We start from the raw sequence: 55,460 nt of genomic DNA on the forward strand, positions 1-55,460 counted from the left end.
TGAGGATAGGTCAGAAGGTGTAAACCTTATTCAGGACGGGACATGAGGTACAAAAAAAGCGAAGCCCTTGGGCTTCGCTTTTTTTTTCGTTGCCATGCCGTTCACTTAAGCCAAAACAGGCCTGTAGGCGCGAACTGGCCTACAGGTTATGAGTGTTAACTCAGGAATTGCTCCGCGTGATGGCAAGCCACTTGCCGGTTATCCAGCACGCGTAAGTTAGGCTCGTGCGTACTGCAAAACTCAGTCGCATACGGGCAGCGCTTGTGGAAGGCGCAACCTGAGGGCGGGTTCAGCGGGTTGGGCAATTCACCGACAATTTTGATTTTTGGCTTGAGCGGATCCGGGTGGATGGTCGGGGTCGCTGACAATAGCGCTTGGGTGTAGGGATGCAGCGGCCGGGTGTAGATTTCTTCTTTTGGGCCCATTTCTACCGGGCGGCCCAAGTACATGACCAGCACTTGATCTGCCACGTGCCGCACCACCGCTAGGTTGTGTGAAATGAAGACGTAAGCGGTGTTGAACTCTTGCTGCAAGTCCATGAACAGGTTGAGCACCTGCGCTTGAATTGAGACGTCGAGCGCTGATGTCGGTTCGTCCGCCACCAGCACTTTGGGTTGCAGCATCATCGCCCGCGCCAGAGCGATGCGTTGACGCTGCCCGCCCGAAAACATGTGCGGGTAACGGTGGTAATGCTCTGGGCGCAAGCCGACCTGTTTCATCATGGCCTGGACTTTTTCGCGGCGTTCGCTGGCGCTCAATGTGGTGTTGATCAACAGCGGTTCGGCCAACTGATCCCCGACTTTTTGCCGAGGGTTAAGCGAGGCGTAAGGGCTCTGGAAGACCATCTGCACGTCTTTTCGCAGTTGTTTACGCTCAGCCTTATTGGCCCCCGCGACTTCTTGTCCGGCGATTTTCAATGAGCCGGAGGAAGGTTCTTCAATCAGTGTCAGTGCACGGGCCAAAGTGGATTTGCCACAGCCTGACTCGCCGACCACTGCCAGGGTTTTTCCAGCTTCCAATTCAAACGATACGCCGTTGAGTGCGCGTACCAGTGCATGACCTTTGAACAGGCCTCGGGACACTTCGTAATGACGGGTTAGGTCGCGGGCAGTAAGAACAACGGTCATTACGCCACCTCCTGATTCAAGGGGAAGAAGCAGCGCACTTTGCTATGAGCTTTGGGCTCAAGGGCCGGGCGTTGCTGGCGACAGGTGTCTTGCACATAAGGGCAGCGTGGAGACAGTAGACAACCTTGCGGGCGGTCGTAGCGCCCCGGCACGATACCCGGCAAGGTCGCTAGACGCGCAGCACCCATGCTGTGTTCTGGGATAGCGGCGAGCAGTGCTTCGCTGTAGGGATGAGCGGGCACGTCGAACAAATCGGGCACTTGGCCCACTTCAACCGCCTGGCCCGCATACATAACGCATACCCGCTGTGCGGTTTCAGCCACCACGGCCAAATCGTGGGTGATGAGCACCAGCCCCATGTTCTGTTCGCGTTGCAGGTTGAGCAGCAAGTCCATGATCTGGGCTTGAATGGTTACGTCCAGAGCGGTGGTCGGTTCGTCGGCGATCAGCAGTTTGGGTTCGCCAGCAATCGCCATGGCAATTGCCACACGCTGACTCATGCCCCCCGACAGTTGGTGCGGGTAGGCCTCCATGCGACTGGCAGCTCCAGGGATTTCTACTTTTTCGAGCAGTTCGATGGCGCGTTTACGGGCGTCTTTTTTCGACATCTTGAGGTGCAGGCGCAGCACTTCTTCAATTTGGAAACCCACGGTATAGCTGGGGTTCAGAGCGGTCATAGGGTCTTGAAAAACCATCGCCATGTCTTTGCCAACAATTTGCCGACGTTGACGCGGGCTAAGGGTCAGCATGTTTTTACCGTCGAAATTCAGCGCGTCTGCGGTGACGATGCCGGGGTGCTCGACTAGGCCCATCAGCGCCATCATGGTCACGGACTTGCCGGACCCCGATTCGCCAACAATGGCTAGCACTTCGCCTTTATCCACAGACAGACTCAAACCATCGACCACGGGCACGGCATTGGCGTCGCCAAAACGAACGTTGAGATTCTTAATTTCTAGCAGTGACATGGGAATCTCCTCAGGCGGCGTTCTTGAGTTTCGGGTCCAGCGCATCGCGCAGACCGTCGCCCATCAGGTTGATTGCCAGCACGCTGAGCAAAATGGTCAAGCCGGGCAGCGTCACCACCCACCACGCACGTTCAATGTAGTCACGGGCCGAGGCCAACATGGTGCCCCACTCAGGCGTTGGCGGCTGTACGCCCAAGCCCAGAAAGCCCAAGGCGGCCGCGTCGAGAATCGCCGAGGAAAAGCTCAGCGTGGCCTGTACGATCAATGGCGCCATGCAGTTGGGCAGCACGGTGATGAACATCAGGCGCGGCAAGCTGGCACCCGCTAGGCGAGCAGCCGTGACGTAGTCGCGGTTCAGCTCGCCCATCACGGCGGCGCGAGTCAGGCGCACGTAAGACGGTAGTGAGACCACGGCAATCGCGATCACGGTGTTGATCAGGCCAGGGCCGAGGATGGCGACAATCGCCACCGCCAGCAGCAGTGATGGCAGGGCCAGCATGATGTCCATTAAACGCATGATGCCGGGGCCGAGGAGGCGCGGGAAAAACCCGGCAAACAGGCCCAAAACCACGCCTGGTATCAGCGAAATAACCACGGATGACAAGCCGATTAGCAGCGACAGGCGCGAACCTGCTATCAGGCGCGACAGCATGTCCCGGCCCAACTCGTCGGTGCCCAGCAAAAATTGCCATTGACCGCCTTCAAGCCATACCGGCGGGGTTAGCAGGAAGTCTCGGTATTGTTCGCTCGGGTTGTGCGGCGCGACCCAAGGGGCAAAAATCGCGCAGAACACGATGATGCTCATGAAAATCAGGCCGGCCACAGCGCCTTTGTTTTTGGCGAAGGCGTGCCAGAACTCTTTGTAAGGGGATGGATAAAGCAGGCTTTGATCCACTTCAGTCGCGTTGGTTGATGTGCTCATGGTCAGGATCTCAGCGCTGGTGACGGATGCGTGGGTTGGCTAGGCCGTAGAGGATGTCCACCACGAAGTTGACCAGAATCACCAAGCAGGCGATTAGCAGGATGCCGTTTTGCACCACGGGATAATCCCGGGCACCTATGGCTTCGATCAGCCATTTACCGATTCCTGGCCACGAGAAGATGGTCTCAGTCAGCACGGCTCCCCCCAGCAGGGTGCCGACTTGCAGGCCGATCACGGTTAATACCGGGATCAGGGCGTTGCGCAGTCCGTGCACGAATACCACGCGTGCTGGCGACAGGCCTTTGGCCCGTGCGGTGCGGATGTAGTCTTCGCGCAGCACTTCAAGCATGGATGAACGGGTCATCCGCGCAATCACCGCCAGCGGGATGGTGCCGAGCACGATGGCGGGCAGAATCATGTGGTGCAGCGCGTCCCAAAACGCCTCGGGCTGGTCGCTGAGTAGGGTATCAATGAGCATGAAACCGGTCTTTGGCTCGATGTCGTAGAGCAGGTCGATACGTCCGGTCACTGGCGTCCAGCCCAGTCCGACGGAGAAAAACATGATCAGAATCAGCGCCCACCAGAAGATCGGCATGGAGTAACCCGCGAGCGATAACCCCATGACCCCGTGGTCAAACAGGGAGCCGCGCTTGAGCGCCGCAATAACCCCGGCCAGCAGCCCGAGGATGCCTGCAAACAACAGGGCGAACATTGCCAGTTCAAGGGTGGCGGGGAACAGCACGGAAAACTCGCTCCACACGCTTTCACGTGTGCGCAACGATTCTCCCAAATCGCCTTGGGCAAGCTTGCCGATGTAATCGAAATATTGCTCGTACAGCGGTTTGTTCAGGCCCAGGCGCTCCATGGCCTGGGCGTGCATTTCAGGGTCTACCCGACGCTCACCCATCATGACTTCGACCGGATCGCCGGGGATCATACGAATCAGGGCGAAGGTCAGCAAAGTGATGCCGAAGAAAGTGGGTATCAGCAACCCCACTCGGCGGGCAATAAAACTAAACATCGTGTGGTGTACCTCATCAGCCGGTTAGGCAAGTCCGCCAGTGCTCGGGTGAACGCTGGCGGGTTTTTATTGTTCTACTTCACCTGGGTAGTGGCAAAGTTGTTATTGGTCAAAGGGCTTAGGGTGTAGCCCTCGACGTTTTTGCGCATGGCTGTAAAGAGCATAGGGTGTGCGACGTTGATCCAGGGTTGTTCTTGATGAAATATCACCTGTGCTTGTTCATAGAGTGCAGCCCGTTCTGCGGGTTCACTGATGTTGCGTGCTTTGGTGATCAGGTTTTCGAAGGCTTTATTGCACCAGCGCGCATAGTTCTCGCCGTTTTTGGCGGCCTCACAACTCAGCAGCGGGGTCAGGAAGTTGTCCGGGTCGCCGTTGTCGCCGCCCCAACCCGTGGACACTAGGTCATGCTCGCCGGCTTTGGAGCGCTTAAGCATTTCGCCCCATTCCATGACCCGGATGTCGAGTTTGAGCCCGATTTTTGCCAGGTCTGATTGCAGCAACTGAGCCCCCAGCATCGGGTTGGGGTTGGTTGGGCCGCCACCGTTGCGGGTGAAGAAGGTGAAGGTCGTGCCTTCGGGTACACCGGCCTCTTTGAGCAAGGCCCGGGCTTTGTCCAGGTCACGTGGCGGGCTTTGCAGTGTTGTGTTGTATCCCAGCATTGTCGGTGGGTAGGGATTAATGGCCAACAGGGCATTGCCTTGGCCGTGCACGCTGTTCAGGTACGTCTGTTTGTCAAAGGCCATGTCGATAGCCTGCCGTACCCGCACATCGCTGAGGTATGTGTGGCTCGTGTTCATGGCGATGTAGCTGGTCATCAGGGCGGCCAGTTCATCGACCTTGAGGTTGGGGTCTTTACGAATATTGGAGACTTCATCGGGCTTGGGGTACAGGGCGATCTGGCATTCGTTGGCCTTGAGTTTTTGCAGGCGCACGTTGCTGTCGGTGGTCACGGCGAAAATCAGGTTGTCAGTCGGTGGCTTGCCACGGAAATAGTCCGGGTTGGCTTTGAAGCGCACTTGGGCGTCTTTGTTGTATCGCACGAAAATGAACGGGCCAGTGCCAATCGGCTTGCTGTTTAGTTCGGCCGTTTTACCGGATTTGAGCAGTTGATCGGCGTACTCGGCGGAGTAAATCGACGTGAACGGCATGGCCACGTCGCGCAAAAATGGCGATTCGGCATGGTTGAGCGTGATTTTGACGGTCATGTCGTCCACTTTCTCAACGCTCTTGAGCAGGTCTTTGAAGCCCATGCTTTCGAAATAAGGAAAACCGACCAGCGAGAGAGCGTGCCAAGGGTGATTCGGGTCCAGTTGGCGCTGAAAGCTCCAGATCACATCGTCGGCATTAAGAGGGCGGGTCGGTGTGAAGTAGTCGGTGGTGTGAAACGTGACGCCGGGGCGCAGGTAAAACGTGTACTGGAGACCATCGGGGCTGATGTCCCAACGCTCAGCCAGGGCGGGCTCAACATCAGTGGTACCCGGCTTGAAGTCGACGAGGCGGTTGAGGATGGTTTCTGCCGAGGCATCGGCCGTTACGGCGGTGGTGTATTGGACTATATCGAACCCCTCGGGGCTGGCTTCGGTGCAGACCACCAAGTTTTTAGCCGACACACTGACAGCGACACTGAGCATCGCCAGGGCAAAGGCGGTGTGTAGTGAAAGTCTTTTCATGGCAAGCCTCTCCGGTCGGTTGAGCCAACGTAACAACCACAGCTGACTCGTTGCATCAGCCGAGGTCGTTTTTTTGTGAAATACAGTGATTAAAGAATGTTGAACGGGATGGTTGTCACCACACGGAACTCATTGATGCTGCCGTCAGACTGGTTTTTGCTGGCACGGTGCGTGGTGTAGGCCGCGCGTATGGCCGTGGCTTTCAGCGGGCCACTTTGAATTGCATAGGATGTGCCAACGCTGTACTCCGAATGCTTTTCACCGTTCATGTTGCGTACATCATAGGCGGTGCCCTTGTAGTGGGTGCCGTCGATGTCCCAGCCGCGAGCGTGGTAGGCGTTGAATTTCAGGCCGGGAATGCCGTATTGCGCCATGTTGATGCTGTACGCCAGTTGCAGTGACTTTTCGTTCGGGCCGTTGAAGTCCGACAGCAGCGAGTTGGCCAGATAAATGCCATTGGTTTCGTGCAGGTAGTCGAAGTACTCGTCGCCGACCACTTGCTGGTACGACACGCTCACAGTGTGTGCTTGGTGAGTCAGGCCAAATGCCAGGCTGTAGGCGTCGTTGTTGATCTCGCCCATGGCTTTTTTGCCGGTATCTAGGGTCTTGTAGTAGTTGAAATTGGTATTCAGGCCCAACACGGCATCGTCGCCCCAGTTATGCACTGCACCGACGTAGTACTGGTTCCAGAAGTCTTCAACGTGGGTCGCGTAGAGCGAGGTTTTCAGGTTGCTGAACGGCTGGTAGCTTAGGCCCGCGACGCTGGCGCGATCCGTTTCAACGCCGAGGGCGCCATATTCACTGCGGAACTTGCTCAGGCTTTGTTCGGTGCGTGGCGAGACCCGGTCAAATGAGCCGGCATCGAACGCGAGGTTGTTGAATTCTTCGCTGCGCAGCCCCACGCCTTGAAAGCTAGACGGCAGTGCTCGGTTACCGATCACATCGAGGGTCGGGCTGCTGAAGTTCTGTCGGCCTACGGTCAGTGTGGTGTTAGACATGCGCGCCTTGATATTCGCCAGACCCAATTTGCTCCACTGGTCAACGGCATCCCCGTTGCTGTGTGTGAGGGTGCGGTTGTTATTGCCGGCAATGTGGTTGACGTCTCGATCCAAGGCGATGGCGTTGTACGCCGCCACTTGAGTGCTAAACCCCACGGTTCCCTGAGTAAAGCCCGAGCTGAAATCAAGAATAGTGCCCTGGGTCCAGTTGATCCGGCGCGGCGTAGTTTTGATGGTCCCATGATCGTTGTAGGTGAACTGGCCACCTCGGCGTTTGAGTTCGTTGGCGTACCAGTTGCGCGTGGTGCCGCTTAAGCTGCTGCCTTCTACAAAACCCTCGGTTTTGCTTTGCTCGCTGGCGTCTGATTTGAGTTGGGTGCCGATAAACTCATCGGCATGGGCCGTGGTACTGAGAGTGCCGAGGGTTAGGGCTAACAGCGTGGTGCTTGTAAGTTTCATGGTTGAGGCTCCTGTGCTTTATTTTTTTATTGCCGTTTTGTTCTGCGATACGGCTGTGTGGCTACGTTTAGAGCGGGGCGAGCAGGTATTTGGGCAAAGCCTCAGCGGGCCACCGTGGGTGGCCTGCTGAAACTGAGGTGATTAGGGGGGGGCTCAGTCGTCGACGCTGACGCCTGAGAAGGCATTGCGGCCAAAGGGGCTGACTTGGAAGCCCTGCACCTTGGTGCTCAAAGGCTGATTGACCGTCGAGTGAGCAATCGGGGTGATCGGGATTTTTTGCTTGAGCAACTGCTGGGCTTGTTTGTACAAGACCGTTCGTTGCGCGCGGTCAGTGATGGTCTTGGCGTTTTTGATCAGCGTGTCGTAGGTCTTGTCGCACCACATGGAGTAGTTGTTGCCGCCGATAGCATCGCAGCTGTACAGCGTACCGAGCCAGTTGTCGGGGTCGCCGTTGTCACCGGTCCAGCCGATCAGGGTAATGTCATGTTCGCCATTTTTGGTGCGCTTGATGTACTCGCCCCACTCATAGCTCACGATCTCGACCTTTAAACCGATCTTGCCCCAATCGGATTGCAGCATCTGCGCCATGAGTTTGGCGTTGGGGTTATACGGGCGCTGTACGGGCATGGCCCACAAGGTGATTTCGGTGCCTTCCTTCACCCCGGCCGCCTTCAGCAGTTCTTTGGCTTTTTCAGGGTTGTAAGGCGCGTCGACGAGGGAGTCGTCATAAGACCACTGTGTGGGCGGCATCGCATTGACCGCTTTCTGCCCAGCGCCCTGATACACCGCTTTGAGAATGGCGTCTTTATTGACGGCCATGTCCAGCGCTTGGCGCACCGGCAGTTGATCGAGTGGTGGGTGCTGGACGTTGTAGGCGATATACCCCAAGTTGAAACCTGGCTTTTCAATGACGCGCAATGCGGGGTCAGCTTTGAGCCCGGCCACATCGGCCGGGCGCGGGTTTAGCGAGACCTGGCACTCGTTTTTGCGCAGCTTTTGCATGCGGGTCGCGGCGTCGACATTGATCGAAAAAATCAGGGTGTCGAGTTTGACTTGGCTGGGGTCCCAATACGCTTTGTTGGCGACATAGCGGATGCTCGAGTCTTTTTGATAGCGCACGAACACATAGGGCCCGGTGCCAATCGGTTGTTGGTTGATGTTGCCTGGCTTGCCGGTTGTGAGCAGTTGATCGGCATATTCGGCGGAGAGTATTGACGCAAAGCTCATGGCCAAGTTTTGAATGAATGCGGCGTCCACCGAATTGAGCGTCATGACCACCGTCATTGGGTCGGTTTTTTCGACGCTGGCGATGTTTTTGTTAAGGCTCATGCCACTGAAGTAAGGGAATTCGGTGGGGTAGGCCTTACGAAAGGGATGCTCGGGGTTAAGCATGCGGTTGAAGGTGAATAGCACGTCATCGGCGTTAAAGTCGCGGGTCGGGATAAACCACTTTGTGGTGTGAAATTTCACCCCTTCACGTAGATGGAAGGTGTAGGTCAAGCCGTCTTCGGAAATATCCCAACGCGTCGCCAATGCCGGGACGACAGCCGTGCCGCCTTTTTCAAACTCGGACAGGCGGTTATAGATAGGTTCGGCGGCATCGTTATCGGTGGCAGCGGTGTATTGCGCGGTATCAAAACCTGCAGGGCTACCTTCCGAACAAAACACCACGCTTTTGGCTGCGTACGCAAGCGGGCTGCCGACCAGTATGCCGGCGCTAATCAAGGCAAATAAAACCAGAGGTTTGCACATCGGTATCCTTATCCTTTTTATTGTTCTATGAGTGCTAAACGTGTGCTTTTGAGCGGCGTCATCGTTACGCGCACAGAGAGCTTGCGCCATGCCGTGCAATGGGCTGGCTGGGGCTAGACGTTAGAGGGGGAGAGGCGCGTGAGTAAATGCGTCAGAGCTGACAATGTTGTAGGACGCTTCCGAGAGTCCTATAGCCTCCGCTGTAGTACGGAGTAGTTTTAAAACGAGGGGGATTTCTGATGCCTTTGTAGAGCAAGTGAATGCGGCACTGTCGCCGCATTCACCGTGCGGCTTATTTGCTGACGCTGACGCCGTAAAAGGAGTTGAGGCCAAAGGGACTGATTTTGAAGCCCTCCACGTTTTTGCGCATGGGTTGGTACACCGTCGAGTGGGCGATCGGTGTCATCGGTACCTGACTTTTAAGCAGATGCTGAGCTTGTTGGTAAAGCTTTGTGCGCTCGGCAACGTCGGTGGTGTTTTTAGCGGCTTTAACCAATTTGTCGAACTCTGGATTGCACCACTTGGAGAAGTTATTTCCCGCTATCGCGTCGCAACCGAACAAGGTTCCTAGCCAGTTGTCCGGGTCACCGTTGTCGCCGCTCCAGCCAATCAGCATTGCGCCGTTCTCGCCGCCTTTGGAACGCTTGATGTACTCGCCCCACTCGTAGCTCACGATCTTGGCCTTGATACCGATTTTGCCCCAGTCTGCTTGCAGCATTTCAGCCATGAGTTTGGCGTTCGGGTTGTACGGACGTTGAACCGGCATGGCCCACAACGTGATTTCGGTGCCTTCCTTAATTCCTGCTTCCTTGAGTAGTTGCTTGGCTTTTTCGGGGTCGTAAGGCGCGTCTTTGATGGTGTCGTCATACGACCATTGGGTGGGCGGCATGGCGTTTACTGCCAGTTGGCCCGCGCCTTGGTAGACCGTATTAATGATTTGTTGCTTGTTCACGGCCATGTCCAGCGCCTGGCGAACCTTGAGTTGAGCCATTGGGTTAGGCTCGTCGCTGCCTTTTATCTTGTCCATCACGTTGTAAGCGATGTAGCCAAGGTTAAAGCCCGCCTGGCTTGGCATCTTCAGATTTGGATCTTCTTTGAAGGCTTTTAAGTCAGCAGGGCGAGGATAAAGCGTGATTTGGCATTCATTCTTTTTCAGCTTTTGCATTCGCACCGACGGGTCGGTGGTGATGGCGAAAATCAGGTTGTCGATTTTTACGTCTTCAGGCTTCCAGTAGTCCTTGTTGCCGGTGTAACGGATGTTCGAGTCTTTTTGGTAGCTCTTGAACACGAACGGGCCAGTGCCGATGGGCTTTTGGTTGATGTCGGAAGGTTTGCCCTCTTTGAGCAGCTTGTCGGCGTACTCAGCTGATTCGATGGATGCAAAGTGCATCGCCATGTTCTGAATAAAGGCCGCGTCGACGGTGTTCAGGGTGAACTTGACGGTTTTGTCGTCGATTTTTTCCACCTTGGCGATGTTTTTATCCATGCCCATGTCGGTGAAATAAGGGAATTCGGTCGGGTAGGCTTTACGGAACGGCATGTCTTTGTCGAGCATGCGATTGAAGGTAAAAAGCACGTCGTCGGCATTGAAGTTACGGGTTGGGGTGAAGTAGGGCGTGGTGTGGAACTTGACCCCGTCACGCAGATGGAAGGTGTAGGTCAGGTTGTCCGGTGAAATGTCCCAACTCGTGGCCAGCCCGGGAATGACTGTGGTGCTGCCGCGTTCGAACTCGCTGAGGCGGTTGTAGATCGTCTCTGCCGAAGCATCGAAGTCTGTGCCTGTGGTGTATTGGCCGGGGTCAAAACCTGCCGGGCTACCTTCAGAGCAATACACCAGGTTGGTGGCTGCCAGGGCAAAAGGTGCGCTTGCCAGCAGGCTGGCGCCCACCAATAAAGGAATGATTGCGTGTTTGAACATGGAGACCTCTTTTTTGTCATTTTTAGTGTGAGGGCGACCCAATGAATCAGCCTCTCGATACTTACCCCATCCTGGCCGGTGCGACATGCACAACACGGCTCAGGGTTAACCATAGACCGTTAACGTGCCGTTGCCGTTAGATCCAGATGGGGGGTTACTTATCTAGGCTCTTGGCGGGAAAATATGTCGGCGTATGTTTGTTTGTGTGTAGGAAAAGTCCCTTTTGCTCGTGGGTTGTCGGATATTGCAGGCACAAAAAAGCCCTTGAGGCGTGAAGGCTGCAAGGGCTTGAGTGATGAGAGTGATGAGAGTGATGCTTATTGCATTTGAACTTCAATCACGCCATCTGCACTCATGCTGATCTCGCTGGTTCCGGCTTCGACTTCAGGTGTGGGTGCGGAATCCATGGCCGGGGAGGCGGCTTTCATCATCATTTCGCTGCGCATGTAAGGTTGCGGGTAGCCGTTGCTGTTGAGGTTCAGGTTGACGATTTTGTAACCCTTGCCGCCCAGTGCGTCGGTGGCCAGTTGAGCGCGGGCTTTGAACGCATTGACTGCATCTTTGAGCAGGGCGTCTTCGCTGGTTTTGCGGGTGTTGGTAGCCACGGTGAACTGCATATTGCCCATTTTCAGGGTTTGCATCAGATCGCCGGTAAGTTTGGACAGGGCCGCAAAGTCGGTGCTTTCCAGGCGCAATTCGGCGCGCTCACGCCAGCCCGTGATCTTTTGGGTTTTGTTGTCGTAAATCGGGTAGCTGTTACGGTTGCCTTGGCGCAGGGTGACTGCTTTGACTTGCTTGGCCTCGCCGAGGGCTTTGTTCATGACGGTGGTGACTTCGGCCGCCAGCTTGGCCGAATCAGTATTTTGCGCTTCGGTGTACAGCGTCACGATCATCAAATCTCGCGGCACTTCCTGACTGGCTTCTGCGCGCAGTGAGATCTGATTGTAAGTAACCCCCTCTGCCAGCGCTGGCAGGCTGGCAAATGCGCCAATGCTCAGCGTCAGAAGGGCGGCAGTGCGCTGAAACGTAAACATAGAAGCTCCTTGGATGAGGTCAGCAATACGCATAAGACTCTAGTGGCCAGCATTCAGTTCGCCCAGTTACATTTTCAATACAACTGTAGATGCGTCCTACTTTCTGTAGGCCCGAGCTTGCTCGCGATCTTTTTATCCTTATAAAAGCCCGCGCCAGCGAGGGCGCTTTTAGCGGGTTTTCAAAAAAACACACTGTGGTCCATTGCCGCACTTTTGCCTGTCAGGCCGTCAGCTTGGTTATACTCCGTGCCGTCCGCCTGGAGCACTCATCAGGAGAGCTCATGCTCGCCCCCGTTCAGTTATTGTCTGCTACCCGTCAGAACCTCTGGCGCCTTACGTTTATCCGCATGCTGGTGCTCGCCGCGCAAGCGGGCTCGGTAGGTATTGCCTATGGGTTCGATTTGCTGCCGCTGCCTTGGTTTCAGTTGTGCCTGACCTTGGGCTTTTCGGCGCTGTTGTGCGCGTTTACCGCCATTCGCTTGCGCACTACTTGGCCGGTCACCGAGCTTGAATATGCCCTGCAACTGGCCTGCGACCTGTTTATCCATAGTGCCTTGCTGTATTTCTCCGGGGGCTCGGCCAACCCCTTTGTGTCGTATTACCTGGTGCCGCTGACCATCGCGGCGGTGACGCTTCCGTGGCGCTACTCGGTCATTTTGACCAGTATTGCGCTGGCGCTTTACACGTTGCTGCTGTTGCAGTTTTACCCGGTCGATGCCGCACCGTTCTTCCGTGAAAAACTGCAAATTTACGGCATGTGGCTAAGCTTTGCGCTGTCGGCCGCCGTCATTACCTTCTTCGCCGCTAGAATGGGTGAAGAACTGCGTCGTCAGGAAGAACTGCGCGCCTTACGCCGCGAAGAGGGCCTGCGTGACCAGCAATTGCTGGCTGTTGCCACGCAAGCGGCCGGCGCCGCTCATGAACTGGGAACGCCACTGTCGACCATGAGTGTGTTGCTCAAAGAGATACGCCGCGACCACCTCGACCCCGAGCTGCAAGACGACTTAAGTGTGCTGCAGGACCAAGTCCAATTGTGCAAGCAAACCTTGCAGCAACTGGTCCGTGCCGCTGAAGCCAATCGTCGTCTAGCCATTGAGGTGCAAGATGTTACCGATTGGCTGGACGAGGCGTTAAACCGCTGGCACTTGATGCGCCCTGAAGCAACGTATCGCTTTCAGTGCCTGGGGCACGCGCCGATTCCGCGCCTAGCGCCACCGCCGGACTTGACTCAAGCACTGCTTAATTTGCTGAACAACGCCGCAGACGCCTGCCCGGAAGGGCTGGAGGTGACTGTGGATTGGGATGCTGTTGATTTGACCATCAGTATTCGTGATCACGGTGCGGGTGTGCCGCTGGCCATCGCTGAACAAATTGGCAAACCTTTTTTTACCACTAAGGGCAAAGGTTTCGGCCTGGGCCTATTCTTGAGCAAAGCCAGCGTGACACGCGCTGGCGGCTCGGTAAAACTCTACAGTCATGAGGATGGCGGCACGCTCACCGAGCTGCGCCTGCCACGTGTCGCCCGAGGAAACGAAAATGAGTGAAGAAGTTCAGGTCGAAGGCGAAGAACTGCCACATTTGCTGTTAGTGGATGACGACGCGACGTTTACCCGAGTCATGGCTCGCGCCATGGCCCGACGCGGGTTCCGCGTCAGTACCGCGAGCTCGGCCGAAGAAGGCTTAATGCTGGCTCAGCAGGACTTGCCTGATTTCGCCACGCTGGACCTGAAAATGGACGGCGACTCGGGTTTGGTATTGCTACCCAAATTGCTGGAATTGGACCCGGAAATGCGCGTGGTGATCCTAACCGGTTATTCGAGCATCGCCACGGCGGTTGAGGCGATCAAACGTGGCGCCTGCAACTACCTGTGCAAACCTGCCGATGCTGACGATGTGGTTGCAGCCTTGCTTTCGCAGCATGCCGACCTTGAGACCCTGGTGCCGGATAACCCCATGTCGGTAGACCGCCTGCAGTGGGAACACATCCAGCGCGTGTTGGGTGAACATGAGGGCAATATCTCTGCGACCGCCCGCGCGCTGGGCATGCATCGCCGTACCTTGCAGCGCAAATTGCAGAAGCGCCCGGTCCGTCGCTGAACAGAAGCTGTCGCTGTTTCGTTACAACTTGCAACAAAACAGCGGCAAGCCCAGTCTGTATTCAGACGCGCCATTGCGTCGTGCGCCGGTCGTCCTGATCGGCCCGCAGGTTGCTCTTTACTCCGATCGAGCCTGAATAATGAGTCAGAACGCTGAGCCTTCTGTTGTGAATGATGCTGTGCGTGGAGATTTTGTCCCACGTGTCTGGGGGCTGATAACGCCTTATTGGCGCAGTGAAGAGCGAGCCAAAGCCTGGCTGCTATTGATTGCAGTGATTGCCTTGTCGCTGGTCAGCGTGGGTATTTCGGTGTGGATCAACCATTGGTACAAAGACTTCTATAACGCTCTGGAAAAAAAGGACAGCGCGGCTTTCTGGAGCTTGATCGGTTATTTCGGGCTCATTGCGGCGGCGGGCATTGTGGGGGCGGTGTACCGGCTGTACCTGACCCAAATGCTGACCATTCGCTGGCGTCGTTGGCTCACCGAGCAACACTTTTCCCGCTGGCTGGCGCATAAAAACTACTACCAACTGGAGCAGGGCGGTTACACCGATAACCCTGACCAACGTATCAGCGAAGACCTCAATTCGTTCACTGACAACACCTTGACCCTCGGTCTGGGCCTGATTCGTACCGTGGTCAGCCTGGTCTCGTTTTCGATCATCTTGTGGGGCGTTTCCGGCAGTATCGTAGTATTTGGCATTACCATTCCGGGCTATATGTTCTGGTGCGCGCTGCTGTATGCCGCCGTAGGCAGTTGGCTGGCGCATTTGATTGGTCGACGCTTGATTGGTTTGAGCAATCAACAGCAACGCTTCGAGGCCGACCTGCGTTTCTCAATGGTGCGGGTCCGTGAAAACGCCGAAAGCATTGCCTTGTATAACGGTGAGCCGAATGAGCATGAACGGCTGAGCACTCGTTTTAACAGGGTGTGGCAAAACTTCTGGACGCAAATGAAGGTGACGAAGCGCCTGACCTTTTTCACGGCGGGCTATTCGCAGATCGCCATTATCTTTCCGTTTATCGTTGCTGCGCCGCGCTACTTCGCGGGCAAGATCGAGTTGGGTGAGCTGATGCAAATCAACTCGGCCTTCGGCAATGTGCAAGAGAACTTCAGCTGGTTTATCGACGCTTACGTCACTCTAGCTTCATGGCGCGCTACCTGCGATCGGCTGCTGAGCTTTCGTCAGGCGATGACCGACAACGAACAGCGCCAACCGGCGATTGATGTTAAGACCCAAGGCGATGCGTTGAAGCTTAATGACCTGAGCCTGGATCTGGCAGATGGCCGCGCGTTGTTGCATGGGGCCAACTTACAAGTGGCCGCGGGTGATCGAGTGATGCTGCGCGGGCGTTCCGGCAGCGGCAAAAGCACATTGCTGCGGGCGATGGGTGGGCTGTGGCCGCAAGGGGGCGGGGCGATTCGCTTGCCTCAGGAGCGCGCACTGTTCTTGCCGCAAAAGCCCTATTTACCGATTGGTACCTTGCGTGATTCGCTGAGTTATCCACAGGTCAGCGATACCTATAGCTCTGAGCGCTATGAAGAAGTGCTACGCACCTGTCGCCTGGAACATTTGATTCCCAAACTCGACGAGGCCAATCAGTGGCAGCGCGTGCTGTCGGGTGGGGAGCAACAACGGTTAGCTTTTGCCCGTGCGTTGCTGTATCGCCCACGGTGGTTGTACCTGGATGAGGCAACGTCAGCGATGGACGAAGAAGATGAGGCGATGCTGTATCAGGCGCTGATTGATCAATTGCCGGGGCTGAGTGTTGTCAGCGTGGGGCATCGCAGCAGTCTGGCGCGCTTCCATCCCCGGCTGGTGCGCATTGACGCGGGCCAGTTGGTGGCTCAGTAGCAAGGCGTAGCAGTGAGATTGCGTAACGTGTCTGGGGCAGATTATTCAGCCACCTTGAGTTCAAGGGATTTTGACGTTTTGGGTTCTGCCTGGGTGACGACGTAATAGATGTCCACGCGCGGATACTTCTCGGGATCGAAAAGTGCCATGGTGATTTCCCAGGTGGCTTTTTTAGCCTTTGCTTCTGCCTCGGTGAGGGTATGCGTGAATGTCCAGTTATTCGCTTTGCTGCCGTCAGTCCTAATGAACTGTAGATGTTGATTCAGTGCCTGACCGGCTGCCATTTGCGGGTAGCTGATGCTGATAGTCACGAGCGTATCGCCACCCTTGTAGTGAATGGTGTGGCCGATCAGGAAGGGCGCAACAGGCGCGGTTAATGTGCCAGGGTCTGATTTATAAGTGCTCGGGTTGAGGTCTTTTTTCGTGATTTGGCGTGCAGGAGGTCTGTTGTGCATGATCGACTCCAGTCGAGATGGACGTGTTTCCTGAACAGTTGGGCGAGTGTGCGTTTGCCCAACTGATGTGCGGGCCACGGTTGCTACGCGCTATGCAACGACCTTGACGGTGTGTACAGCTGATAACCCTTCAGTGCCCAGTATTCGGTAATAAATCACCAGTTCCCCGCCGATGGCCGGTTTGAATACTTGCGACGAGACGAGCACGTATGTTTCGTCTGCTGTAGCGGTTATAGAGTGGCCGAGGTACCACAGCGGGCCTTTCTTGCCGCCAGCTTCATGGACCTGAAAGTAGAAAACTAAATAGTCGCCTACATACACTTGGGTTTTGACACGTACCTCGAAGCTGCCCTGACCTGGGCCCGCTCCAAACGACAGCGTGTTGTATGGCAGGTGGGGCGTTTCTGGTGCTGGCAAAGCCTGCGCAGATTTGCGAGGTGGGACCTGGGTTGGCTGTTGCGGCGTAAGTTTGCTGGTCATGACATTTTCCTGTCCGTCGTGAGGCATGTTTGAAACAGCTTGGGCGTCGCACGATCTGCATTTATCCACGTTTACGGACGTTGCACAGCCTGTCAGAAATGACAGTAGTGACGACCGGTCTGCTTGGCTCAGGCACATGCTAGAGTGCCGCCCTAGCCTTTCGGAGCCGGTCATGAGCCGCTTACTTATCTGTGTTGCCCCGTTTCTGCTGTTGGCAAGCGTGCCCTTGGCTGCAGCCCCGGTCGTTACTGCACCTTTGCATGCGCAGTTCCTACCTGCCGATGATTTGCAGTTGCGTGCCGAAAAGCCCGAGCAGCAGCAATTGATGATGGTGACCACCTACTCGGTGGTGCTGGGCAGTCAACGTCAATCCAATCAGCAGCCGATACCGGTTACATTTCCGGTGTTGGTTCGTTTGAAAGGCAAACCAATGAGTCAGGGAGCGACGGTGCGTGAGGTGCTTATTTCATTCGACGGTGAGAGCAAAAGCCTGAAAAAGCCCGCCTTTGACAGTCAGACCAAAACCCTGACGCTGTCGTACCCGTTGTCTCAATACCGGGTAGTGATGGATTTGCTGCGCAACGACACGGTCTATTGCCAGTTTTTGATCTATGCCAATGGCCATATTTGGGCTGACTTGCACACCGGCAGCGTGCGTGCGCGCTGAGCCTTGGGTAAACTGCGGCCCTCGTGAAGTATCAGCAGGCTGGAGTCGGACATGCGTAAAGATAAGAAGCAGTTGATTGGTGATGAGATCGGCGACGAGCAGGTCAAGTTGTTCCTGGACTTTGAGCCTGTGGACGCTACCTCGCCTTCGCATCACAAGCTGATCAAAGCCTATCGCGGGCTGCGTATCGACGATTTCGGTCGTTTCTTGGTTTTCTTCAAAGAAGCCGGTTACGACCTAGATGGTAAAGATGAGCACGGCCAGACGTTCGTCGAGGTCATCAAAGATCAACGCAATGCCGACGAGTACATCGAACTCATCGAAGCCGCACGCGGCTGATTCAGCCTTGTAGAAGCGAGCTTGCCTCACGATCTTTTGATCGCCTAAAGATCGCGAGCCAAGCTCGCTCCTAACTATTCGTATAACCCCTAATACAGACACTTCTTACATAACCTGCGCTTTTTGCGACGGGGTGTTTTTGTGTGGGCGAACAATACTCAAGCGTGCTCATAAGGATTGTGGGCAGCCTTTTAACGTGAATGGAATCGAATAATGAACCGCGCAATGAGTGTTTTAAATCTACTGTTTTTGGGACTTGGATTGGTCGCTCAGGCCTCCACCACGCTGGCGGCCGATGAAGTACTAGAGGTCGAGGTGTTTAATGCTACCGCTCAGGCCATTTCACCAGATCATGATTTTGGCTGGTTGGAAGCCCCTGAAAACAGTGGGCATGATTTTGTCATTGGCCCTCAGGCCAGTCAGGAACTGATGTATTACATGCCCACGTCTAGGGGAACCGAGGCGTTCACTTATCGCCGGGGCGAGCAGGCTTGTCATTTTGGTTTTGGTCATCTCACGCCGGGTGCGGCAAACCTCAATCGCTGGGCCAAGGCCAAGTCGACGGGGTCGCTGCCTGTTACGTGTGCGGCTGAGTTGATTGCCATACCCGACGATGATGAGTTTGTGAGCAATGGCGGCACGCGGGTGCTATTTACGATGGGCTAGGGGTTAAAACCTGCACCCGACAAAAAGCCCCTGACCCAAGCGGGCAGGGGCTTTGAGAGGCGTATCAATGCCCGAAGGCAAGATTACGCGAGGTGGGTGTCAGCTGTTTTCGGCTCTACCAGTTCTAGCAACTCGGAGTTGCGGGTACTGATTTCACGGTACAGCTCAGCGTCGGTTTCGAGGACCTTTTCCCGTGCAGGGAAGATTTCCTTGAGCTTTGCCGCCCACTCTCCGGTGGTTTTTTGCGCGAAGCAGCGCTCAATCAGATCGAGCATGATCGAAACGGTCACCGAGGCACCTGGAGAAGCACCCAGCAGGGCGGCCAAGGAACCGTCTTTGGCTGCAACCAGTTCGGTACCGAACTGCAACACACCGCCTTTTTTCGGGTCTTTCTTGATGATCTGAACCCGTTGGCCTGCTACTTCCAAACGCCAGTCTTCAGCCTTAGCCTGCGGGTAGAAGCGACGCAACGATTCAAGACGTTGCTCCATCGACTGACGCACTTCGCTAACCAGGTATTTGGTCAGGTCCATATTGTCACGCGCAACGGCGAGCATTGGCCCGATGTTGCCCAGACGGATTGACATCGGCAGGTCAAGGAACGAACCGTGCTTGAGGAACTTGGTGGTGAAGCCCGCATAAGGTCCGAACAGCAGCGACTTTTTGCCATCTACGACACGGGTGTCTAGGTGCGGAACCGACATCGGCGGAGAGCCCACGGCAGCCTGGCTGTAAACCTTGGCCTGGTGATGTTTGACCACTTCAGGGTTGTCGCAACGCAACCATTGACCGCTGACCGGGAAGCCGCCGTACCCTTTGCTTTCTTCAATGCCCGACGCTTGCAGCAGCGGCAGGGCCGCGCCACCCGCGCCTAAGAATACGAATTTGGCATCAACATGGCGGGTGTTGCCGCTGTTGATGTCTTTAATGCTGACTGTCCAGCCGCTGCCGTTGCGCTTAAGTCCGGTGACCTTTTTGCTGTACTTGATCTGAGTGTCAGCAGCGCTGGCCAGGTGCTTGAGCAATTGCTGGGTCAAGGCGCCGAAGTTGACGTCAGTACCGTGCATTACACGGGTGGCCGAGATGTGCTGATCCGCAGGGCGGCCCGGCATCATCAAAGGCATCCACTCTGTCATCTTGGCTTTGTCTTCGGTGTATTCCATGTCGGCAAACGCATGGTGCTGGCTCAGCACTTCAAAACGTTTTTTCAGGAAAGACACACCTTTCTCGCCTTCAACATAGCTCAGGTGAGGCACTGGGCTAATGAATGATTTGCATGAACCGAAGGTCCCTTTTTGCGCTAGGTAGGCCCAAAACTGTTTCGACACTTCGAACTGAGCATTGATGTGCACCGCTTTTTTGATGTCGATCGAACCATCCGCCGCTTGCGGGGTGTAGTTCAATTCGCACAAGCCAGCGTGGCCGGTACCTGCGTTGTTCCACGGGTTGGAACTCTCCGCAGCCCCCGAGTCCATCTGCTCAACAACTTCCAGCGTCATACCAGGATCGAGTTCTTTGAGCAGCACGGCGAGGGTGGCACTCATGATGCCCGCTCCAACCAGTACTACATCAACTGCTTCGTTATGCGCCATTAACGCGTCTCCAAAATCTACGGCACCAAATTGACGGCATAGCTGTCAGGTGTACCCGGGCGTGTATCAGATAAGGCCTCAGGTCACGCATGACAAGGATCGCCATGTCCGATTCTTCGCAATTCCTTGCAACTTCAGCGGACGCCACCAGCCGGGCCTTCAAGGTTCATATGAACGCATTTCAGTACTCGGGAGGCAATTCGACTTAAGGTCAAGAGCGTCCGTTTGTGCAACCAAATCCGTAAGCGGACAGGCTTTCAGTCTCGAGCGTTGGAGCCGAGGTTGTTCCTGCTTGGTGAGGTTGTTTCAGACACTAATGGTGCATGTTCAGACGCAAAACTTTTCATTTGCTCGCCACACTCTTGTGAAGTTGTGAAAACCCGTTTTTTTCACGCTCTCTTGAAGACGTGAACCTCAAAAAAGGGCTGTCACATACTGGCGCCTGCGCGTAAGCATCGCAGTGGCCGAGCAAAATGACAGCTCTGGCAGATCGTGCAAAGGCGGACTCAGGTAATGAACAGCAAGCTCGCCAGCTCCACATGATCTGTGTGGGCGGCTCTCTGTGGGCGGTGCGGGGAGCTAATACAAGCGCATTAGCGATGCTGCGAGGCCCGATCAGGAGACGTCCTTATAATCGGGGGGAGATTGTAGCGAAGAAACGCGGGCAATTGATGCTGTTAAATGACTTTTATTGGTCTGCCAGTCAAAGGCCTAGCAGCGGTAGCACCGTCGAACGGGGTTTACGCGCTGGGATACGGGCGCTGGCCGGTAGAACCTGGTGCAACCAGTTGAGGCGAATTTCTTCGATTTCGACCCAGTTGCCGCCGACAGGCGGTTGTTTGCATTGCTTGAACGCTTGGCAGCGCCCGGTCGAGTCAAGGCGAGCGAAGCAGCGATGCGGGCGTAAAAACGAGAATAGCGACCATGTACTGTTCATGGAGAGCACCTGTTGATTCAGTAAACCGGACATTACGTGCTGGACGTGACATGCCGATGTATTGGGCATGACAGAGTGGTGACAGCACGCGGCTATTTGCAAGGGCCGCCGCCCCGTTATACTGGCGCCCTGTTTTACCCAGTCCTGGAGAGATGAGCATGTTGCAACGCCTGTTGTTCGGTTTGATCACTGTGACCAGTTTGACCCTGGTCGGCTGCGCCCACAGCCCGCAACAACTCAGCCCGCAACCTAAGCTGACCAAGCAACTCGCGCCTGTCGGCCGTGGCCAGCCGGTGGTTGTGCGCGTGGTGGATGGTCGTCCGTCCCCGACCCTGGGTACTCGTGGTGGCATGTACCCTGAAACCAGCGCGATCAGCGTCAGTGGTGCTGACGTGATTCCTAAGCTGCAAGCTCAAGCCGAAGCGGCTGTGCGTTTGCTGGGCTACACGCCAACCTCGAATGCGATGAACGCACCGCAGTTGACGGTCACCTTGGCCGATCTGAAATATCAGTCGCCCAAAGACACCATGTACGTCACTGAAGCGACCATCGGCGCGACCTTCCGTTCTGATGTTAAGAATGGCGGCCGCACCTACACCGGTCGTTATGGTGCATCGCTGGATCAGCGTTTTGGCATGGCGCCGAATCAGGAGACCAACACCAAGCTGGTTAGCGACGTGTTGAGTGATGCCCTGACTCGCGTGTTTGAAGATCCGTCGGTCGGCCGTTTGCTCGGCGAGTAATGGCAGATAAACCAAAAAGCCCGAACTCAGTGAGTTCGGGCTTTTTGGTATTAAAGGGGTTAGGCCGCTTCGGCATACACCTCAAGACGGCTGACGCCAGTGAACAGATCAAGTTCTGGCAAATCGGCGTGGGTGTGGCCGCTCAGGGCGCAGTAGACCAGCCAGTGGCGGTCTTGAACGTTGAATGCTAACCCCTCGATTAGCGCCTGTTGTTCGTCACTAGGCGCGATCAAGTAGAGGCGGTCCTGATTTTCAGCGTGCAGCATGACAAGCTCCGTGTCGGTGTCGAGGGGCCACAGAGTGGCCTCTAGACATGACGATACGGTGACAGCAAAAATTAACCGGATGGACTGTGCCAGCCCACCGCTGTGGCGATGTTACAGAGGCAGCCCGGCCTTGATTCGGTACTGATTGCGCACCGGCATGGCGTATTGCAGCACCAAGTACGGGCGGTGCTCGACAGGGCACGCGTCGAGACGGCGTTGCCACTCTTGCTGGGCCTTGGTCAGCTCTTCGGTCGGGAACAGTTCGGCGGCGCTCGGAACCTGCAATTGCGGGTCGGCGTCGCTCCACTGTGCATAGGCCAGGTAATGCGCCGGGAACAGCCGGTAGCCACTGAGAATATGGCGATCCATTTCGGCGGCCAGCAATTTGCTGTCCTCGAAAGCCCCGGTAATCGGCGCTGCAAAGTTTACGTGCACACGGCCTTTGTAGCCCGTGATGCCGTTGGCAATGCTGGTGTCGTCTTCGCCCGGCACTTTGTTGTAGGTGCCAGTGGTGGCACGGATGTAAAGCTCGCGCGCTTTGGCCTGATCGCACGGGTCGTATTCGTAACTGATCGACACCGGGGTCATGTTCAGCGACTTAACGACGTCAGCGAATGGCTCGTCTTTACGGCTCATGTGAAACATTTTTAGGATGGCCGAGTCGGTGCGATCATCGCCGTCTTTGGCGCGGCCTTCGGCTTGAGCGATCCAGATTGACTGGCCGTCGCTGCGAATCGAATGGTTGATGTACGCCGACAACAGTTGGTATGCCGCCAGTTTTTCGCGGCGGCCGGTGATCGAGCGGTGCACGATAAAGCTCTTGTTCAGGCGCATCAGATCGCTGACAAAAGGCTTTTGCAGCAGGTTGTCGCCAATCGCAATACGTGGTGTCGGCAAACCCGCGTGGTACACGGCGTAATTGACGAAGGCCGGGTCCATTACGATGTCGCGATGGTTGGCCAGAAACAGATAGGCGGTGCCCGACTTTAAGTGTTCAACGCCTGTATACGTTACGCCATCAGTGGCATGTTCGATGGTGCGGTCGACGTACACTTCGACCTTGTCCTGCAAGGTCGCAACGGATGTTACGCTCGCGAATTCTTTACGCAGACGGTGCGCTATAAGAGGTTTTAACAGCCAGCCGAAAGCGCCAGCCAGGCGCGGAAAGCGAAAGTGGGTCAGGATATCTAGAAACGCCTTGTCGCTGAGCAGCCGGGCCAGCACTGCTGGGACTTCGGCGTCGTTGTAAGGTCGGATGGTATCGAATTCGCCCATCATGCTCTCTTGTTGGAAACGGCTAGGGTTAGTACACAGGGCAGGACAACAATTAGCCCTGCAAATAGACCGGCGATTATACGCACAAGTCACTCTGGAGACCGCGATGCTTGAAACCGAACTGTATTATTGTCCTTATTGCGGTGAACAAGCCGAAGCTGTACTTGATTTGTCAGGCGGCGATCAGACCTACATTGAAGATTGCGAAGTGTGTTGTCGGCCCATTGTCTTCACGCTCCAGATAGACGGTCATGAGTGGATGCTCGATGTGCACAGTGAAAACGAGTAGCAGGTGAGCGCGATGCAACGAATCTACGAGCCAGAAAACCTGATGGAGGCCGAGCTTTTGCTGGGGATGCTGGCCAGTGAAGGGGTTAAGGCCTGTTTGCAGGGACGTGATCTGATTGGCGGCACGGGTGAGTTGCCCGCACTGGGGCTCCTGGGTTTGGCGGTGGACAATGAGCAGGCACGATACGCGCGTGAGTTGATCGATGCGTACAATGGCGCGTCGCCGATGGCGGGCGATGAGCCCGACAGTTTTCCCGATGTGCTGGACTGCTGAGCGCAGCGGCCTTTTTACTGCCTCTATATAGAAGAGTTGTGCTGCCCCATGTGTGGACGTTTTGCCCTGTTTCGCTGGAACCCTGCGTTTGCAGCCTTGCCAGGATTTCCGGCTGATCAACAGGCCCAATGGAACATTTCACCTAACGACTCCGTGTTGATCATACGCGCCGGTGCCGAGCCCGGTCAGCGTGAGTTGGCGAGAGCACGCTGGGGGCTGACCCCGTCGTGGCTGACCGATCTGTCGAAAACCCCGGCTCACGCTCGGGCCGAAACGTTGGTTGAGCAACCCATGTTTCGCGATGCTTTTCGCCAGCGCCGCTGCCTGATACCGGCCAACGGTTTTTATGAATGGCGTGGTACCACGCGCAAACGCCCGTATTGGCTGACGCCGGGTGAGGGCGCTTCGCTGTTTTTCGCAGGCATCTGGGAGGCTTATCCGGTTGAGGGGCACGTCTGGCTCAGCACCGCTGTCGTCACCCAAGCCGCCGCCAGTCAGCGCCGACCGCTTATTCTCGATGAAGCCGGGCAACAGGCCTGGCTCGACCCACAAACCCCGCTGCATGTTTTGCAGGCGCTGCTTGCCAGCCCGCAATCCCCGCTGCGTGAGCGACCATTAGCCAATTTGGTCAATGATCCCAAACTCAATGCGCCTGAGTGCCTGACGCCGGGTTGAGATACGATGCGCGCCATCAATAGGGAGACTCATGATGGGTAAGTTAGCAGTAGTGTGCGCGCTGGGCGCAGGCGTGTTGCTCAGTGGTTGCCAGGCAGTAAACACCACCAGCGGTGGCGCGGTGGGCGTTGAGCGCAAGCAATACATGTTCAGCATGCTGTCGAGTCAGCAAGTTGACCAAATGTACGCACAGTCGTACCAAGAGACCGTCAGCACGGCTAACGCCAAGGGCGAGTTGGACAAAACCAGTGCCAATGCCAAGCGTTTGCAAGCCATTGCCAACCGCCTGATTGCTCAGGCGCCGGTTTTTCGCCCCGATGCTGCTCAATGGAACTGGGAGGTCAATCTGATCAAGAGTGACGAACTCAACGCCAATTGCGGGCCTGGCGGCAAGATCATTTTCTACAGTGGGATCATCGACCAACTCAAGCTCAGCGATGACGAAATCGCTGCGGTCATGGGGCACGAAATTGCTCACGCCTTGCGTGAGCACGGGCGCGAGTCCATGTCCAAAGCGTATGGCATCGAGATTGCCAAGCAGGGCGCGGGTGCGCTGCTAGGGTTGGGGCAGGACAGCCTTCAATTAGCGGATACCGTGGTCAACTACAGCCTTACGTTGCCCAACAGCCGCAGCAATGAGAACGAAGCCGATCTGATTGGCCTAGAGTTGGCGGCACGTGCGGGTTACAACCCGAGTGCGGCGATTACTTTGTGGCAGAAAATGGGTCAGGCTTCGCAAAGCGCGCCGCCTGAATTCATGAGCACTCACCCGGCATCCAGCAGCCGGATTGCCTCGCTGGAAGCGGCGATTCCCAAAGTAATGCCGCTTTATCAACAGGCTCCGAAGACCTGAGGCGTGTAGGTCTTGTGTGGGAGCGGGCTTGCTCGCGATAAGGCGGGCGCGGTCTGAATGATTGATCGCGCTGATGCCATCGCGAGCAAGCCCGCTCCTACGGGTAATCAGTGGCGGGCTACAGCCAGCCGCTTGTCACCATCGCCTTGTACACGGCCACAATGGCCAAGACGAAGAACGCAGTCGCGGCTAGTCGGCGAATCAGGGTCAGTGGCAGTTTGTCTGCAGCAAAGTTACCCGCCAATACCACCGGCACGTTGGCAATCAGCATGCCCAAGGTGGTACCGATAATCACCAGCCACAGGTCCGGGTACTGTGCGGCCAGCATCACGGTCGCGACTTGGGTCTTGTCACCAATTTCGGCAATGAAGAAGGTGATCAGTGTGGTGACGAAAGGACCGTACTTGCGTGCAGTGCTGGCTTCGTCGTCGTCCATTTTGTCCGGGACTAGGGTCCAAAGCGCTGTGGCGGTAAAGCTCGCGGCGAGGATCCAGTGCAGCATCACGTCGGTGAAGAACGTGCTGAACCAGGCGCCCACAGCACCCGCTGCCGCATGGTTGGCGAGGGTCGCCACCACGATGCCGGCGATGATAGGCCAAGGTTTGCGAAAGCGAGCCGCCAGGATGAGTGCGAGCAGTTGCGTCTTGTCGCCGATTTCGGCCAAGGCAACGATTGCGGTAGGAACGAGTAAGGAATCGAGCATCATCAGGTAATTTTCCAGGGGCGGGTCGACACGGCTATGACACGTACAGCCTTCCCGCCCCGGGTAAGGTGTTCGTGTCATAGGTCTTGTCAAACCCTGGTCCGTCTGTGCGGACGCCTGGGTCGCATGCACCATGGTCTGTTGACCAAGTATGTTGACGCATGCCGGATGAGCTTAAGGCTCAAGGGAGACTACTCCCCTAGGACGGAGCGGATTCTGCCTAGGCAAATCCGATCCGGCAAGCCTTGTTTTTAAAATGGTGTTAACGACGCTTGGCGCTATAGATCCGAAAACCTTGTCCTTCGGCCTTAACGGCGCAGTGTCCGAATTGCTCTTCGATCAGCGGTTGGTAGCGCAAGAAGCTATTGGCCACAAGGCGCAGTTCGCCACCTGTTTTCAGATGTTTGACGGCTTTTTTCAGCAAGTTTTCGGTGGCGTGATAGTCGGTGTGAACGCCGACATGGAATGGCGGGTTGCTTAAAATAGTGTTCAAACCCATCGGCGCTGCGTCGATGCCGTCGCCAGTAATCACGTCCGCTTCCAGACCATTGGCAGCCAGTGTCAGACGACTGCTGGCGGTGGCAAACGCATCGACATCGAGCAAAGTGACGCTGTTATGCGGGTAGCGGCGTTTGACGGCTGCTCCAAGCACACCTGCGCCACAGCCGAAATCCAGTACGTGCCCGCTGGGCAGTTTGTCTAGGTGATCAAGCAGCAAGGCGCTGCCGCGATCCAGGCGGCCGTGGCTGAAAACGCCTGGCAGACTGACCACTTTCAGCGGGCCTTCGGCCAGATCCAGCTCATAGTGCTGCGCCAATTGCTCAAGCACGGGTGCGGCGGGGGCATTTTCAACGGTGACTTGCCAGAGCTGGCAATGCCGCGCGCTGTCGAGCTTGCGCGGCTTGCCGAACGGAATGAGTTGTTTGGATGCGCCTTCGATGCCGCCTTTCTTTTCGCCGACCAAAAATACATCAGCGCCGGGCAAGCGAGCGGCCACGGCCTTGAGTACGTAATCGCTCAGTTCCTTGGACTTGGGCAGAAACACCACCGCGGTGTCGAAGGCCCGGTCGGGGATTTCGACGCCGAAATGCACGCGCCCGGCAAAGCGGGCGTCGAGCGCGGCTTGATCGCCCGCGTGCCAGCACCAGCCGTGTGCGTTCGGAAACTCGCTGAGCAATTCATCAGCCGGCAAGCCGACTAACAGTAACGAGCCTTGAAAGTAGTCAGGCTGACGAAGCAGTACTTCACTGCGCGGATCCATAATCTGCTCCTCAAAAAGGGGCGCAGTCTATCAACTGACGACCCGCAGCGCTGTACCGTTGAAGAACGCTTCGGCGTTTTGCGTGAGTTGACCGACGATTCGCTGCCGCGCTTCGCGACTGCCCCAGGCGCTGTGCGGGGTAATGATCAGGCGTGGAATGTCTGCGGCCAACAGCGGGTTGCCGTCGCGTGGCGGCTCTACACTCAGCACGTCGGTGGCAGCACCGCCTAAATGACCGCTGCGCAAGGCATCGGCCAGCGCCTGTTCGTCGATCATGCCGCCGCGTGCGGTGTTCACCACAAACGCGCCGGGCTTGAGCAGCGCCAGTTCGCGGGCGCCGATAAAGTTGCGGGTGTGTTCGTTGAGCGGGCAGTGGAAGGTCAGGGCGTCGACCTGCGGCAGCAGTTCGTCCACGGGCAGGCGGTCTGCGCGGGCCGGGCGACCGGGGATCTGCCCGATCAAGACGCGCATGCCAAAGGCTTCGGCCAGTTTGGCCACGGCGCTGCCCAGTTCACCGTGGCCAAACAGGCCAAGGGTTTTGCCTTCCAGTTCGACAATTGGGAAGTCCAGCAGACAAAACTGTTTGGCCTGTTGCCATTGGCCTTGCGCCACGGCTTTTTGATAGTCGATCAGCCGCGTGGCCAGTGCCAGCAACAGGCTCAAGGTGTGCTGCGCCACCGATGGCGTGCCATAACCCTGACAGTTGGCGACGGTGATTCCCAGGGCGCGGGCGGCTTCAAGGTCGACGTTGTTGGTGCCGGTGGCAGTCACCAGAACCAGCTTGAGGTCGGGGCAGGCGGCGAGGGTTGCTGCGTTGAGCAGGATTTTATTGCTGATGACGACGCTGGCGCCCTGCACGCGCTCGATCACGTTGTCGGGCGTTGTGTCCGAGAACAGCAGCAGTTCGCTGAACAGGCTGCTTAGAGGGCTGAGGTCGAGGTCGCCCAGATCCAGGGAAGGGTGATCAAGGAACACGGCGCGGTGAGTAATCGTCATCAACTGTACCTTTTGTGCTGTCGAGTGAAGGCGTAATGTGGCGAGCCTAACAGAAGAAACAATTTGTAATGGAGCCGTGCATGTACTGGACAGAATTCTTGACTGTTGCCCTGATTCACTTGCTGGCGGTAGCGAGCCCCGGCCCGGATTTCGCCGTGGTGGTACGTGAAAGCGTGACTCACGGTCGTCGTGCTGGCATTTTTACCGCGTTCGGCGTGGGCACGGCAATTTTCGTGCACGTGGGTTATTCATTGCTGGGTATCGGGATTATTGTGTCGCAGTCGATTGTGCTGTTTAACGCCCTTAAGTGGCTGGCGGCGGCTTATCTGCTGTACATCGGGATCAAGGCGTTGCGGGCCAAACCGGCTGATCCGTCTGCTGCTACGGCAGCCCTGCCAGTGGGCGAGCGCACGGCGCGCGGGGCGTTCACGGCGGGTTTTGTGACCAATGGCTTGAACCCAAAAGCGACGCTGTTCTTTCTGTCGTTGTTCACCGTGGTGATCAATCCGCACACACCGTTGACGATTCAAGCGGGCTACGGTGTTTACCTCGCGGTGGCGACCGGCGCGTGGTTCTGCATGGTGGCCATGTTGTTCAGCCATCAGCGCGTACGTACCGGTTTTGCCCGCATGGGCCACTGGTTTGATCGCACCATGGGCGCGGTGCTGGTGGCGCTGGGCGTGAAACTGGCCTTTACCGAGATGCATTGACCCATAAAGAACCGTAGTCGCTGCCGAAGGTTGCTAAGGGTTGCGAAGCGGCCCGTTTTCCCGAACCCCCGCGGTCTTCATAAAGCCCGCGGCCGTTTTCGCGGGTCTTCTTGTCAAATTCTGGTTTTCCTTCATCCTTGCGGGCTTATTGCAGCGCGCGCACGGAGAAGTATCGATGTCCTCAGTTAACCGGTTCTGGTGCCGAGCCAAACTGCCATTGGCAGTCAGCCTCGTCTCGACGCTCGCCGGGCCCGCCTGGGGCGTGAGCTTTAATATCGGTGAAGTCGAAGGTCAGTTGGATTCCGAGCTGTCCATCGGCGCCAGTTGGTCCACTGCCAAGGCGGATCGCAACTTGATTGGCGCCAACAACGGCGGCAAAGGCCAATCTGAAATCTCCGACGATGGCCGCTTAAATTTCAAACGCGGCGAGACTTTTTCGAAAATTTTTACCGGTACACACGGCCTGGAGCTGAAATATCGCGACAGCGGCCTCTATGTGCGCGGCAAGTACTGGTACGACTTCGAGTTGCAAGACGACAGCCGGCCTTTCAAACCTATCAGTGACAGCGGCCGAAAGGCCTCCGCGCAGTCTGCGGGTACGCAACTGCTGGACGCGTTCGTCTATCACAACTACGCGATTGGCGATCAGCCGGGTGCTGTGCGCGTGGGCAAGCAAGTGGTCAGTTGGGGCGAGAGTGAGTTCATCGGCGGTGGGATCAATGCGATTAACCCCACGGGTGTTTGGGCCTATCGACGCCCAGGCACTGAAATAAAAGACGGCTTGGTGCCGGTCAACCTGTTCTACGTCTCGCAAAGTTTGACCGATAATTTATCGGCCGAGGCGTTTTACCAGCTTGATTGGGAGCAGTCCGAAGCCGATAACTGCGGGACGTTCTTCTCACAATCTGACGTGATCGCCGACGGTTGCAGCGGCAATTATCGGGTGATGAGCAAGCGTTCGGCGCTGGACGTTGCCGATCTGTCGGCGCTGACCTCGGCGGGCGTCGATGTGAATGGCGAAGGTGTGTTGATCCGCCGCGGGGTTGATCGCGATGCGCGCAACGGCGGGCAATTTGGCGTGGCTATGCACTATGTGTTTGAGCCGCTGGACACTGAGTTTGGTGCGTTCTTCATGAACTACCACAGTCGTGACCCGATTATCAGTGGTCGCGCTGCGCCGCAGTCGGCGTATACCGCCGCTGTAGGGGCAGGCAGTCTGGCGCCAATGATCGTGGCGGGCAATTCCAGCTACTACATTGAGTACCCAGAAGATATTCGGCTGTACGGGCTGAGCTTCAAGACCACGTTATCCACAGGCACGACATGGAAGGGTGAATTGAGTTACCGGCCCAATGCGCCGGTGCAGCTCAACAGCAATGACGTGCTGTACGCCAACGTGACATTACTGCCGGGCCTTGCCGATGCGTCCCCCCTGAGCGTGACGCCGGGGGCTGATTCGCAAGGGTATCGACGCAAAGAGATCAGCCAGTTTCAGACGTCGCTGACGCATATCTTCGACAATGCGATGGGCGCGGATCGACTGACGCTGATTGGCGAAGTGGGCATCACGCATGTGGCGGGGCTGGAAGACAAGGCTGACCTGCGCTACGGGCGCGACCCGGTGTTTGGCTCGGCAGGTAATGACGGCTTTACCACCGCCAATGCCTGGGGCTATCGCGGGCGAGCGGTGTGGGAATACAACAAGGTGTTCTCGGGCCTTGACCTGAGGCCCAATCTTGCCTGGTCGCATGACGTCAGCGGCTACTCGCCAGGGCCTGACAACACCTTCGAAGAAGGTCGCAAGGCGATTACGTTGGGTGTTGATGCCGAATACGAAAACACCTACACCAGCAGCCTGTCGTATACCAATTTCTTTGGTGGGCGCTACAACACGCTCAGCGACCGCGATTTTGTGGCGCTGAGTGTTGGGGTCAAATTCTGAGTGACTAGGCTCTAAATGCTCGTTTAGACACCGTAGCGCTCCGCGTTCTCGTCTGGCCTAACCTTCGCTCGAAAATATTTCGTACAGTGCTCGACATCCACCTCGAAGTTGAAGCCTCAAACGCCCTGCCAGATGTTGCGGCAGGGCTTTTTTGTGTATTTTTCTGATATGTTTTTTTTCACTGTGTTGATTTATGAAATAACTCGTGTCATCTATGGCGTCGCAACCTCCATGGACAGACCCACTGCGCCAATGCGGATGGCGAGTATTTCTTCCCCCCCGAACACCTTCCAGGAGTCAATAACTTGAACAAGACAGAACTTCTAGGTGCACTGGCACTGTGCGCTTTCAGCTTTATGGCACACGCCGAAGAGGCCCCGATGCGTATCGGTATTGAAGCGGCTTACCCACCGTTTTCGTTCAAAACGAGTGACGGTGATATCGGTGGCTTTGACTACGACATTGGTAATGCACTGTGCGAAGAAATGAAGGCCAAGTGCACGTGGGTTGTTCAGGAATTTGACGGCATGATTCCCTCGCTCAAGGTACGTAAGGTGGATGCGGTGCTGTCGTCCATGTCGATCACCGAAGACCGTTTGAAGTCTGTCGATTTCAGCAAAAAGTACTACCACACCCCCGGCAAGTTCGCGATGAAGGCGGGCAATGTGCTGAACGATCCTTTGGTGGATCTCAAAGGCAAGCGCGTCGGGGTGCAGCGTTCTTCAACCTATGACCGTTTTGCCACCCAGAAGCTCGAAACCGCCGGTGTCGTTGTGGTGCGCTACTCCACACAAAGTGAGGCGTTCCTGGATCTGATTGCGGGCCGTCTGGATGCCACGCTCGCTGACATCATCTACACCGATGAGAGCTTTATCAAAACCCCGAAAGGCGAGGGTTACGCACTGGTCGGGCCGGACATCAATGACCCGAATTTCTTTGGGCGCGGGGCGGGAATTGCGGTGCGTAAAGGCGATAAGGCGAACGTCGATCGTCTGAATGCGGCCATTGATGCCATCCGCGCCAATGGGAAGTATGAACAAGTGATGGCCAAGTACTTCACCTACGACATCTACGGCCAACAGTAAGCTGTCCCGCCCAGCTGACAAGGCTCTCTTGAGGGGGCCTGTTAAGGGATCGCTCGTCCACGTTGGCCGAGTATCGTTGGCTGGGCTCTTTGGCACCGCACAAGCACTAAGGAGTATTTGTGGAACACGTTAAGTATCAGTTGCCGTGGACTGCAACGGGCACAGAGCGCCATTTGTCGCTGTTTCGTTTTGGCCAAGGCCCGCGTAAGGCTTATATCCAGGCCTCTTTGCACGCAGACGAACTACCGGGGATGCGCGTCGCGGTAGAGCTTAAACGCCGCCTGCTGGAGCTTGAAGATCAGGGCCGGTTGAGCGGGGTGGTTGAGTTGGTGCCCATGGCCAACCCTATCGGAATTGCCCAGATGTTTCAGGCAACCCATCAAGGCCGTTTTGAGTTTTCCAGTGGCAAAAACTTTAACCGCGATTTTCCGGCCTTGACCAATGAGTTGGCCGATCGGTTGGACGGTCTGCTCGGTAGCGATGCCACTGCCAACACCGCACTTATCCGCCGGGCAATGATTGAGGTGCTCAATGCGCTACCGGCTCCGGCATCGGAGCTGGACGCTTTGCGTTGTTTATTGATGCGTCACGCGTGTGACGCGGATGTGGTGCTGGACCTGCACTGCGATTTTGAGTCGGTCATGTTGCTGTATGCCATGCCGCAAAACTGGTTGCGCTTGCGTCCGTTGGCCGCACGCTTAAAAGCTGAGGCCGCCCTGTTGGCGGAAGACGCGGGTGGCAGCGCGTTTGATGAAGCGTGTGCGATCCCTTGGTTGCGTTTGGCTGAACGTTTTCCTGAGGCCGATATTCCTTTGGCGTGTGTGGCTGCAACCCTTGAATTGCGCGGTATGGCCGATACCGAAGCTGATCAGTGCGTTGAGAGTGCCGAAGCGATTCTGGGGTATCTCGCGGATCATGGCCTGATCAGCGGCGATTGGCCGCCGGTCCCCGTTCAGTGTTGTGAGGCCACGCCGTTTGCGGGCGCCCAATACGCCTATGCGCCGCACCCTGGCGTGGTGAGCTTCACCCAGCCGCTGGGGGCCAGGGTCAAGGTGGGCGACCCTCTTTTTGAAGTCATAGATCCGATCACAGACCAGCACAGTGTGGTGCGTGCCAGCACGGATGGCATTCTCTATGCGCGTGAGCGCTTGCGCTTTGCTCAGCCCGGTTTATGGTTGGCCAAGGTCGCTGGCAGTGTGCCTGTTCGTCAAGGGCGCTTGCTCACTGACTGACCCACGCGCGGCACGGAGCCAACGGTAGGAACGAGCAACGATCGCGAGCAAGCTCGCTCCTAGGACAGTAGTGTGCACCTGCCCGGCACTTCTTTTATTCATCGGACATGTTGAGCTGGATATGCCAAGCCCCTCCCAAAACACTACGATCTATGCCGCGCCGGTCATGCGCAAATTGGCAGAGATCGTGCCTGATTTGCCGCCCTCGCTGCGCAAGGTTGCGGATTTTATCCTGCGCCACCCTTTGCGGGCCGCAACGCTGACGATTGAGGACATGGCTCACGAAACGCTCACCTCGCCTGCGGCAGTCAATCGTTTGGCCAAGGCTATGAACTTGGGCGGCTACACGGGCATGAAGGCCGAATTGTTAGCGACCTTGCAGCAAGTGGTGTCGCCCGTCGACAAATTGCGCAATGAGCTGGCTCATCGGCCCGACGGGGCGTTTGGCTTGCATGAGCAGATCCAGAGCGCGAGCAGCAACTTGGCAACGGCGGCCAGTAATAATCATCCAGACACCTTTGAAACTTTTGTCACTCACCTGATAAAAGCGCGCAGGATTTACATTCTGGGCTTTGGCAACAGTGTCTACTTTGCAGGTTTCGCGGCTTCGACCCTGACCCCGTTCTGTCCCGATGCCATCGCAATTAGCATGGAGGGCGGCAACGAAAACGCCGCGTACCGCTTGGCGGCAATCACCGATCAGGATGTCTTGTTGGCGATCTCCCTGCCGCGCTATTCCATCGATACCCTGCAACTGTCGCGCTTCGCCAGCGAGCGTAACGCAACGGTGCTGGCGATTACGGATTCGCCTGCTTCGCCGTTGGCCAGCATTGCCAAGCACGTGTTGTTTGCGCCTGCTGACCATCCGGTGATGACCAGCTCCAGCATCGCGGTGCTCGCCTTGATCGAGGGATTGGTTGCGGGGGTGATGGCGCGTAACAAGGAAGCGGTCAAACTGGCAACCGAACTGACTGAGAGCGTGATGTCTTACCTGCATGTGCCGGTCAGTACAAAAACGTCTAAAAAATGATCAGTAGGCCATCGGCGCTGCCGTGGCTTTATCAAGCTCATGCAGGGCAAGGAGCTGTCAGATGTTGCTGCATAAAAAGTGTTTGATGGTTGTGGCGTAGGGGTGCCAGCGTGTGGCCTCGATTTCACCTTGAAGGTATTCATTAATGTCGGCGTCATCCCAGGACATTAATTCTTCGAAATCCTCGGCTTTTATATTTTTGTAAGTGCTGACAGCTTTGGCTCTTGCACCTGCGAGAGCATTGTCGTTCAGGCCGAAAACGCGAATGGTTTCTGTGGCGCGATGGTTGTCTTCTGGGCTTAAGGGGCTGCGAACGCGCACTTCTCCGGTTGAATGGAAATAAAAGTAGTGCTCGGGATTATGTTCGTCAGGTTTGACTAGCTCATCAGGGTTATAGGCTGCTGCTGATGGGCGATCCTTGTAGTGCCCGCAATGCGTGTTGGCGCCACACGCGAGAAAAAAATTGCTCCATTCAAACGTCAGCTCGGGGTAGCCGTGCTTTGGGTTTTTGCGACGAAAATGTTCAATATGCCCTTCATTGCGAATAGCGCTCTCACAGTACGCACAGCGCAAGCCATATTCGCGGGTATTCTCCAGGGTGATTCCCGGGATCCCCTGGAACTGAAAGAGGGCGAAACGCAGTTGTTTTTTGCAGTCGCTCTTAAAGTCGTCCCAACGTTGTGTTCGGTAGTCATATTCGGCTAAGCAGGCTGGGGCGATGATGTCGGCACGATCCAGTTTGAGCATGGCGACTAGTCCTTGGTGTCCGAGTGCTTACGCAATTTAAAGGCTTGAAAGCGGATCAGTCTGTCGGCATCCAGCAAAATCTGATGTTGCTCGCCATAAAACTTGGCCAGCTTGTTGCGCAAGGCGCCACCTTCAACGCTTTCGTGGCTACCGTTTTCTATTTTGGCGATGTAGTCGGCCAGCCACTGCGCTTCCTCGACTGGCGGGATAGGGTTGACGCCCATGATGTCGTTGAGTGCGACGGCACTTTCAATGCCTTTGACTTCCTGTAAGGGCGAAACAGCTTGCCATTGTCCTGCTGTGTCCTGAAACACTACGCGGATATTGCTTCTGGTGACGGTAGAAAGTACCTGTGGGCTGTGAGTGCTGATGATGAACTGTATGTTTGGGAATGCTTTGCGCAAACTGACAATTACGCGCTGCTGCCAGGCCGGGTGCAAGTGCAGATCAACTTCGTCAATCAAAACAATGCCGGTTGTCTCGCGGGGTGCTCTGTCCTTGAGATGCCCATTCAAGCGCGTGCAACGCAGTGCCAAGTCAGCCGCCAGGGTGATCATTGCCCGCACACCATCACTCAGCAAGCTCAGGGGCAAGGAGCCGTGGTCAGGGTGTGACATGGCCAGCTCTTCAAATATCAAGCTGTAATGAAATCCAAACCAGCCTTCTTCTGTCATCACTTCATTGACAGCATCACTGATGCCCTGCAGGCGAGGCGTGAGGTTGGAGTGCTCATAGCCCGCATGTTGCGTTTGTTGGATGGCCGCAAGCGTAGCTTTTTTCATCCATTCTTGTAGTTGGACAAAGGTTGAGAACACTGAAAGGCAGTCTTCATAGCCCGCGGTACGGCTTTCAGTCAGAACTGCTTTTGTGGATACGTTTTTGTGGCTGACCCAAAGACGCCTGGAGCTGTAGTACCGAACGACAGGAAGCGAAACCTCGGAATCTGTTCTCAGCATTGTCTGGAGTTCTCTGCCCCAGGTTGCTAGCGGTTCGGCCTCTCTGGTAGTTGTACGACTCTTCGGGCCATTTAAGGCTCGCTGCCATTGCACATCGGGGGTGTTCATCTCGGCCTTGATAATGACCGGGAATTGCTGCTCATTTTCGAAGCCTTTGCCCACCCTGAGGTAACGGGCATCAGTGCGCTCAATATGCTTGGATATGCCTTGATCGAACGCTCCTACAAAAGGCCCGAGAGCCGCCACAATGGCCTCTAGAACGGTGGTTTTGCCTTGGCCGTTACGCGCTGCGATTACTGTCAGTTCGGGGTGGAAATCGATGTCGAAATCGGCAAAGCGACGGTAATTCATGAGGCTGAGTTTGGTGAGGTTCATAGGCTCTTTTCTGGCTGAGTAGTGCGGCCCGTCAGCTCTGCAGCTCTATGGTTGCTGGCTGCCCCTAGAGCGCGGAACAATGTAGGCGCACATACTAACAGTGCTTAACTGCATGCGGTGTGCCCTGACCCTTTCTAGGGTAGGTCAGTGTCATGCGGCATGACAGAACATCCTGATTTGTGGGCTGGCAATCAAGCGGCTATCTTTTGCGGAGAGAGATGAACGCGGGCCAAGGAATTTTTACTGCTGCTCGCGTTCTAACGCCCTACAGAGGTCTATTGCCAGAAACCTCTGCCCCCAGAAAGATTGATCAGGAGCTTCACCATGTTCACCTCCCGTCGTTTGATTATTGCTGCAAGTGCGATTGCCTTGTTAGCCGGCTGCGCCTCGCCAAACCCGTACAGCAACCAAGGGCAAGGACAGGGTTCTTCGGGCATGAGTAAAACAGCCACTTACGGTGGTCTGGGGGCCTTGGCCGGTGCTGTTGCAGGTGCTGCCATCGACCATAACAATCGTGGCAAGGGCGCATTGATTGGCGCTGCCGTGGCGGGTCTGGGTGCTGCGGGTTATGGCTACTATGCAGACAAGCAAGAAGCGGCGTTGCGTGCCAGCATGGCTAACACGGGGGTTGAGGTTCAGCGCCAAGGCGACAACATTACCTTGGTGATGCCTGGCAACATTACGTTTGCGACCAGCTCGGCGAACATCGCGCCAAGCTTCTATCAGCCGCTTAACAGCCTTGCTAACTCGCTGAAGCAGTTGAATGGCCAGCAGCAGATCCAAATCGTGGGTTACACCGATAGCACCGGCAATCTCGCCTTCAACCAGCAGTTGTCGCAACAACGTGCGCAAAGCGTCGCGACGTATTTGACGTCCCAGGGTGTCAGCGGTCAGTACCTTTCGGTCATCGGTAAAGGTCCTGCAGATCCGATTGCCAGCAACGCCACCCCAGACGGCCGCGCTCAGAATCGCCGGGTGCAGATCACTCTGGCGCCTATCCCAGGTATGAATTACCAGCAACAAGGCCAGGTTCAGCAGTACCCGTAACGTGGCGGATGGAGTCGCAGCCTTCGGCAGCGGCTACAGCATCAACAAAAAGCCCCGCGATCATTGATCGCGGGGCTTTTTATTGAGCGCTTTGCCGGATGAATTACTTCTTCAGGCCGTAATGCTCATCGAGCATACCGGGGGCATTCGGGGTTTTGGGGGCGTAGTCCTTTGGCGGCTCGGCGCTGTGCGGCGGGGTTAGGCGCTCGCGATGCGGTTGTGGCGCGTCAGAGTGCAGAGCGGCCAGCAGGCGTTGGCGAGTTTGCTCGTCTAGGGCCAAATGGTTGGCGCCCTCGGCGAGGTGGTCTTGCACCTCCTGGTAGCTCTGAGTGAGTTTTTTCACCAGCGTGGCAGTGCTGTTGAAGTGGGTAACCACTTCACTTTGATAATTATCAAAACGTTCCTGGATGTCGTCCAACTGACGCTGCGTGCGGCTAGGTGCGGCGTTCGGCAGCAGACGGGCAATCAGAAAACCAATAGCGACACCGGCAACCAGGGCGAGAGTCGGCAACAACCAAATCAAGAGCGAGTGTTCCACGAGTCCTTCCTCTATAAACGGCTTTGCTTTACGTTAACGGCTCGGACCTGCGCTGTATACCGCGATGCACTCGCAAATATGTCAGACAGAATCTATCAGCTAGACGTGTCGACCCAGTTTGGGGTCACGGAGTTCCTTCTTGCTTACCCGCGAAACCCCTGTAGTGATTGATGGCCCGGTTGGCCAATTGGAAGCTTTATACCTTGATTCTGTTGAGCCGCGTGGCCTTGCGCTGTTGTGCCATCCCAACCCGGTACAGGGTGGGACGATGATGAATAAAGTGGTCTCGACCCTGCAGCGCACTGCTCGCGATGCTGGTCTGATTACGTTGCGATTTAATTACCGCGGCGTCGGCGCCAGTGCCGGGAGTCACGACATGGGCACCGGCGAAGTCGACGATGCGCTGGCAGCCGCCCATTGGTTGCGCGCCCAACATCCTGAATTACCGCTGACGTTGCTCGGTTTTTCATTCGGTGGTTTTGTCGCGGCAAGCCTGGGCGGCCGACTTGAGGCGCAGGGCGAAAGCCTGTCGCGGTTGTTCATGGTGGCACCCGCAGTGATGCGTTTGCGTGATGAAGACGCGCTGCCGCAGACATGCCCGATCACAGTGATCCAGCCCGAAACTGACGAAGTAATTGATCCTCAACGGGTCTATGACTGGTCAAAAAATCTCTCGCGCCCCCATGAGCTGCTGAAAGTGGCAGAATGCGGACACTTTTTTCACGGCAAGCTGCCTGAACTCAAAGAGTTGGTAGCGCCACGCCTTTCAAATTGATTGCAGCCTGATAAGCGATTAGCCATGACCACTCGTACTCGTATCCTCACCGGTATCACCACCACCGGCACGCCGCACTTGGGTAACTACGCCGGGGCCATTCGCCCGGCAATCGTTGCCAGCCGTGACAGCAATGCCGATTCGTTTTACTTTTTGGCCGACTATCACGCCCTGATCAAATGTGATGACCCGCAGCGCATTCAGCGTTCGCGTCAGGAAATCGCAGCGACGTGGCTGGCGGCCGGTCTGGATGTTGAGCGTGTGACGTTCTACCGCCAGTCAGACATCCCGGAGATCCCGGAACTGGCGTGGCTGCTGACCTGTGTAGCGGCCAAGGGCTTGCTCAACCGTGCACATGCCTACAAAGCCTCTGTCGACAAGAACCTGGAAAACGGCGAAGACCCGGATGCGGGCGTCTCCATGGGTCTGTACAGCTACCCGGTATTGATGGCGGCGGACATTTTGATGTTCAACGCGCACAAAGTGCCGGTCGGTCGTGACCAAATTCAGCACGTTGAAATGGCCCGTGACATTGGTCAACGCTTTAACCATCTGTTCGGCAATGGCAAAGATTTCTTCGCCATGCCTGAGGCCTTGATCGAAGAAAGCGTGGCCACTTTGCCGGGCCTTGATGGTCGCAAAATGTCGAAAAGCTACGACAACACCATTCCGTTGTTCAGCAGCGCTAAAGACATGAAAAGCGCGATTTCGCGGATCGTGACCGACTCCCGCGCGCCTGGCGAAGCCAAAGACCCGGACAACTCGCACCTGTTTACCTTGTATCAGGCGTTCTCGACGCCTGAGCAGTCCGCTGAGTTCCGCAGTGAGCTGTTGCAAGGCTTGGGCTGGGGCGAGGCTAAAGAGCGTTTGTTCAAGCTGCTGGACGCAGAACTGGGCGAGTCCCGCGAGCGTTACCACGACTTGATGTCGCGTCCTTCAGATATGGAAGACATCCTGCAAGCCGGTGCCCAAAAAGCCCGTAAAACGGCGACGCCGTTCTTGGCAGAGCTGCGTGAGGCTGTTGGCCTGCGTTCGTTCGTGAGTGCTGCACAGACCGCAACATCGACCAAGAAGAAAGCCGCCAAAGGTCCGCGCTTTGTCAGCTTCCGTGACGAAGACGGCAGTTTCCGCTTCCGCCTGTTGGCCTCCGATGGTGAGCAACTGCTGCTGTCGCGCAGCTTCGCCGATGGCAAAACCGCAGGTCAGGTGACCAAGCAACTGCAATCGGGCGAAGCGCTGGATGTGCGTGCTGATGGCTTGAGCTTCAGCGTTTGGTTGGAGGATGCGTGTGTTGCAGACAGTCCGGCATTTGCCGATGACGCGACGCGTGATGCGGCAATTGAAGCACTGCGGCTGGCATTGGTGCCCGCTCAAGACTGAGAAAGTGCGACGTTTCGTCTCAGGTTTGATTGCCATTCCCTAGGGCCGTCGCTACAGTGTCGGCCCGTTTTTGTTGCCTTGCTAACGAATTATGACGCCTCTAGAACGATATCAAGTTGATCTGAAACGCCCGGACTTCTTCCACGATGCCGCTCAGGAAAACGCTGTGCGCCATTTGCAGCGTCTGTATGACGATCTGGTAGCAGCCTCGCAGAGCAAGCCTGGTTTGCTGGGCAAGCTATTTGGCAAAAAAGAACAGGCACCCGTCAAAGGCTTGTACTTCTGGGGCGGTGTTGGCCGGGGTAAGACTTATCTGGTCGATACGTTCTTTGATGCGCTGCCGTTCAAGCAGAAGGTACGTACGCACTTCCACCGCTTTATGAAGCGTGTACACGAAGAAATGCGCACGCTGCCTGGCGAAAAAAACCCGCTGACCATCATTGCCAAGCGTTTTTCTGATGAGGCGCGGGTGATTTGTTTCGACGAATTTTTTGTGTCGGACATTACGGACGCCATGATTCTCGGCACCTTGATGGAAGAGCTGTTCAAAAACGGCGTCACCTTGGTTGCAACCTCGAACATCGTGCCAGACGGTCTATACAAAGACGGTCTGCAACGTGCGCGCTTCTTGCCGGCGATTGCGCTGATCAAGCAGAACACCGAGATCGTCAACGTCGACAGTGGCGTGGACTATCGCTTGCGCCATCTGGAACAAGCCGAGCTGTTCCACTTCCCGCTCAATGAAGCTTCCGAAGCGAGCCTGCGCGAGAGCTTTAAAGCGCTGACGCACAATTCCTCGCGGGCGGTTGAGAACGATGACCTGATCATTGAGAATCGAACCATCCGCGCGCTTCGCACCTGCGATGACGTGGCCTGGTTTGACTTTCGTGAGCTGTGTGACGGCCCGCGCAGCCAGAACGACTACATTGAGCTCGGCAAAATATTCAACGCCGTGATCCTCAGCGGCGTCGAGCAAATGGACGTTAAAACTGACGACATCGCCCGTCGCTTTATCAACATGGTCGACGAGTTCTATGACCGTGGCGTCAAGCTAATCATTTCGGCTGAAGTGGAGCTCAAAGACCTCTACAAAGGCGGTCGCTTGAACTTCGAGTTCCAGCGTACCTTGAGCCGCTTGCTTGAGATGCAATCCCACGAATACCTGACGCGGGCGCACAAGCCTTAATTTGTGGCCTGGCCCCGGGTTTGGCTCGCGATCTTATGATTTTCAAAAGATCGCGAGGTGAGCTCGCTCCATCAACGGGAGTCAGGCGGCTTGTTGAAACTGTTGTCGGTATTGGTTGGGTGACAGCTCTGTGTGCTGGCGAAACAGCCGTGCAAAGAAGCTGGCGTCGTCGTAGCCCACGTCATAACTGATGGTCTTGATGCTCTTGCGGGTCGCGGACAGCAAGCCCTTGGCCGTTTCTATGCGCAGCCGCTGCAAGTAGTGCAGGGGTTTATCGCCCGTGGCGATCTGGAAGCGACGCATGAAGTTACGGATGCTCATACCGTGTTCACGTGCCACGTCTTCGAAGCGAAACTTGTCGGCGAAGTGCTCTTCGAGCCAATGCTGAATCTGCAAAATAATCACGTCTTGATGCAGCTTTTGCCCACCGAAGCCAATGCGCCCCGGTGAGTAGTTGCGCTGTACTTCATACAAAATATCGCGGGCCACGGCCTGGGCGATATTGGCGCCGCAGAAGCGTTCAATCAAATAAATGTACAGGTCGCAGGCCGAAGTCGGACCGCCCGCGCAGTACAGGTTGTCGGCGTCGGTGAGATGTTTGTCTTGATTGAGGTGTACCTGCGGGAAGCGTTCAGCGAAGGTGTTGAAAAATCGCCAGTACGTAGTGGCTTCTTTGCCGTTAAGTAGCCCGGCTTCGGCCAGCCAGAACACCCCGGTGGCCTCTGCGCACAGTACTGCGCCGCGTGCATGTTGCTCGCGCAGCCACGGCATGATTTGCGGGTAGCGCTGGCAGAGGGCGTCAAAGTCGTCCCAGAAGGTCGGGAGGATGATGATGTCAGAGTCTTCAAGGCCGCCATCGACCGGAATCATGACATTGCTGAAGCTGCTGACGGGCTGGCCGTCAGGGCTGACGATTCGGGTTTCGAAGCTTGCATTGAGCCCTTGGCCCATTTGCTTGCCGTGGCGCAGGCTAGCCAGATGAAAAAAATCCTTGGCTTGCATCAGGGTCGAGGCGAACACTCGATCAATGGCCAAAATGCTGACGCGCCGTAAGGGCGTGGAGAGTTGATTAGACATGATTTGATTATTCTTATAGGTGAAATTGGTCAACTTACGGCTGGATCGTCTTATGTTTTTTCCTGTGTGTCTAGGGGGCGGGAGGCGTACCCAATAGGTAGGAGCCAATTTGCTCCTACCTGGGTTGTGGGTTAAGGCGCCGGGTTTGGCTGGGCCTTGTGAATGGCTTCAATGCCGGCGAGCACGTCATCCGAGAGCTTCAGGTCGAAGCTTGCGATGTTGCTTTGCAGTTGCTCTAGGGTGGTCGCGCCGATGATGTTGCTGGTCACGAAAGGTTGTTGGTTGACATACGCCAAGGCCATTTGTGCAGGGTCTAGCCCGTGCTCACGTGCCAGCGCTACATAGCGTTCGCTGGCAGCCACAGCTTGTGGGTTTGAGTAGCGCGAGAAGCGGCTGAAAAGGCTCAGACGGCCTTTTGGCGGGCGGGCGCCGCCAGCGTACTTGCCGGTCAGCATGCCGAACGCCAGGGGCGAGTAGGCGAGCAGCCCGCAGTGTTCGCGAATGGCGATTTCGGCAAGGCCGACTTCAAAGCTGCGATTGAGCAGGTTGTAGGGGTTTTGGATCGAGACGGCGCGAGGCCAACCACGGCTCTCGGCTAGTTGCAGGAACTTCATGGTTGCCCAAGGCGTTTCGTTGGACAGGCCGATGTGACGGATTTTGCCGGCTTTGACCTGTTCGTCCAGTGCTTCGAGGGTGTCTTCCAGCGGGGTAAAGTCTTCCTCTGCGTTGTGCGTGTAACCCAGTTGACCAAAGAAATTGGTGCTGCGCTCAGGCCAGTGCAGTTGGTAAAGGTCGATCCAGTCGGTTTGCAGGCGTTTGAGGCTGGCATCCAGCGCTTGCACGATGTGGGTGCGGTTGTGCTTGAGCCGGCCGTCACGGATGTAGTCGATGCCGTTGCCAGGGCCGGCAATTTTGCTGGCCAGTACCCAGTCTGCACGGTCACCGCGCGCTTTGAACCAGTTACCGATGTAACGCTCGGTGGTGGCGTAGGTATCAGCCTTGGGCGGCACCGGGTACATTTCGGCGGTGTCGAGGAAGTTGATCCCGGCGTTTTTAGCGTATTCGATTTGTGCGAAGGCTTCATCTTGGGTGTTTTGCTCACCCCACGTCATGGTGCCGAGGGCGATTGCACTTACTTTCAGGTTGCTGCGGCCAAGCGGGCGATAGTCCATCGGTCACTCCTTCGGGTAAAGAATCATAAAAGCAGGTTGTAATTTTTTGTGCAATCTGGATAATCGTCGACCTCTTTCTGCAGTGGAAGTGATGCGCCGCCTGCCGAAGAATCTTGCCGTTGAACGGACGCGCTGACCCGAGCCCCCGATAGCGTCTGTATCCGGCTGCCTTTGACTTGTCAAAGTACGCACTATTCAGTAAGATCTGCCGTCTAATTTACAGGGCGGCCCCTGAGGCTATAAAGAATGAAAACTTTTACTGCTAAACCAGAAACAGTAAAGCGCGACTGGTTTGTCGTCGACGCTGCTGGTCAGACCCTGGGTCGTCTGGCCACCGAGATCGCGAGCCGTCTGCGTGGCAAGCACAAGCCTGAATTCACTCCGCACGTTGACACCGGTGACTACATCGTTGTTATCAATGCTGAGCAGATTCGTGTCACTGGTGCTAAGACCTCTGACAAGATGTACTACTCTCACTCCGGTTTCCCGGGCGGGATTAAGTCGATCAACTTCGAAAAGCTGATCGCCAAAGCTCCTGAGCGCGTGATCGAGACCGCGGTTAAAGGCATGCTGCCTAAAAACCCACTGGGTCGCGACATGTACCGTAAGCTGAAAGTCTATGCGGGCGCTGCTCACCCTCATACTGCTCAGCAGCCCCAAGAACTGAAGTTTTAACGGAATAGTTCATTATGTCGGCGACTCAAAACTACGGCACTGGCCGTCGTAAGACTGCAACCGCACGCGTTTTCCTGCGTCCGGGTACTGGTAACATCTCCATCAACAACCGCTCCCTGGATAACTTCTTCGGTCGCGAAACTGCACGCATGGTAGTTCGTCAGCCGCTGGAATTGACTGAGACTGTCGAGAAATTCGACATCTACGTCACTGTTATCGGCGGTGGTGTAAGTGGTCAAGCTGGCGCAATCCGCCACGGTATCACTCGCGCACTGATGCAGTACGACGAAACCCTGCGTGGCGCACTGCGCAAAGCAGGCTTCGTAACTCGCGATGCTCGTGAAGTTGAACGTAAGAAAGTCGGTCTGCGTAAAGCGCGTAAGCGTCCGCAGTACTCGAAGCGTTAATTCGCAGCTTCGTTCAAAAAAGCCCAGCTCCTTACGGAGTTGGGCTTTTTTTATGGGCACAATTTGGCCTATGTGACAACGTGCCACATCCAGCAAATGCCTACGCTGCAAGGGCTGTAGCCGACTCAGAGCGGTAATTACCTTGTCTTAGTAGGGTCTTTTCATTAACATTCGGCAAAATTTTTATAAAGATTAGTTTGTAACTTAGTAGAGGCCTGATTTAACAGGCCACAAAGCTGATGGGAGAGGACGGAATGAGCAATGACGGCGTTAATGTCGGCCGGCGTCGCTTCCTCGTGGCAGCCACATCCGTGGTGGGTGCTGCAGGAGCGGTGGGGGCGGCGGTCCCGTTCGTGGGGTCGTGGTTCCCTAGTGCCAAGGCGAAGGCCGCTGGCGCACCAGTAAAGGTGAATATTGCGAAGGTCGAGCCAGGCCAGCAAATGATTGCTGAATGGCGTGGTCAGCCTGTATTCATCGTACGTCGCACCGATGAGATCCTAGCAAATCTGAAGAAGATTGAAGGTCAGCTCGCTGATCCGGACTCCAAGCAATCTGATCAACCTGCCTATGTAAATCCAGAGCTGCGATCGATCAAGCCAGAAATTTTGCTGCTGATCGGTATTTGCACCCACTTGGGCTGCTCGCCTACTTTCCGCCCTGAAGTTGCCCCTGCCGACCTTGGCAAGGATTGGGTTGGTGGTTATTTCTGTCCTTGTCATGGTTCGCACTATGATTTGGCTGGCCGTGTTTACAAGGCCCAACCAGCTCCGCTGAACCTGCCCGTACCGCCTTATTACTATGAGTCGGACAACATTGTTGTCGTTGGTCTCGATGGGGAGAACGTGTAATGAGCAAGTTCATGGATTGGATTGATGCTCGCTTCCCGGCCACTAAAATGTGGGAAGACCACCTCAGCAAATATTACGCACCGAAGAACTTCAACTTCTTCTACTTCTTCGGTTCCCTCGCCTTGTTGGTTCTGGTTAACCAAATCGTCACGGGTGTGTGGCTCACCATGAGCTACACACCGTCGGCGGAAGAGGCGTTTGCTTCTGTCGAATACATCATGCGTGACGTCGAATACGGTTCGATTTTGCGTTTGCTGCACTCAACAGGCGCGTCGGCGTTCTTTATCGTGGTTTACCTGCACATGTTCCGTGGCTTGCTCTACGGCTCATATCAGAAGCCGCGTGAGTTGGTATGGCTGTTCGGCATGATGATTTACCTGGCCTTGATGGCGGAAGCGTTCATGGGCTACTTGCTACCGTGGGGGCAAATGTCTTACTGGGGTGCGCAGGTGATTATCTCGCTGTTTGGTGCCATTCCAGTGATAGGTAATGACCTGACGCAGTGGATCCGTGGTGACTACCTGATCTCCGGGATTACCCTGAACCGCTTCTTTGCCCTGCACGTTGTGGCCCTGCCTATCGTGATTCTGGGGCTGGTGGTGCTTCATATTTTGGCCCTGCACGAAGTCGGCTCCAACAACCCTGACGGCGTCGATATCAAGAAGTACAAAGACGAAAACGGCATCCCGCTGGACGGCATTCCGTTCCATCCGTACTACACCGTGAAGGACATTGTCGGTGTCGTAGTGTTCTTGTTTATCTTCTGCTCAATTGTGTTCTTCTTCCCGGAAATGGGTGGCTACTTCCTCGAAAAACCTAACTTCGAGCAAGCAAACGCCTTTAAGACACCTGAGCATATTGCCCCTGTCTGGTACTTCACGCCGTTCTACGCGATCTTGCGCGCAATTCCCGACAAGCTAATGGGCGTCATTGCCATGGGCGCTGCGATTGCTGTGCTGTTCGTGTTGCCATGGCTTGACCGCAGCCCTGTGAAATCCATGCGCTACAAAGGCTGGATGAGCAAAATCTGGTTGTGGGTGTTCTGTATCTCGTTCGTGATTCTGGGTGTGTTGGGTGTTCTGGCACCCACCCCAGAGCGCACGTTGCTGTCGCAGGTATGTACGTTCCTGTACTTCGCCTACTTCATTCTGATGCCGTTCTACACCAGGCTCGAGAAGACCAAACCGGTTCCGGAAAGGGTGACTGGCTGATGAAAAAGCTATTTGCTGTATTAATGTTCGCGGTGATGCCTGTGCTGTCCTTTGCGTCCGAGCAGGGTGTGCATCTCGACAAAGTCGATATCGATGTCTCTGACAAAGCTGCAATGCAAGATGGCGCGCGTACGTTCGCTAACTATTGCATGGGCTGTCACAGTGCCAAGTTCCAGCGCTACGAGCGCGTGGCTGACGACCTGGGCATTCCCCATGACGTCATGCTCAATAATCTGGTGTTCACTGGTGCCAAGATCGGCGACCACATGAGCATCGGCATGCAGCCTGAAGACGCCAAGGCCTGGTTCGGTGCTGCACCGCCAGACTTGACTCTGGTGGCGCGTGTGCGTGGCACAGACTGGCTCTACAGCTACCTGCGTTCGTTCTACGAAGATCCGTCGCGACCATGGGGTGTGAACAACACAGTCTTCCCGAATGTGGGCATGCCGAACGTTCTTGCGCCGCTGCAAGGACGTCAAGTTATCGGTTGCAAGCAAGTTCAGATCGTCGAAGACGGCAAGAAGCAGTATGATCCGCTCACCGGCACACCTTTGACACATGAAGCGTGCGACCAGCTGACAGTAGTGCCTAAAACCGGCACGCTGACAGAAGAGCAGTTCGATGAGAAGATCAAGAACCTTGTGACCTTCTTGGCCTACTCGGCCAACCCGGTGAAGCTGGAGCATCAGCGCATCGGTACTTACGTATTGCTCTATCTGGCCTTCTTCTTCGTATTCGCGTATCTGCTCAAGCGTGAATACTGGAAAGATGTTCACTGATACCGTTACAAGCATTGCTGTTAATCGTGCGCGCCCAAGGGTGTCTCTAAAAAGGTAACAGTGCAGGACAGGGGGAGGGCAAGGTCAAGATGACCAGCCCTCTCCGGTTCTGCTGTTATTGGAGGCACTCCTTGGGCGCGTTCGTTTTTCTGCTTCTGATAATTTCTACAAGCGAGGAGGACCGCCATGGGCGTGACCAATCGGTTGGCCTGTTACTCCGACCCCGCCGACCACTATTCCCACCGAGTGCGCATTGTGCTCGCCGAGAAAGGTGTCAGCGCCGAGATCATTAGCGTGGAGGCGGGCCGTCATCCGCCGAAACTGATCGAAGTGAACCCCTACGCCAGCCTGCCAACCCTGGTTGATCGCGACCTGGCGTTGTGGGAGTCGACAGTGGTAATGGAGTATCTGGATGAGCGTTATCCACACCCACCGTTGCTGCCGGTCTATCCGGTGGCGCGGGCTAATAGCCGTCTGCTGATTCACCGTATTCAGCGTGACTGGTGTGCGCTGGTCGACTTGATCCTCGACTCACGCACCAAAGAGCCTGCACGTGTGCAGGCGCGCAAAGAGTTGCGAGAGAGCCTGACGGGCGTGTCCGCATTATTTGCAGACAAACCTTTTTTCCTCAGTGACGAGCAAAGTCTGGTCGACTGCTGTCTATTGCCGATACTCTGGCGCTTGCCTGTTTTGGGTATTGAATTGCCGCGGCCTGCCAAGCCGCTGCTTGACTATATGGAGCGTCAGTTTGCGCGTGAGGCTTTCCAGGCAAGCTTGTCTGGTGTCGAACGCGATATGCGCTAAGGCTTTAGGAGCCCTTGATGAATTCAAGTCGACCTTATCTGGTGCGTGCGCTCTATGAGTGGATTGTTGAAAACGATTGCACTCCGCACTTGCTGGTTAAATCTGACTACCCGAAGGTCCAGGTGCCTCAGGGTTTTGCCAGTGATGGACAAATAGTCCTCAATGTATCGCCAAGCGCCGTGCGCAATCTGCACATGGACAACGAAGCCGTCAGCTTTGACGGGCGTTTTGGTGGTGTGCCACACACGTTGTACGTGCCGAGTGCGGCCATTCTGGGTATTTACGCCCGGGAGAATGGCCAAGGCATGATGTTTGACCTCGAAGACGCATTTGAAGTGGATGATGAGGTTGAGCCGGATGATGATGGACCGCCACCAGACACTGAGCCGCCGCGACCGACGGGTCGGCCAAGTCTGAAAGTGGTGAAGTAATAAAAAGGCGACCTGAAAAGGTCGCCTTTTTTATGCGGTCATGCTCGTAATCAGTCGATGTACTCAAAGAGTTTGACGATCTTCTGTACCCCGGACACGCCTTGCACCAAGTTGGTGGCGCGGGCGGCTTCTTGTTTGGTGACCAGACCAAGCAGATAAACGATGCCGTTTTCGGTCACGACTTTGATGCGTGAGCCCGGAATGCCGTTGTCAGTCAGCATTTGAGTCTTGATTTTTGTGGTCAGCCAGGCGTCGTTGTTGCGCGCCAGAATCGATGAAGGCGCCATGACTTGCAGTTCGTTGTTGACCTTTTTGACCCGCTGCACAGCGGCAGCCGCTTGTTCGGCTTGGGCCTTGAGGTCGGCGCGCGGGGTTTGCCCGGCCAGCAGCACGATGCCGTTGTAGCTGGTGACAACAATGTGCGAGCCGGTATCCAGGTCCGGGTTGGCTTTGGCGACGTTTACGGCAACTTTGGTTTCAATCAGTGAGTCGTCGATCTTGCTGCCGAAAGTCCGAGTACCGCGATCATCTTCAATCGGTGTGTCGCGGGTGGCGGTCAGTACCGAGCTGCAACCAGCGGTCAGGCCGAGGCACAGCGTCAATGCCACTAGGCTAAAGCGATTAAAAGTCATTCTTCACTCCCGAACAGTTGGCTGTCGATCAGATCGCACAAGCAGTGGATCGCCAGCAGGTGGACTTCTTGGATACGTGCAGTGACATTGGATGGGACGCGAATTTCTACGTCCTCAGGTAGCAGTAGTGAGGCCATGCCGCCGCCATCTCGGCCGGTCATGGCCACCACGATCATTTCGCGATCATGAGCCGCCTGAATGGCCTGAATGATGTTGGCCGAGTTGCCGCTGGTAGAGATCGCCAACAGCACATCGCCAGGCTGGCCAAGGGCGCGGATCTGCTTGGAAAAAATCTCGTTGAAACTGTAGTCATTGGCGATCGAGGTGATCGTCGAGCTGTCGGTAGTCAGTGCAATGGCTGGCAAGCTTGGGCGCTCGCGCTCAAAACGGTTCAGCAGCTCGGACGAGAAGTGCTGGGCGTCGCCCGCGGAACCGCCGTTACCGCACGAAAGCATTTTGCCTTCGTTAAGCAGGGCGTTAACCATCACTTGGCTGGCTTGCTCGATGTGAGGGGCAAGTACTTCCATCGCCTGCTGCTTGGTGTCGATACTGGCCTGAAAAAGCTGGCGAATTCGGGATTGCATGTCCATCTATGTGACCTTAAGTAGGGCGGCTGGTCGGGCGTGAACCAAGTTTTCCTGGATGACTTCCCGGCACAAAAATGTGCAGCCCGCAAAGCAAAGCAAAATCGTTGAATAAAAAGGGTGCTGGAATCGGCCCGGCAGCGCTTTAGCTGTCAAAGGCATTCCGTAGCCAGTTCAGAGGTGTTGCGCTATCCATGGCGACTACGTCAAATCGACACGGGTGATTGGCCCAGCGCGATTCGCGTTGCAAGAAATACTGAGCGGCCAGTATCAGCTTTTGACGCTTGCGTACGTCAACGCTGGCGAGTGCACCGCCCCATTGCGCATGTTGTCGGTAACGAACTTCGACGAATACTACTGTATCGCCGTCGAGCATGACCAGATCTAGCTCGCCGCGCTTGCATAGCCAGTTCTGCGCCAGCAAGCGTAAACCCTGTTGCTCAAGATGCCGCAGCGCAGTGCGCTCGGCATCTTTGCCTGTTTGCTGGCTTGAGCGTTCGGGCATCAGTTTGGGGTGTCGGGCAGGCGCTGAACCTGACCATTGACGAATTCGGCCCATGGCAACTGACGTTGAATATGTTGCTGCGGGCTCATGCTCAGACTACCGGACAGGCCGTCAATACGGTTGTCTGGCAAGGCTTTTAGCTGGCCCAGTCTAGACGTCAGGCTATAAGCATCAACACCCATTGCGTACAGTCGGCCCAGGCTACCACCGGCTTGTGGCCATTGTGCGGCCACTTGTTGGCGCAGCGGGTTTGTGGCGTCGAGCAACCAAGGGGTTTCGCAAAAACGGATGCCGTTCATGTCGTTGTACTGGTTTTGGTCGCCGCTGGCGCTAAAGACGTGGGATGTTGCGTAAACCGGTACATCGCCAGCGTATTGATAATTGAGCGTCGGCTTAACCTGCTGGGCTTGCTGAGGCGTTGCAGCCAGGAAAATGAACTGCATGTCTTGGCGACGCGAAGGCTGGCCTGCGCCATTGCGCAGTTGCACCAGGTCGGCAACTTGCTGCGCCAATGCAACTGGTTTGTCTATGTGCTCGATGCCCACGACGGTGCCGCCATTGGCTTCCCATTCCTGACGGAACGCCTTGAGAACGCGATCGCCCCATTCGCCTTGCGGCACGATGGCGCCAGCATGGGTCAGGCCGTCAGCGTGTGCACGGCGTGCAACTTCGCGTGCTTCGTCTTCGGCTGCTAGGCCAAATTGAAACAATTGCGCAGGGCCTTGTCCGCCTTCGCTGTAGTTAAGTGCCAAGGTGGGAATCGGCAATTGGGAGCGGGTATTCAATTGCTTGACCAGTGATTTTTCCAGCGGGCCGACCACCAGTTGCACGCCATCGGCTTGAGCCTTGCGATAGAAATCGTCTAGCGAGGTCAAGCGCGAGCTGTCATAAAACTGAATACTCGGCGGGTTTTGGCCGGCTTGCTGTGCTTGGTAGTGCGCAGCCATGAAGCCATCGCGCAGTGCTTTGCTGACAGAGGCCAGTTGGCCGTCCTGGGGTAATAGCAGGGCGATTTTGGTCAGCGGCTGGCTAGCCAGTTCTTTGAGCTTGAGCAACGGGGCTGGAAGTTGGATAGCCGCCGGGTGTGTTGGGTTTTGCGCGCGCCATTGGTCAATGGCGTTTTGCTGATCTTGCAGGCTGGAGGCGCTTTTGACTGCGAGGGCCAAGGACATCCAGCCGCCTAGCACACCAGTATCAGGTGTGCGCAGTTGGTCAGTCGGCAGTGCAGCAATCAGTGTCCAGATGGCTTCGTTATTGTTGTGGGCGGCATCGCCGGTCAAGTTCTGGCTCATGGCAGCGCGTTCGCGAGCGGCGGCTAGGTCTTGGCCGTCGGCTTCCAAGGCGCGTGCGCGGACCACATGTGTACGCACTTGCAAGTCGGTTGGCATCTCATTGAGGCGCGATACGCTTGGGTGGTTCAGGGCGGCCAGTGCGTCTTTAGGTTGGTTTCGGCTCATTGCCAGTTCTGCGGCCAAGGTGCTGGCAAAAACCTGTTGTGCAGGTTTGAGTGAATCCAGTGGAACCTGCGCCAAGATTTGCGTCGCGCGCTGGATGTCTTTTTGGCGCATGGCAAGGTCAACTGCGGACAAGCGCAGCAGTGCCGCTTTTTCCGGGTCCTTGCTCGCAGAGGCCTGTTGCAGCAGCTGTTCAAGGCTGGCATCGGGCGTACGTGGAAGTTCGCCAAGGCTGGACGAGGGCGAGCTGGCGCAAGCCGCCAACAAGGCAGCGAGGCAGAGGGCAGTGAACAGCCGCAGGCAAGCGATCATGTAGTGTTCCTGATACTCGATCAAATGAGGGAGGGAAGTGTACCCAAGCGCTGGCCGGGGCGCGATGTTACTGGTGATAAAGCTTAAATTTAGATGACTTCTGGCCGTTGTGAGGCAGTGTTTTCCAGATTGACGTTTTTGAGCATGTCTGGAGGGTGCGTTTAGCAGGGTTCTACGCGCTACAATGGCGCCTTTAACTCTTAAGAGGTGCGCGTTTTGACTGCTCCAGGTGCTTTGAATTCCGTTGTCGGCTCACTTTATGTGGTGGCCACGCCCATCGGTAACCTGGACGACATCAGTGCGCGTGCGCTTAAAGTGTTGCGCGAGGTGTCGCTGATCGCGGCCGAAGACACGCGTCACTCCTTGCGTTTGATGCAGCATTTTGGCATCACTACCCCGTTGGGAGCCTGTCACGAACATAACGAGCGCGATGAAGGCAGTCGGTTTATTCAGCGGTTACTGGCCGGTGAAGATGTCGCTTTGATCTCTGATGCGGGTACGCCGCTGATCTCTGATCCGGGTTACCACTTGGTGCGTCAGGCGCGAGCAGCCGGGGTCAAGGTTGTGCCTGTCCCAGGAGCTTGCGCCTTGATCGCTGCTTTGTCGGCGGCCGGTTTGCCTTCTGACCGTTTTATTTTTGAAGGGTTCTTGCCAGCTAAAGCCGTTGGTCGCCGGTCGCGCCTCGAGCTATTAAAGGAAGAGCCGCGCACCCTGATTTTCTATGAGGCGCCGCATCGCATTCTTGAATGCCTGCAAGACCTAGAACTCGTGTTTGGTGCTGATCGCCCGGCGTTGTTGGCGCGGGAGCTGACCAAGACCTTCGAAACACTCAAGGGCTTACCGTTGTCCGAACTGCGTGCTTTTGTTGAGTCGGACAGCAATCAACAGCGCGGAGAGTGTGTCGTGCTAGTTGCAGGCTGGACAGCGCCAGACACGGATGAAGTTGTGAGCAGTGAGGCAATGCGCATTCTTGATTTGCTGCTTAAAGAGATGCCGCTCAAACGTGCTGCTGCATTGGCTGCTGAAATAACCGGTGAGCGCAAAAATGTGTTGTACCAAGTTGCACTTGGGAAGCAGAAAGCAGAGTAAGCAGTAGTGGCACTTGGCCCTCTCTGTGCGGTCGGGCTGATAAATTAGAGTGTTGAGGTTGGATGTTGGGTGTAGTGCTCAGCTTTAAAGCTTGTTCTATACGCTTTGTACAGTTAATCTTCGCGCCGGAGAGTCGATTGGACAGTCGCTGCCCTCTATGAAAATTAGGGGGGGGAGGAAAGTCCGGGCTCCATAGGGCGAAGTGCCAGGTAATGCCTGGGAGGCGTGAGCCTACGGAAAGTGCCACAGAAAATAACCGCCTAAGCGCTTCGGCGCCGGTAAGGGTGAAAAGGTGCGGTAAGAGCGCACCGCACGTCTGGCAACAGTTCGTGGCTAGGTAAACCCCACTTGGAGCAAGACCAAATAGGGTCCCAAGGCGTGGCCCGCGCTGGGACCGGGTAGGTTGCTAAAGGTGTCCAGTGATGGCCATCGTAGACGAATGACTGTTCAAGACAGAACCCGGCTTACAGATCGACTCTCCACCTTTTTCCCCTGCTTGTTTCGCAAGCAGGTAGGCATTCTCGAAATGCTCGCTACAACCCCCTCGCTGTATTTGCCAGAATAACTGCCAGCCTAATGCCAAAAAGTTCTTACTCTTAATAAATCACTTTAAGTTTGAAGTCTGAGGCATTGAGTTAGCTGCTTATCGTGCGTCAAAGAACACCCCCGCTTATTGCTGTACGTCTAATTACTCTCCTAAATCTCAGTAATGTAAGGATTTTCCTTGGGGCCGCGCCTTGACGGTGTGGTGGGCGCATTCCTATAGTGTGCACAAGTGGCGAAAAGTGGCAGAAAGTGGGTTTTTTGAACGTAAAACGCTAATTTTTGGAGTGACGCCTCGTGTTTCGCGGAGCTAACGCAATCAGTCTCGATGCCAAGGGCCGTCTCGCAATGCCGAGTCGGTACCGTGACGAGCTGATTTCGAGAAGCTCCGGGCAACTGATCGTGACCATTGATGCGGTAGATCCCTGCTTATGTGTGTACCCGCTCGATGAGTGGGAGTTGATTGAAACCAAGCTGCGGGCGTTGCCTTCGTTGCGTGAAGAAAACCGCCGTTTGCAACGCCTGTTGATTGGTAATGCCGTCGACCTTGAACTCGATGGCAGTGGTCGTTTTCTGGTGCCGCCGCGTTTGCGTGAGTATGCCAAGTTGGACAAGCGCGCGATGTTGGTGGGCCAACTGAACAAGTTTCAACTGTGGGACGAGGATGCCTGGGAAGCTGTTTCTGCCGCTGACCTTGCAGCCATTCAACAACCGGGCGCGATGCCTGATGAACTGCGTGATTTAATCCTGTGACTATTGATAGCGACTTCAACCACATCACCGTACTGCTCGATGAAGCCGTAGAGGCTCTCGCCGTACGTCCTGATGGATGCTATCTGGATGGCACCTTCGGTCGCGGCGGACATAGCCGCTTGATACTCCAGAAGCTGGGTCCTGAGGGGCGTCTTCTCGGGTTTGATAAAGATCCACAAGCGATTGCCACCGGGCAAGCGCTAGCGGCCGAAGACGGCCGCTTTGTCATTGTGCAGCGTAGTTTTGCAGAAATGGGATCCGAAATTGCTGGGCGCGGTCTGGCCGGTAAAGTCAACGGCGTCCTGCTCGATCTGGGTGTGTCCTCGCCGCAGCTCGATGACCCTGAGCGTGGCTTTAGCTTCATGAACGACGGCCCGCTGGACATGCGTATGAACCCCGATGCGGGGATCAGCGCAGCCGAATTTGTGAACGCCGCCTCCCAAGAAGAAATTGCCCGCGTATTCAAAGAATACGGTGAGGAGCGTTTTTCCGGGCGTATGGCCCGTGCCGTTGTAGAGCGACGTGACATTACGCCGTTCGAGCGCACAGGCGATCTCGCTGAAGTTCTCAAAGTCGCTAATCCGGCCTGGGAAAAGGGTAAGCACCCCGCTACCCGGACATTCCAAGGCTTGCGTATTCACGTCAATAACGAACTCGGAGACCTCAAGGCTGGGCTGGAGGCTGCCTTGGAGTCGCTGGAAGTGGGCGGTCGCTTAGTCGTGATCAGCTTCCACTCGCTTGAAGACCGCATCGTCAAATTGTTCATGCGTGATTTGGTCAAAGGTGAGCCCGACAACCTGCCTCGTGGCTTGCCGGTGCAGCACAAAACCTTTGAACCCAAGATCAAAATTCATGGCAAGGCACAGTTCGCTTCTGAAGCAGAGCTTAAG

General features: G+C 56.0%; 57 protein-coding genes, 1 other RNA gene and 1 riboswitch (1 of these 59 running past the window's edge). Of the genes, 31 read left to right on the forward strand and 27 right to left on the reverse strand.

The window, feature by feature from the left end:
• Positions 1–155: 155 nt before the first annotated feature.
• From B347_RS0104630 to B347_RS0104670, 9 genes are all read right to left on the reverse strand, one after another.
• Positions 156–1,127, reverse strand: coding sequence for a peptide ABC transporter ATP-binding protein (locus B347_RS0104630; RefSeq protein WP_019408539.1), 972 nt, complete (start codon positions 1,125–1,127; stop codon positions 156–158).
• The gene (locus tag B347_RS0104635; protein WP_019408540.1) at positions 1,127–2,095 is read right to left on the reverse strand and encodes an ABC transporter ATP-binding protein; all 969 of its coding nucleotides are present in this window, start codon (positions 2,093–2,095) and stop codon (positions 1,127–1,129) included. The genes B347_RS0104630 and B347_RS0104635 overlap by 1 nt, the downstream gene beginning before the upstream one ends.
• A gap of 10 nt (positions 2,096–2,105) precedes the next feature.
• Positions 2,106–3,017 (reverse strand): ABC transporter permease subunit, encoded by a 912-nt coding sequence (locus tag B347_RS0104640; RefSeq protein ID WP_019408541.1) that lies wholly within the window; start codon positions 3,015–3,017, stop codon positions 2,106–2,108.
• A gap of 10 nt (positions 3,018–3,027) precedes the next feature.
• On the reverse strand, positions 3,028–4,038 hold the full coding sequence (locus B347_RS0104645) for an ABC transporter permease subunit (protein ID WP_019408542.1): 1,011 nt from the start codon (positions 4,036–4,038) through the stop codon (positions 3,028–3,030).
• A gap of 74 nt (positions 4,039–4,112) precedes the next feature.
• Positions 4,113–5,708 carry an ABC transporter substrate-binding protein gene (locus B347_RS0104650; protein ID WP_019408543.1) on the reverse strand — a complete coding sequence of 532 codons (1,596 nt, stop codon included), beginning with the start codon at positions 5,706–5,708 and terminating at the stop codon, positions 4,113–4,115.
• Positions 5,709–5,797: 89 nt separating this feature from the next.
• The gene (locus B347_RS0104655) at positions 5,798–7,165 is read right to left on the reverse strand and encodes an OprD family porin (protein WP_019408544.1); all 1,368 of its coding nucleotides are present in this window, start codon (positions 7,163–7,165) and stop codon (positions 5,798–5,800) included.
• Positions 7,166–7,318: 153 nt separating this feature from the next.
• Positions 7,319–8,917 carry an ABC transporter substrate-binding protein gene (locus B347_RS0104660; protein ID WP_019408545.1) on the reverse strand — a complete coding sequence of 533 codons (1,599 nt, stop codon included), beginning with the start codon at positions 8,915–8,917 and terminating at the stop codon, positions 7,319–7,321.
• 292 nt (positions 8,918–9,209) lie between these two features.
• Complete coding sequence (locus B347_RS0104665) at positions 9,210–10,835, reverse strand: ABC transporter substrate-binding protein (protein WP_019408546.1); 1,626 nt, start codon at positions 10,833–10,835, stop codon at positions 9,210–9,212.
• A gap of 317 nt (positions 10,836–11,152) precedes the next feature.
• Entirely contained in the window at positions 11,153–11,869 is a 717-nt protein-coding gene (locus B347_RS0104670) for an SIMPL domain-containing protein (protein ID WP_019408547.1), read from the reverse strand.
• Positions 11,870–12,150: 281 nt separating this feature from the next.
• On the opposite strand from B347_RS0104670, the gene B347_RS0104675 reads away from it, so the two are divergent.
• From B347_RS0104675 to B347_RS0104685, 3 genes are all read left to right on the forward strand, one after another.
• On the forward strand, positions 12,151–13,413 hold the full coding sequence (locus B347_RS0104675; protein WP_019408548.1) for an ATP-binding protein: 1,263 nt from the start codon (positions 12,151–12,153) through the stop codon (positions 13,411–13,413).
• Complete coding sequence (locus tag B347_RS0104680; protein WP_019408549.1) at positions 13,406–13,966, forward strand: response regulator transcription factor; 561 nt, start codon at positions 13,406–13,408, stop codon at positions 13,964–13,966. Before B347_RS0104675 ends, B347_RS0104680 begins: the two co-directional genes overlap by 8 nt.
• A 139-nt stretch (positions 13,967–14,105) precedes the next feature.
• Entirely contained in the window at positions 14,106–15,821 is a 1,716-nt protein-coding gene (locus B347_RS0104685) for an ABC transporter ATP-binding protein/permease (RefSeq protein WP_019408550.1), read from the forward strand.
• 41 nt (positions 15,822–15,862) lie between these two features.
• Here the strand turns inward: B347_RS0104685 and B347_RS0104690 are convergent, their stop codons facing one another.
• Both B347_RS0104690 and B347_RS0104695 read right to left on the reverse strand, forming a co-directional pair.
• Positions 15,863–16,276, reverse strand: a complete 414-nt coding sequence (locus B347_RS0104690; protein ID WP_019408551.1) for a hypothetical protein — start codon at positions 16,274–16,276, stop codon at positions 15,863–15,865.
• Positions 16,277–16,366: 90 nt separating this feature from the next.
• Positions 16,367–16,756 carry a hypothetical protein gene (locus B347_RS0104695; RefSeq protein ID WP_019408552.1) on the reverse strand — a complete coding sequence of 130 codons (390 nt, stop codon included), beginning with the start codon at positions 16,754–16,756 and terminating at the stop codon, positions 16,367–16,369.
• A 172-nt stretch (positions 16,757–16,928) separates the two neighbouring features.
• Here B347_RS0104695 and B347_RS0104700 point away from each other — a divergent pair, with 172 nt between their 5' ends.
• The 3 genes from B347_RS0104700 to B347_RS0104710 all read left to right on the forward strand — a co-directional run bounded on the left by B347_RS0104700 (position 16,929) and on the right by B347_RS0104710 (position 18,428).
• A complete protein-coding gene (locus B347_RS0104700) occupies positions 16,929–17,423 on the forward strand; it encodes a hypothetical protein (RefSeq protein WP_019408553.1) in 495 nt (164 codons plus the stop codon).
• A gap of 51 nt (positions 17,424–17,474) precedes the next feature.
• Positions 17,475–17,762, forward strand: a complete 288-nt coding sequence (locus tag B347_RS0104705) for a PA4642 family protein (protein ID WP_019408554.1) — start codon at positions 17,475–17,477, stop codon at positions 17,760–17,762.
• A 225-nt stretch (positions 17,763–17,987) separates the two neighbouring features.
• The gene (locus B347_RS0104710) at positions 17,988–18,428 is read left to right on the forward strand and encodes a hypothetical protein (RefSeq protein WP_100218019.1); all 441 of its coding nucleotides are present in this window, start codon (positions 17,988–17,990) and stop codon (positions 18,426–18,428) included.
• Positions 18,429–18,511: 83 nt separating this feature from the next.
• Here the strand turns inward: B347_RS0104710 and mqo are convergent, their stop codons facing one another.
• Together mqo and B347_RS0104720 are read right to left on the reverse strand one after the other, a co-directional pair.
• Entirely contained in the window at positions 18,512–20,020 is a 1,509-nt protein-coding gene (mqo, locus tag B347_RS0104715) for a malate dehydrogenase (quinone) (protein WP_019408556.1), read from the reverse strand.
• A gap of 703 nt (positions 20,021–20,723) precedes the next feature.
• Entirely contained in the window at positions 20,724–20,957 is a 234-nt protein-coding gene (locus tag B347_RS0104720; protein WP_019408557.1) for a hypothetical protein, read from the reverse strand.
• 158 nt (positions 20,958–21,115) lie between these two features.
• Here B347_RS0104720 and B347_RS0104725 point away from each other — a divergent pair, with 158 nt between their 5' ends.
• Positions 21,116–21,700 (forward strand): YajG family lipoprotein, encoded by a 585-nt coding sequence (locus B347_RS0104725; protein WP_019408558.1) that lies wholly within the window; start codon positions 21,116–21,118, stop codon positions 21,698–21,700.
• Between the two features lie 59 nt (positions 21,701–21,759).
• On the opposite strand, the gene B347_RS0104730 is transcribed toward B347_RS0104725, so the two are convergent.
• Positions 21,760–21,966, reverse strand: a complete 207-nt coding sequence (locus B347_RS0104730; protein WP_019408559.1) for a hypothetical protein — start codon at positions 21,964–21,966, stop codon at positions 21,760–21,762.
• Positions 21,967–22,077: 111 nt separating this feature from the next.
• Entirely contained in the window at positions 22,078–23,244 is a 1,167-nt protein-coding gene (locus B347_RS0104735; protein ID WP_033387172.1) for a 1-acyl-sn-glycerol-3-phosphate acyltransferase, read from the reverse strand.
• A gap of 103 nt (positions 23,245–23,347) precedes the next feature.
• Here B347_RS0104735 and B347_RS0104740 point away from each other — a divergent pair, with 103 nt between their 5' ends.
• Genes B347_RS0104740 through B347_RS0104755 form a run of 4 tightly spaced genes read left to right on the forward strand, consistent with a single transcriptional unit; the run spans position 23,348 to position 25,331 of the window.
• A complete protein-coding gene (locus B347_RS0104740; protein ID WP_019408561.1) occupies positions 23,348–23,530 on the forward strand; it encodes a CPXCG motif-containing cysteine-rich protein in 183 nt (60 codons plus the stop codon).
• A gap of 12 nt (positions 23,531–23,542) precedes the next feature.
• Entirely contained in the window at positions 23,543–23,803 is a 261-nt protein-coding gene (locus tag B347_RS0104745) for a putative signal transducing protein (RefSeq protein ID WP_019408562.1), read from the forward strand.
• A gap of 48 nt (positions 23,804–23,851) precedes the next feature.
• Positions 23,852–24,478 (forward strand): SOS response-associated peptidase, encoded by a 627-nt coding sequence (locus B347_RS0104750; RefSeq protein WP_019408563.1) that lies wholly within the window; start codon positions 23,852–23,854, stop codon positions 24,476–24,478.
• A 34-nt stretch (positions 24,479–24,512) separates the two neighbouring features.
• Positions 24,513–25,331 (forward strand): M48 family metallopeptidase, encoded by an 819-nt coding sequence (locus B347_RS0104755; protein WP_019408564.1) that lies wholly within the window; start codon positions 24,513–24,515, stop codon positions 25,329–25,331.
• Between the two features lie 118 nt (positions 25,332–25,449).
• Here the strand turns inward: B347_RS0104755 and B347_RS0104760 are convergent, their stop codons facing one another.
• From B347_RS0104760 to B347_RS0104770, 3 genes are all read right to left on the reverse strand, one after another.
• Positions 25,450–26,034 (reverse strand): TMEM165/GDT1 family protein, encoded by a 585-nt coding sequence (locus B347_RS0104760; protein WP_026013988.1) that lies wholly within the window; start codon positions 26,032–26,034, stop codon positions 25,450–25,452.
• A 91-nt stretch (positions 26,035–26,125) separates the two neighbouring features.
• A riboswitch (yybP-ykoY riboswitch) is annotated at positions 26,126–26,247 on the reverse strand.
• A gap of 49 nt (positions 26,248–26,296) precedes the next feature.
• Positions 26,297–27,295 (reverse strand): class I SAM-dependent methyltransferase, encoded by a 999-nt coding sequence (locus B347_RS0104765; protein WP_019408566.1) that lies wholly within the window; start codon positions 27,293–27,295, stop codon positions 26,297–26,299.
• A 30-nt stretch (positions 27,296–27,325) separates the two neighbouring features.
• On the reverse strand, positions 27,326–28,291 hold the full coding sequence (locus tag B347_RS0104770) for a 2-hydroxyacid dehydrogenase (RefSeq protein WP_019408567.1): 966 nt from the start codon (positions 28,289–28,291) through the stop codon (positions 27,326–27,328).
• Positions 28,292–28,371: 80 nt separating this feature from the next.
• Here B347_RS0104770 and B347_RS0104775 point away from each other — a divergent pair, with 80 nt between their 5' ends.
• The 5 genes from B347_RS0104775 (at position 28,372) to B347_RS0104795 (ending at position 34,290) form a co-directional block, all read left to right on the forward strand.
• Positions 28,372–29,001: a LysE family translocator gene (locus tag B347_RS0104775; protein ID WP_019408568.1), complete on the forward strand. Its 630-nt coding sequence runs from the start codon at positions 28,372–28,374 to the stop codon at positions 28,999–29,001.
• A gap of 175 nt (positions 29,002–29,176) precedes the next feature.
• Complete coding sequence (locus B347_RS0104780; RefSeq protein ID WP_019408569.1) at positions 29,177–30,943, forward strand: DUF1302 domain-containing protein; 1,767 nt, start codon at positions 29,177–29,179, stop codon at positions 30,941–30,943.
• Between the two features lie 305 nt (positions 30,944–31,248).
• Complete coding sequence (locus B347_RS0104785; RefSeq protein ID WP_019408570.1) at positions 31,249–32,028, forward strand: ABC transporter substrate-binding protein; 780 nt, start codon at positions 31,249–31,251, stop codon at positions 32,026–32,028.
• 119 nt (positions 32,029–32,147) lie between these two features.
• Positions 32,148–33,260, forward strand: coding sequence for a succinylglutamate desuccinylase/aspartoacylase family protein (locus tag B347_RS0104790; protein ID WP_019408571.1), 1,113 nt, complete (start codon positions 32,148–32,150; stop codon positions 33,258–33,260).
• 121 nt (positions 33,261–33,381) lie between these two features.
• Positions 33,382–34,290, forward strand: a complete 909-nt coding sequence (locus B347_RS0104795; RefSeq protein ID WP_019408572.1) for a MurR/RpiR family transcriptional regulator — start codon at positions 33,382–33,384, stop codon at positions 34,288–34,290.
• A 57-nt stretch (positions 34,291–34,347) separates the two neighbouring features.
• Here B347_RS0104795 and B347_RS0104800 read toward each other — a convergent pair whose 3' ends face one another.
• Both B347_RS0104800 and B347_RS0104805 read right to left on the reverse strand, forming a co-directional pair.
• Positions 34,348–35,037 carry a retron system putative HNH endonuclease gene (locus B347_RS0104800; RefSeq protein ID WP_019408573.1) on the reverse strand — a complete coding sequence of 230 codons (690 nt, stop codon included), beginning with the start codon at positions 35,035–35,037 and terminating at the stop codon, positions 34,348–34,350.
• 5 nt (positions 35,038–35,042) lie between these two features.
• A complete protein-coding gene (locus tag B347_RS0104805; RefSeq protein ID WP_019408574.1) occupies positions 35,043–36,368 on the reverse strand; it encodes an AAA family ATPase in 1,326 nt (441 codons plus the stop codon).
• Between the two features lie 324 nt (positions 36,369–36,692).
• On the opposite strand from B347_RS0104805, the gene B347_RS0104810 reads away from it, so the two are divergent.
• On the forward strand, positions 36,693–37,415 hold the full coding sequence (locus B347_RS0104810) for an OmpA family protein (protein ID WP_019408575.1): 723 nt from the start codon (positions 36,693–36,695) through the stop codon (positions 37,413–37,415).
• Between the two features lie 103 nt (positions 37,416–37,518).
• Here B347_RS0104810 and B347_RS0104815 read toward each other — a convergent pair whose 3' ends face one another.
• A complete protein-coding gene (locus B347_RS0104815; RefSeq protein WP_019408576.1) occupies positions 37,519–37,953 on the reverse strand; it encodes a YhcB family protein in 435 nt (144 codons plus the stop codon).
• A 139-nt stretch (positions 37,954–38,092) separates the two neighbouring features.
• Between B347_RS0104815 and B347_RS0104820 the strand changes: the two genes are divergently transcribed.
• From B347_RS0104820 to zapE, 3 genes are all read left to right on the forward strand, one after another.
• A complete protein-coding gene (locus tag B347_RS0104820; RefSeq protein ID WP_019408577.1) occupies positions 38,093–38,728 on the forward strand; it encodes an alpha/beta hydrolase in 636 nt (211 codons plus the stop codon).
• 24 nt (positions 38,729–38,752) lie between these two features.
• Complete coding sequence (locus tag B347_RS0104825) at positions 38,753–40,108, forward strand: tryptophan--tRNA ligase (protein WP_019408578.1); 1,356 nt, start codon at positions 38,753–38,755, stop codon at positions 40,106–40,108.
• A gap of 91 nt (positions 40,109–40,199) precedes the next feature.
• Positions 40,200–41,294, forward strand: coding sequence for a cell division protein ZapE (zapE, locus tag B347_RS0104830; RefSeq protein ID WP_026013989.1), 1,095 nt, complete (start codon positions 40,200–40,202; stop codon positions 41,292–41,294).
• Positions 41,295–41,375: 81 nt separating this feature from the next.
• Here zapE and B347_RS0104835 read toward each other — a convergent pair whose 3' ends face one another.
• Both B347_RS0104835 and B347_RS0104840 read right to left on the reverse strand, forming a co-directional pair.
• The gene (locus tag B347_RS0104835; RefSeq protein ID WP_192812352.1) at positions 41,376–42,272 is read right to left on the reverse strand and encodes a GlxA family transcriptional regulator; all 897 of its coding nucleotides are present in this window, start codon (positions 42,270–42,272) and stop codon (positions 41,376–41,378) included.
• Between the two features lie 230 nt (positions 42,273–42,502).
• Positions 42,503–43,543, reverse strand: coding sequence for an NADP(H)-dependent aldo-keto reductase (locus B347_RS0104840; RefSeq protein WP_019408581.1), 1,041 nt, complete (start codon positions 43,541–43,543; stop codon positions 42,503–42,505).
• A 246-nt stretch (positions 43,544–43,789) separates the two neighbouring features.
• On the opposite strand from B347_RS0104840, the gene rplM reads away from it, so the two are divergent.
• From rplM to B347_RS0104875, 7 genes are all read left to right on the forward strand, one after another.
• Complete coding sequence (gene rplM / locus B347_RS0104845; protein WP_019408582.1) at positions 43,790–44,218, forward strand: 50S ribosomal protein L13; 429 nt, start codon at positions 43,790–43,792, stop codon at positions 44,216–44,218.
• A 14-nt stretch (positions 44,219–44,232) separates the two neighbouring features.
• Entirely contained in the window at positions 44,233–44,625 is a 393-nt protein-coding gene (gene rpsI / locus B347_RS0104850; RefSeq protein WP_002555064.1) for a 30S ribosomal protein S9, read from the forward strand.
• Between the two features lie 254 nt (positions 44,626–44,879).
• Positions 44,880–45,473, forward strand: a complete 594-nt coding sequence (petA, locus tag B347_RS0104855; RefSeq protein ID WP_019408583.1) for a ubiquinol-cytochrome c reductase iron-sulfur subunit — start codon at positions 44,880–44,882, stop codon at positions 45,471–45,473.
• Positions 45,473–46,684, forward strand: coding sequence for a cytochrome b (locus B347_RS0104860; protein WP_019408584.1), 1,212 nt, complete (start codon positions 45,473–45,475; stop codon positions 46,682–46,684). The genes petA and B347_RS0104860 overlap by 1 nt, the downstream gene beginning before the upstream one ends.
• On the forward strand, positions 46,684–47,463 hold the full coding sequence (locus B347_RS0104865) for a cytochrome c1 (RefSeq protein ID WP_019408585.1): 780 nt from the start codon (positions 46,684–46,686) through the stop codon (positions 47,461–47,463). The genes B347_RS0104860 and B347_RS0104865 overlap by 1 nt, the downstream gene beginning before the upstream one ends.
• Positions 47,464–47,649: 186 nt before the next feature.
• Positions 47,650–48,267, forward strand: a complete 618-nt coding sequence (locus B347_RS0104870) for a glutathione S-transferase N-terminal domain-containing protein (RefSeq protein WP_019408586.1) — start codon at positions 47,650–47,652, stop codon at positions 48,265–48,267.
• Positions 48,268–48,284: 17 nt separating this feature from the next.
• Positions 48,285–48,698 (forward strand): ClpXP protease specificity-enhancing factor, encoded by a 414-nt coding sequence (locus B347_RS0104875; RefSeq protein WP_019408587.1) that lies wholly within the window; start codon positions 48,285–48,287, stop codon positions 48,696–48,698.
• Positions 48,699–48,748: 50 nt separating this feature from the next.
• Here the strand turns inward: B347_RS0104875 and B347_RS0104880 are convergent, their stop codons facing one another.
• From B347_RS0104880 to B347_RS0104895, 4 genes are all read right to left on the reverse strand, one after another.
• Positions 48,749–49,330 (reverse strand): BON domain-containing protein, encoded by a 582-nt coding sequence (locus B347_RS0104880; RefSeq protein WP_019408588.1) that lies wholly within the window; start codon positions 49,328–49,330, stop codon positions 48,749–48,751.
• Entirely contained in the window at positions 49,327–49,920 is a 594-nt protein-coding gene (locus B347_RS0104885; RefSeq protein WP_019408589.1) for a phosphoheptose isomerase, read from the reverse strand. Before B347_RS0104885 ends, B347_RS0104880 begins: the two co-directional genes overlap by 4 nt.
• A 139-nt stretch (positions 49,921–50,059) precedes the next feature.
• Positions 50,060–50,419: a YraN family protein gene (locus B347_RS0104890; protein ID WP_019408590.1), complete on the reverse strand. Its 360-nt coding sequence runs from the start codon at positions 50,417–50,419 to the stop codon at positions 50,060–50,062.
• A complete protein-coding gene (locus tag B347_RS0104895; RefSeq protein ID WP_019408591.1) occupies positions 50,419–52,185 on the reverse strand; it encodes a penicillin-binding protein activator in 1,767 nt (588 codons plus the stop codon). The genes B347_RS0104890 and B347_RS0104895 overlap by 1 nt, the downstream gene beginning before the upstream one ends.
• A 234-nt stretch (positions 52,186–52,419) precedes the next feature.
• On the opposite strand from B347_RS0104895, the gene rsmI reads away from it, so the two are divergent.
• The 4 genes from rsmI to rsmH all read left to right on the forward strand — a co-directional run.
• Positions 52,420–53,274 (forward strand): 16S rRNA (cytidine(1402)-2'-O)-methyltransferase, encoded by an 855-nt coding sequence (gene rsmI / locus B347_RS0104900; RefSeq protein WP_081498260.1) that lies wholly within the window; start codon positions 52,420–52,422, stop codon positions 53,272–53,274.
• A 129-nt stretch (positions 53,275–53,403) separates the two neighbouring features.
• Positions 53,404–53,757: RNase P RNA component class A (rnpB, locus tag B347_RS25525), an RNA gene on the forward strand.
• Between the two features lie 357 nt (positions 53,758–54,114).
• Complete coding sequence (gene mraZ / locus B347_RS0104905) at positions 54,115–54,570, forward strand: division/cell wall cluster transcriptional repressor MraZ (RefSeq protein ID WP_019408593.1); 456 nt, start codon at positions 54,115–54,117, stop codon at positions 54,568–54,570.
• Positions 54,567–55,460, forward strand: partial view of a 16S rRNA (cytosine(1402)-N(4))-methyltransferase RsmH gene (gene rsmH, locus B347_RS0104910; protein WP_019408594.1) — the 5' portion only. The gene runs 54 nt beyond the window's last position; the window shows 894 of its 948 coding nt (coding positions 1–894); it begins with the start codon at positions 54,567–54,569; the stop codon falls past the right edge of the window. The genes mraZ and rsmH overlap by 4 nt, the downstream gene beginning before the upstream one ends.

The sequence above is a fragment of the Pseudomonas psychrophila HA-4 genome, from assembly GCF_000282975.1.
In the GTDB taxonomy this organism is placed as follows: Bacteria; Pseudomonadota; Gammaproteobacteria; order Pseudomonadales; family Pseudomonadaceae; genus Aquipseudomonas; species Aquipseudomonas psychrophila_A.

Excerpts from the sequence above, each read along its gene's own strand:
- B347_RS0104630 (WP_019408539.1), bottom strand. The coding sequence starts at position 1,127 with ATGACCGTTGTTCTTACTGCCCGCGACCTAACCCGTCATTACGAAGTG.
- B347_RS0104635 (WP_019408540.1), bottom strand. The coding sequence starts at position 2,095 with ATGTCACTGCTAGAAATTAAGAATCTCAACGTTCGTTTTGGCGACGCC.
- B347_RS0104640 (WP_019408541.1), bottom strand. The coding sequence starts at position 3,017 with ATGAGCACATCAACCAACGCGACTGAAGTGGATCAAAGCCTGCTTTAT.
- B347_RS0104645 (WP_019408542.1), bottom strand. The coding sequence starts at position 4,038 with ATGTTTAGTTTTATTGCCCGCCGAGTGGGGTTGCTGATACCCACTTTC.
- B347_RS0104650 (WP_019408543.1), bottom strand. The coding sequence starts at position 5,708 with ATGAAAAGACTTTCACTACACACCGCCTTTGCCCTGGCGATGCTCAGT.
- B347_RS0104655 (WP_019408544.1), bottom strand. The coding sequence starts at position 7,165 with ATGAAACTTACAAGCACCACGCTGTTAGCCCTAACCCTCGGCACTCTC.
- B347_RS0104660 (WP_019408545.1), bottom strand. The coding sequence starts at position 8,917 with ATGTGCAAACCTCTGGTTTTATTTGCCTTGATTAGCGCCGGCATACTG.
- B347_RS0104665 (WP_019408546.1), bottom strand. The coding sequence starts at position 10,835 with ATGTTCAAACACGCAATCATTCCTTTATTGGTGGGCGCCAGCCTGCTG.
- B347_RS0104670 (WP_019408547.1), bottom strand. The coding sequence starts at position 11,869 with ATGTTTACGTTTCAGCGCACTGCCGCCCTTCTGACGCTGAGCATTGGC.
- B347_RS0104675 (WP_019408548.1), top strand. The coding sequence starts at position 12,151 with ATGCTCGCCCCCGTTCAGTTATTGTCTGCTACCCGTCAGAACCTCTGG.
- B347_RS0104680 (WP_019408549.1), top strand. The coding sequence starts at position 13,406 with ATGAGTGAAGAAGTTCAGGTCGAAGGCGAAGAACTGCCACATTTGCTG.
- B347_RS0104685 (WP_019408550.1), top strand. The coding sequence starts at position 14,106 with ATGAGTCAGAACGCTGAGCCTTCTGTTGTGAATGATGCTGTGCGTGGA.
- B347_RS0104690 (WP_019408551.1), bottom strand. The coding sequence starts at position 16,276 with ATGCACAACAGACCTCCTGCACGCCAAATCACGAAAAAAGACCTCAAC.
- B347_RS0104695 (WP_019408552.1), bottom strand. The coding sequence starts at position 16,756 with ATGACCAGCAAACTTACGCCGCAACAGCCAACCCAGGTCCCACCTCGC.
- B347_RS0104700 (WP_019408553.1), top strand. The coding sequence starts at position 16,929 with ATGAGCCGCTTACTTATCTGTGTTGCCCCGTTTCTGCTGTTGGCAAGC.
- B347_RS0104705 (WP_019408554.1), top strand. The coding sequence starts at position 17,475 with ATGCGTAAAGATAAGAAGCAGTTGATTGGTGATGAGATCGGCGACGAG.
- B347_RS0104710 (WP_100218019.1), top strand. The coding sequence starts at position 17,988 with ATGAGTGTTTTAAATCTACTGTTTTTGGGACTTGGATTGGTCGCTCAG.
- mqo (WP_019408556.1), bottom strand. The coding sequence starts at position 20,020 with ATGGCGCATAACGAAGCAGTTGATGTAGTACTGGTTGGAGCGGGCATC.
- B347_RS0104720 (WP_019408557.1), bottom strand. The coding sequence starts at position 20,957 with ATGAACAGTACATGGTCGCTATTCTCGTTTTTACGCCCGCATCGCTGC.
- B347_RS0104725 (WP_019408558.1), top strand. The coding sequence starts at position 21,116 with ATGTTGCAACGCCTGTTGTTCGGTTTGATCACTGTGACCAGTTTGACC.
- B347_RS0104730 (WP_019408559.1), bottom strand. The coding sequence starts at position 21,966 with ATGCTGCACGCTGAAAATCAGGACCGCCTCTACTTGATCGCGCCTAGT.
- B347_RS0104735 (WP_033387172.1), bottom strand. The coding sequence starts at position 23,244 with ATGATGGGCGAATTCGATACCATCCGACCTTACAACGACGCCGAAGTC.
- B347_RS0104740 (WP_019408561.1), top strand. The coding sequence starts at position 23,348 with ATGCTTGAAACCGAACTGTATTATTGTCCTTATTGCGGTGAACAAGCC.
- B347_RS0104745 (WP_019408562.1), top strand. The coding sequence starts at position 23,543 with ATGCAACGAATCTACGAGCCAGAAAACCTGATGGAGGCCGAGCTTTTG.
- B347_RS0104750 (WP_019408563.1), top strand. The coding sequence starts at position 23,852 with ATGTGTGGACGTTTTGCCCTGTTTCGCTGGAACCCTGCGTTTGCAGCC.
- B347_RS0104755 (WP_019408564.1), top strand. The coding sequence starts at position 24,513 with ATGGGTAAGTTAGCAGTAGTGTGCGCGCTGGGCGCAGGCGTGTTGCTC.
- B347_RS0104760 (WP_026013988.1), bottom strand. The coding sequence starts at position 26,034 with ATGCTCGATTCCTTACTCGTTCCTACCGCAATCGTTGCCTTGGCCGAA.
- B347_RS0104765 (WP_019408566.1), bottom strand. The coding sequence starts at position 27,295 with ATGGATCCGCGCAGTGAAGTACTGCTTCGTCAGCCTGACTACTTTCAA.
- B347_RS0104770 (WP_019408567.1), bottom strand. The coding sequence starts at position 28,291 with ATGACGATTACTCACCGCGCCGTGTTCCTTGATCACCCTTCCCTGGAT.
- B347_RS0104775 (WP_019408568.1), top strand. The coding sequence starts at position 28,372 with ATGTACTGGACAGAATTCTTGACTGTTGCCCTGATTCACTTGCTGGCG.
- B347_RS0104780 (WP_019408569.1), top strand. The coding sequence starts at position 29,177 with ATGTCCTCAGTTAACCGGTTCTGGTGCCGAGCCAAACTGCCATTGGCA.
- B347_RS0104795 (WP_019408572.1), top strand. The coding sequence starts at position 33,382 with ATGCCAAGCCCCTCCCAAAACACTACGATCTATGCCGCGCCGGTCATG.
- B347_RS0104800 (WP_019408573.1), bottom strand. The coding sequence starts at position 35,037 with ATGCTCAAACTGGATCGTGCCGACATCATCGCCCCAGCCTGCTTAGCC.
- B347_RS0104805 (WP_019408574.1), bottom strand. The coding sequence starts at position 36,368 with ATGAACCTCACCAAACTCAGCCTCATGAATTACCGTCGCTTTGCCGAT.
- B347_RS0104810 (WP_019408575.1), top strand. The coding sequence starts at position 36,693 with ATGTTCACCTCCCGTCGTTTGATTATTGCTGCAAGTGCGATTGCCTTG.
- B347_RS0104825 (WP_019408578.1), top strand. The coding sequence starts at position 38,753 with ATGACCACTCGTACTCGTATCCTCACCGGTATCACCACCACCGGCACG.
- zapE (WP_026013989.1), top strand. The coding sequence starts at position 40,200 with ATGACGCCTCTAGAACGATATCAAGTTGATCTGAAACGCCCGGACTTC.
- B347_RS0104840 (WP_019408581.1), bottom strand. The coding sequence starts at position 43,543 with ATGGACTATCGCCCGCTTGGCCGCAGCAACCTGAAAGTAAGTGCAATC.
- rplM (WP_019408582.1), top strand. The coding sequence starts at position 43,790 with ATGAAAACTTTTACTGCTAAACCAGAAACAGTAAAGCGCGACTGGTTT.
- rpsI (WP_002555064.1), top strand. The coding sequence starts at position 44,233 with ATGTCGGCGACTCAAAACTACGGCACTGGCCGTCGTAAGACTGCAACC.
- petA (WP_019408583.1), top strand. The coding sequence starts at position 44,880 with ATGAGCAATGACGGCGTTAATGTCGGCCGGCGTCGCTTCCTCGTGGCA.
- B347_RS0104860 (WP_019408584.1), top strand. The coding sequence starts at position 45,473 with ATGAGCAAGTTCATGGATTGGATTGATGCTCGCTTCCCGGCCACTAAA.
- B347_RS0104865 (WP_019408585.1), top strand. The coding sequence starts at position 46,684 with ATGAAAAAGCTATTTGCTGTATTAATGTTCGCGGTGATGCCTGTGCTG.
- B347_RS0104870 (WP_019408586.1), top strand. The coding sequence starts at position 47,650 with ATGGGCGTGACCAATCGGTTGGCCTGTTACTCCGACCCCGCCGACCAC.
- B347_RS0104875 (WP_019408587.1), top strand. The coding sequence starts at position 48,285 with ATGAATTCAAGTCGACCTTATCTGGTGCGTGCGCTCTATGAGTGGATT.
- B347_RS0104880 (WP_019408588.1), bottom strand. The coding sequence starts at position 49,330 with ATGACTTTTAATCGCTTTAGCCTAGTGGCATTGACGCTGTGCCTCGGC.
- B347_RS0104885 (WP_019408589.1), bottom strand. The coding sequence starts at position 49,920 with ATGGACATGCAATCCCGAATTCGCCAGCTTTTTCAGGCCAGTATCGAC.
- B347_RS0104890 (WP_019408590.1), bottom strand. The coding sequence starts at position 50,419 with ATGCCCGAACGCTCAAGCCAGCAAACAGGCAAAGATGCCGAGCGCACT.
- B347_RS0104895 (WP_019408591.1), bottom strand. The coding sequence starts at position 52,185 with ATGATCGCTTGCCTGCGGCTGTTCACTGCCCTCTGCCTCGCTGCCTTG.